Origin of the sequence: Thermotoga sp. RQ2 (genome assembly GCF_000019625.1) — a bacterium.
GTDB classification, from domain to species: Bacteria; Thermotogota; Thermotogae; order Thermotogales; family Thermotogaceae; genus Thermotoga; species Thermotoga maritima.
The window spans coordinates 1,831,337-1,877,693 of sequence record NC_010483.1 but is presented as its reverse complement, the minus strand read 5'-3'; the positions used below and the strand labels follow the sequence as shown (position 1 = coordinate 1,877,693).

Annotated in this window: 44 protein-coding genes, 2 pseudogenes and 1 riboswitch (1 of these 47 only partly in view); of the genes and pseudogenes, 23 read left to right on the top strand and 23 right to left on the bottom strand. The window is 45.7% G+C overall.

The window, feature by feature from the left end:
• Positions 1–64: 64 nt before the first annotated feature.
• The 4 genes from TRQ2_RS09550 to TRQ2_RS09535 are packed head-to-tail and all read right to left on the bottom strand — an operon-like array spanning position 65 to position 3,268.
• On the bottom strand, positions 65–247 hold the full coding sequence (locus tag TRQ2_RS09550; protein WP_004080635.1) for a ferredoxin: 183 nt from the start codon (positions 245–247) through the stop codon (positions 65–67).
• 38 nt (positions 248–285) lie between these two features.
• Positions 286–1,026, bottom strand: a complete 741-nt coding sequence (locus TRQ2_RS09545; RefSeq protein ID WP_012311392.1) for a DUF4895 domain-containing protein — start codon at positions 1,024–1,026, stop codon at positions 286–288.
• The gene (locus tag TRQ2_RS09540; RefSeq protein ID WP_012311391.1) at positions 1,023–2,216 is read right to left on the bottom strand and encodes a VWA-like domain-containing protein; all 1,194 of its coding nucleotides are present in this window, start codon (positions 2,214–2,216) and stop codon (positions 1,023–1,025) included. The genes TRQ2_RS09545 and TRQ2_RS09540 overlap by 4 nt, the downstream gene beginning before the upstream one ends.
• Positions 2,213–3,268 carry an AAA family ATPase gene (locus tag TRQ2_RS09535; RefSeq protein WP_012311390.1) on the bottom strand — a complete coding sequence of 352 codons (1,056 nt, stop codon included), beginning with the start codon at positions 3,266–3,268 and terminating at the stop codon, positions 2,213–2,215. Before TRQ2_RS09535 ends, TRQ2_RS09540 begins: the two co-directional genes overlap by 4 nt.
• 67 nt (positions 3,269–3,335) lie before the next feature.
• On the opposite strand from TRQ2_RS09535, the gene TRQ2_RS09530 reads away from it, so the two are divergent.
• Together TRQ2_RS09530 and TRQ2_RS09525 are read left to right on the top strand one after the other, a co-directional pair.
• Positions 3,336–3,743, top strand: coding sequence for a hypothetical protein (locus TRQ2_RS09530; protein WP_049749674.1), 408 nt, complete (start codon positions 3,336–3,338; stop codon positions 3,741–3,743).
• The gene (locus TRQ2_RS09525; protein WP_012311388.1) at positions 3,709–4,167 is read left to right on the top strand and encodes a restriction endonuclease; all 459 of its coding nucleotides are present in this window, start codon (positions 3,709–3,711) and stop codon (positions 4,165–4,167) included. Before TRQ2_RS09530 ends, TRQ2_RS09525 begins: the two co-directional genes overlap by 35 nt.
• Here the strand turns inward: TRQ2_RS09525 and TRQ2_RS09520 are convergent.
• Positions 4,148–5,317, bottom strand: a complete 1,170-nt coding sequence (locus tag TRQ2_RS09520; protein WP_012311387.1) for a PD40 domain-containing protein — start codon at positions 5,315–5,317, stop codon at positions 4,148–4,150. The two genes, TRQ2_RS09525 and TRQ2_RS09520, sit on opposite strands and share 20 nt — an antisense overlap.
• Positions 5,318–5,344: 27 nt before the next feature.
• Here TRQ2_RS09520 and TRQ2_RS09515 point away from each other — a divergent pair, with 27 nt between their 5' ends.
• From TRQ2_RS09515 to TRQ2_RS09505, 3 genes are read left to right on the top strand one after another with little or no spacing between them, the layout of a single operon-like run.
• Entirely contained in the window at positions 5,345–6,622 is a 1,278-nt protein-coding gene (locus TRQ2_RS09515; protein ID WP_012311386.1) for an ArsB/NhaD family transporter, read from the top strand.
• A gap of 9 nt (positions 6,623–6,631) precedes the next feature.
• Positions 6,632–7,069, top strand: a complete 438-nt coding sequence (locus TRQ2_RS09510; protein ID WP_012311385.1) for a CBS domain-containing protein — start codon at positions 6,632–6,634, stop codon at positions 7,067–7,069.
• A complete protein-coding gene (locus tag TRQ2_RS09505; protein ID WP_012311384.1) occupies positions 7,066–8,283 on the top strand; it encodes an amidohydrolase in 1,218 nt (405 codons plus the stop codon). Before TRQ2_RS09510 ends, TRQ2_RS09505 begins: the two co-directional genes overlap by 4 nt.
• Here the strand turns inward: TRQ2_RS09505 and TRQ2_RS09500 are convergent.
• Together TRQ2_RS09500 and TRQ2_RS09495 are read right to left on the bottom strand one after the other, a co-directional pair.
• Entirely contained in the window at positions 8,274–8,627 is a 354-nt protein-coding gene (locus tag TRQ2_RS09500) for a PadR family transcriptional regulator (protein WP_012311383.1), read from the bottom strand. The two genes, TRQ2_RS09505 and TRQ2_RS09500, sit on opposite strands and share 10 nt — an antisense overlap.
• Positions 8,624–9,358 carry a bifunctional 2-polyprenyl-6-hydroxyphenol methylase/3-demethylubiquinol 3-O-methyltransferase UbiG gene (locus tag TRQ2_RS09495; RefSeq protein WP_012311382.1) on the bottom strand — a complete coding sequence of 245 codons (735 nt, stop codon included), beginning with the start codon at positions 9,356–9,358 and terminating at the stop codon, positions 8,624–8,626. The genes TRQ2_RS09500 and TRQ2_RS09495 overlap by 4 nt, the downstream gene beginning before the upstream one ends.
• 103 nt (positions 9,359–9,461) lie before the next feature.
• Between TRQ2_RS09495 and panD the strand changes: the two genes are divergently transcribed.
• From panD to TRQ2_RS09465, 6 genes are all read left to right on the top strand, one after another.
• Complete coding sequence (panD, locus tag TRQ2_RS09490) at positions 9,462–9,806, top strand: aspartate 1-decarboxylase (protein ID WP_012311381.1); 345 nt, start codon at positions 9,462–9,464, stop codon at positions 9,804–9,806.
• A 5-nt stretch (positions 9,807–9,811) separates the two neighbouring features.
• Complete coding sequence (locus TRQ2_RS09485; RefSeq protein WP_012311380.1) at positions 9,812–10,726, top strand: RluA family pseudouridine synthase; 915 nt, start codon at positions 9,812–9,814, stop codon at positions 10,724–10,726.
• Entirely contained in the window at positions 10,702–11,934 is a 1,233-nt protein-coding gene (locus TRQ2_RS09480; RefSeq protein ID WP_012311379.1) for a hypothetical protein, read from the top strand. The genes TRQ2_RS09485 and TRQ2_RS09480 overlap by 25 nt, the downstream gene beginning before the upstream one ends.
• Entirely contained in the window at positions 11,906–13,177 is a 1,272-nt protein-coding gene (locus TRQ2_RS09475; RefSeq protein ID WP_012311378.1) for a DUF5693 family protein, read from the top strand. The genes TRQ2_RS09480 and TRQ2_RS09475 overlap by 29 nt, the downstream gene beginning before the upstream one ends.
• Positions 13,178–13,361: 184 nt before the next feature.
• A complete protein-coding gene (gene glnA / locus TRQ2_RS09470) occupies positions 13,362–14,681 on the top strand; it encodes a type I glutamate--ammonia ligase (protein ID WP_012311377.1) in 1,320 nt (439 codons plus the stop codon).
• Entirely contained in the window at positions 14,621–15,646 is a 1,026-nt protein-coding gene (locus tag TRQ2_RS09465; protein WP_012311376.1) for a hypothetical protein, read from the top strand. Before glnA ends, TRQ2_RS09465 begins: the two co-directional genes overlap by 61 nt.
• Here TRQ2_RS09465 and TRQ2_RS09460 read toward each other — a convergent pair.
• The 3 genes from TRQ2_RS09460 to TRQ2_RS09450 all read right to left on the bottom strand — a co-directional run bounded on the left by TRQ2_RS09460 (position 15,643) and on the right by TRQ2_RS09450 (position 18,699).
• On the bottom strand, positions 15,643–16,479 hold the full coding sequence (locus tag TRQ2_RS09460; protein WP_369700799.1) for a hypothetical protein: 837 nt from the start codon (positions 16,477–16,479) through the stop codon (positions 15,643–15,645). The two genes, TRQ2_RS09465 and TRQ2_RS09460, sit on opposite strands and share 4 nt — an antisense overlap.
• A 4-nt stretch (positions 16,480–16,483) precedes the next feature.
• Complete coding sequence (locus tag TRQ2_RS09455; RefSeq protein ID WP_012311374.1) at positions 16,484–17,755, bottom strand: PhoPQ-activated pathogenicity-related family protein; 1,272 nt, start codon at positions 17,753–17,755, stop codon at positions 16,484–16,486.
• Positions 17,756–17,988: 233 nt separating this feature from the next.
• On the bottom strand, positions 17,989–18,699 hold the full coding sequence (locus TRQ2_RS09450; RefSeq protein ID WP_235231231.1) for a DUF429 domain-containing protein: 711 nt from the start codon (positions 18,697–18,699) through the stop codon (positions 17,989–17,991).
• A 68-nt stretch (positions 18,700–18,767) separates the two neighbouring features.
• On the opposite strand from TRQ2_RS09450, the gene TRQ2_RS09445 reads away from it, so the two are divergent.
• Genes TRQ2_RS09445 through TRQ2_RS09435 form a run of 3 tightly spaced genes read left to right on the top strand, consistent with a single transcriptional unit; the run spans position 18,768 to position 20,786 of the window.
• Positions 18,768–19,475, top strand: coding sequence for a radical SAM protein (locus TRQ2_RS09445; RefSeq protein WP_012311372.1), 708 nt, complete (start codon positions 18,768–18,770; stop codon positions 19,473–19,475).
• 31 nt (positions 19,476–19,506) lie between these two features.
• Positions 19,507–20,070, top strand: coding sequence for a LemA family protein (locus tag TRQ2_RS09440; protein ID WP_012311371.1), 564 nt, complete (start codon positions 19,507–19,509; stop codon positions 20,068–20,070).
• The gene (locus tag TRQ2_RS09435) at positions 20,070–20,786 is read left to right on the top strand and encodes a YgcG family protein (protein ID WP_012311370.1); all 717 of its coding nucleotides are present in this window, start codon (positions 20,070–20,072) and stop codon (positions 20,784–20,786) included. The genes TRQ2_RS09440 and TRQ2_RS09435 overlap by 1 nt, the downstream gene beginning before the upstream one ends.
• On the opposite strand, the gene TRQ2_RS09430 is transcribed toward TRQ2_RS09435, so the two are convergent.
• The 3 genes from TRQ2_RS09430 to TRQ2_RS09420 form a co-directional block, all read right to left on the bottom strand.
• A complete protein-coding gene (locus TRQ2_RS09430) occupies positions 20,772–22,277 on the bottom strand; it encodes a DNA mismatch repair protein MutS (protein ID WP_012311369.1) in 1,506 nt (501 codons plus the stop codon). The genes TRQ2_RS09435 and TRQ2_RS09430 overlap by 15 nt on opposite strands.
• Positions 22,274–23,791 (bottom strand): DNA mismatch repair protein MutS, encoded by a 1,518-nt coding sequence (locus tag TRQ2_RS09425; RefSeq protein ID WP_012311368.1) that lies wholly within the window; start codon positions 23,789–23,791, stop codon positions 22,274–22,276. Before TRQ2_RS09425 ends, TRQ2_RS09430 begins: the two co-directional genes overlap by 4 nt.
• Positions 23,792–23,831: 40 nt before the next feature.
• A riboswitch (Fluoride riboswitch) is annotated at positions 23,832–23,895 on the bottom strand.
• 21 nt (positions 23,896–23,916) lie between these two features.
• Positions 23,917–25,563, bottom strand: coding sequence for a M3 family oligoendopeptidase (locus TRQ2_RS09420; RefSeq protein ID WP_012311367.1), 1,647 nt, complete (start codon positions 25,561–25,563; stop codon positions 23,917–23,919).
• 144 nt (positions 25,564–25,707) lie between these two features.
• Between TRQ2_RS09420 and larC the strand changes: the two genes are divergently transcribed.
• Genes larC through larE form a run of 3 tightly spaced genes read left to right on the top strand, consistent with a single transcriptional unit; the run spans position 25,708 to position 28,463 of the window.
• A complete protein-coding gene (gene larC, locus TRQ2_RS09415; RefSeq protein WP_012311366.1) occupies positions 25,708–26,916 on the top strand; it encodes a nickel pincer cofactor biosynthesis protein LarC in 1,209 nt (402 codons plus the stop codon).
• A complete protein-coding gene (gene larB / locus TRQ2_RS09410; protein WP_012311365.1) occupies positions 26,909–27,691 on the top strand; it encodes a nickel pincer cofactor biosynthesis protein LarB in 783 nt (260 codons plus the stop codon). Before larC ends, larB begins: the two co-directional genes overlap by 8 nt.
• Positions 27,657–28,463: an ATP-dependent sacrificial sulfur transferase LarE gene (larE, locus tag TRQ2_RS09405; RefSeq protein ID WP_012311364.1), complete on the top strand. Its 807-nt coding sequence runs from the start codon at positions 27,657–27,659 to the stop codon at positions 28,461–28,463. The genes larB and larE overlap by 35 nt, the downstream gene beginning before the upstream one ends.
• Positions 28,464–28,641: 178 nt before the next feature.
• On the opposite strand, the gene TRQ2_RS09400 is transcribed toward larE, so the two are convergent.
• Positions 28,642–29,403 (bottom strand): tyrosine-type recombinase/integrase, encoded by a 762-nt coding sequence (locus tag TRQ2_RS09400; RefSeq protein ID WP_012311363.1) that lies wholly within the window; start codon positions 29,401–29,403, stop codon positions 28,642–28,644.
• A gap of 63 nt (positions 29,404–29,466) precedes the next feature.
• Here TRQ2_RS09400 and TRQ2_RS09395 point away from each other — a divergent pair, with 63 nt between their 5' ends.
• Positions 29,467–30,015 (top strand): GNAT family N-acetyltransferase, encoded by a 549-nt coding sequence (locus tag TRQ2_RS09395; protein ID WP_012311362.1) that lies wholly within the window; start codon positions 29,467–29,469, stop codon positions 30,013–30,015.
• Here TRQ2_RS09395 and TRQ2_RS09390 read toward each other — a convergent pair.
• The gene (locus TRQ2_RS09390) at positions 29,996–31,348 is read right to left on the bottom strand and encodes an ATP-binding protein (protein WP_012311361.1); all 1,353 of its coding nucleotides are present in this window, start codon (positions 31,346–31,348) and stop codon (positions 29,996–29,998) included. The two genes, TRQ2_RS09395 and TRQ2_RS09390, sit on opposite strands and share 20 nt — an antisense overlap.
• Before the next feature lie 245 nt (positions 31,349–31,593).
• Here TRQ2_RS09390 and TRQ2_RS09385 point away from each other — a divergent pair, with 245 nt between their 5' ends.
• Positions 31,594–32,925 (top strand): GGDEF domain-containing protein, encoded by a 1,332-nt coding sequence (locus TRQ2_RS09385; protein ID WP_012311360.1) that lies wholly within the window; start codon positions 31,594–31,596, stop codon positions 32,923–32,925.
• On the opposite strand, the gene TRQ2_RS09380 is transcribed toward TRQ2_RS09385, so the two are convergent.
• The 8 genes and pseudogenes from TRQ2_RS09380 to TRQ2_RS09345 all read right to left on the bottom strand — a co-directional run bounded on the left by TRQ2_RS09380 (position 32,894) and on the right by TRQ2_RS09345 (position 38,454).
• Complete coding sequence (locus TRQ2_RS09380; protein ID WP_238514496.1) at positions 32,894–34,417, bottom strand: methyl-accepting chemotaxis protein; 1,524 nt, start codon at positions 34,415–34,417, stop codon at positions 32,894–32,896. The genes TRQ2_RS09385 and TRQ2_RS09380 overlap by 32 nt on opposite strands.
• 226 nt (positions 34,418–34,643) lie before the next feature.
• A pseudogene (locus TRQ2_RS09990) lies at positions 34,644–35,081 on the bottom strand (HD domain-containing protein); the annotation flags it as partial.
• A gap of 471 nt (positions 35,082–35,552) precedes the next feature.
• A complete protein-coding gene (locus tag TRQ2_RS09370) occupies positions 35,553–36,107 on the bottom strand; it encodes a sulfurtransferase TusA family protein (RefSeq protein ID WP_012311359.1) in 555 nt (184 codons plus the stop codon).
• 81 nt (positions 36,108–36,188) lie between these two features.
• Complete coding sequence (locus tag TRQ2_RS09365) at positions 36,189–36,452, bottom strand: DsrH/TusB family sulfur relay protein (RefSeq protein WP_011944167.1); 264 nt, start codon at positions 36,450–36,452, stop codon at positions 36,189–36,191.
• Between the two features lie 11 nt (positions 36,453–36,463).
• Positions 36,464–36,817, bottom strand: a complete 354-nt coding sequence (locus tag TRQ2_RS09360; protein ID WP_011944166.1) for a hypothetical protein — start codon at positions 36,815–36,817, stop codon at positions 36,464–36,466.
• A 9-nt stretch (positions 36,818–36,826) separates the two neighbouring features.
• Positions 36,827–37,183: a DsrE/DsrF/TusD sulfur relay family protein gene (locus TRQ2_RS09355; RefSeq protein WP_004080583.1), complete on the bottom strand. Its 357-nt coding sequence runs from the start codon at positions 37,181–37,183 to the stop codon at positions 36,827–36,829.
• 16 nt (positions 37,184–37,199) lie between these two features.
• Positions 37,200–38,199, bottom strand: a pseudogene (locus TRQ2_RS09350) (YeeE/YedE family protein).
• 15 nt (positions 38,200–38,214) lie between these two features.
• Positions 38,215–38,454 (bottom strand): sulfurtransferase TusA family protein, encoded by a 240-nt coding sequence (locus TRQ2_RS09345; protein ID WP_004080581.1) that lies wholly within the window; start codon positions 38,452–38,454, stop codon positions 38,215–38,217.
• Positions 38,455–38,653: 199 nt separating this feature from the next.
• Here TRQ2_RS09345 and TRQ2_RS09340 point away from each other — a divergent pair, with 199 nt between their 5' ends.
• The 4 genes in view from TRQ2_RS09340 to TRQ2_RS09325 are tightly spaced (at most 50 nt apart) and all read left to right on the top strand, a layout consistent with a single transcriptional unit that may run on beyond the window.
• Positions 38,654–43,264: an alpha-2-macroglobulin gene (locus TRQ2_RS09340; RefSeq protein WP_148202966.1), complete on the top strand. Its 4,611-nt coding sequence runs from the start codon at positions 38,654–38,656 to the stop codon at positions 43,262–43,264.
• The gene (locus tag TRQ2_RS09335; RefSeq protein ID WP_029683737.1) at positions 43,242–43,694 is read left to right on the top strand and encodes a hypothetical protein; all 453 of its coding nucleotides are present in this window, start codon (positions 43,242–43,244) and stop codon (positions 43,692–43,694) included. The genes TRQ2_RS09340 and TRQ2_RS09335 overlap by 23 nt, the downstream gene beginning before the upstream one ends.
• On the top strand, positions 43,636–44,592 hold the full coding sequence (locus TRQ2_RS09330; protein WP_041434383.1) for a DUF1175 domain-containing protein: 957 nt from the start codon (positions 43,636–43,638) through the stop codon (positions 44,590–44,592). Before TRQ2_RS09335 ends, TRQ2_RS09330 begins: the two co-directional genes overlap by 59 nt.
• 50 nt (positions 44,593–44,642) lie before the next feature.
• A protein-coding gene (locus tag TRQ2_RS09325) for a DUF1156 domain-containing protein (RefSeq protein WP_012311355.1) crosses the window boundary here: on the top strand, positions 44,643–46,357 show its 5' portion. 1,312 nt of this gene lie beyond the right edge of the window; the window shows 1,715 of its 3,027 coding nt (coding positions 1–1,715); it begins with the start codon at positions 44,643–44,645; its stop codon lies off the right edge, out of view.

Here is a 46,357-nt window from a genome sequence, read left to right as displayed (position 1 = left end):
TCAACGGAGAAAAAGAAACAGATCTGAAAAATTTCTAAAGGGGTGGAAAACCCCACCCCTTACCTCACTCTTCTACGCTGATAGCTCCGGTTGGACAGCTGTCAGCGGCGTCCTTCGCACAGGGAAGATCCGTTTCGGGCTGGAGGACCTTTGCCTTTCCATCGTCACCGAGCTGGAAAACGTCAGGACAGAGATTCTCACAAACTCCACATCCAATGCAGGCATCTGCGTCAACTCTTACCTTCATGTTTCGTCCCTCCTTGAAAGGTTTTTGCACGGTATTTATTATAACATTGAAACGAGTACCTCATACATTCTTTTCAATTTTTCCATAAAATCTTTCGCAAAATATTCCATGTCAAAGTCTTCTTCGAAGAACTGATCGTATCCTACTCTGAGTGTGAGAAAGGCCTGTTCCATAGGATTCTGCGCAGGTTGAATGCCCTTTTTCTTTCTCAAAACAACACCCATTTCGTGGAGCAGCGAGATGTGTTCTTTATCTACCCACTCTGGAGTTTCAAGGAACACATCGATTCCCTCGTTTCTCAGAACGATCTTCAGTCGCGATTTTAAAAGTTTCATCATCTTTTCCAGATTCTCATCAGATACCCTGTTTTGGAAGAGAAAGAACTCCATGTTTTTCACTTTTTCTTGAAGGAATATTTTTTGAAGCCAGCTTTCATTTCCGGCGGACCTTAAAACCTTCACCTTCAACGGCATCCTGAATATTCCCGCGGAGACCGAATCCACCCTTTCGAACAGCTTCGTGTAAAAGGCGACCATGGATTCCGGCACATCTGCTTCCACCTTGTATATGCACGGTTCCCTATCGAAGGGATCTTCAACGGAGAGATTCAGAAGTCTTCTGTCGGATGTGTCAACCATGAGAAACAACGACGGGAAACGGTGTCTCTTTATTCTGAGCACAAACGTGTGAAGATGCACGTTGTCAAGCTTACTCTCGTAGTCTTTAAGAGGATTGTGTACCGATGTTTCCTTCAGAAGAAGTTCCAATTCCCTCTTCATGAAAGGACCACCACCGCATCTCTTCCATACATCTTTCTCGCTTCCTTGAGAAATTCTTCGTTGTGATACCTTGAGAGCACGAAAAGGATTCTTCTCCTTGCGATCGGAACGTCGGTGTGACCATCCGTGAAGACAACTGTTCCCTCTGACCTGAGGACCCTTTCTGAGTAATCGATCGCTGGCTGAAGATCTGTGCTTCCTCCTCCCACAATCTCCAGATCCTTCCACTTTCCAGATCTGTACTTCATAGCCGATGTAACACTCTTGTCAACCTGAACGAGCCAGAGTTCTTCCCCTGCTATGTTCGAGATCTTCTCGAGTTCGGAAATAAACTGGTTCAGCTCCTTCTCCACAATACTTCCGCTGGTGTCCACCACAGCGGCTATTCTGGGAAGGTACTCGTTCCTCCAGCCAGGGAGGTGATCGTACCTTCTGTTTGGCCTCAATGGAGTTGTGTAGCGATCCGCTTTTATCGAAACACCGAAGAACCTCCTGAGGAGCGTTTTCCAGTCCAGTTCGGGATTTTCTATTGAGAGCGAAACTTCTCTTTTTACTCCGGAGGGAAGAGTATCTCCAAAGAGGTTGAAAGCTTTCTTGGTTCTGTCTTTTGTGAGGTCGAGGATCATCTCAACTGGAACGTCTTCCTCGAACAGTCCTGAGTGGTCGTCGACGTTATCCCGAAACTCCGCCACCACTTCCACATCATACCTTCCGAGTCTTTCCATCTCCTCTAAAATCCATTTATGGTACGCTTCAGCGTTTTCGAACATCATCCACTCCGGTGGCAGTACGAAGAGCGTATCGTTGTCTGTCGCGTGACCTTCCTTCACAAGTACGTCGAGCGGTATCCCAAAAGCTGCAAGTTCCGGGATGTACTGATTTATAGCGGCATCCATGGCAAGATCCCATATCTTTCTGTCTCTTTCATCCTTGGGTTTTATTCGAAAGTGCTGGAGAACGATGTGCATGACCTCGTGTATCAAAAGAGCCTGAAGCATTCTCAGAGGCTTTTTTTCTATCGCTTCTGGATTGTACAACAACATCACATCTCCGGTTGTGGAGAAAGAGAGTTTCAGATTTCTCGTGTTTTTCGATGGTACCAGCTTGACACCGAGAAGAACGTAATAATAGAACGGTGATTCCTTTCCTATGTTCAGCAAAGCCTTTCTGAGATTTTTTTCACCTTTCATAGCTCGTTCACCATTTTTCTCATGTCTTCTCTTTCCAGCATCTTCTCGAGTATTTTATCGAAGATCCAGGACTTTTCTCCTTCCTTTTGAGCTTCATCGACCAGAAATCTTAAAACACCGTAAAAAGATTCCCTGGGCATGATTTCGGAAAGTCTGACCAGGTTCTTCGATACGTCGTCCAGGTGTCTTTCAAGTGTTCTCACGTCCACTTTACTCAGAAAGTCCACTATCCTGAGAACAAGAGTGTTCGCAGCGTGTATGTCTTCCAAATTTTCTATCTTTCCATCAAAGAGCACACTTTCCACAGAAGGGATCTTTACTCTCTGAAAGAACGAATCATAAAAGGCCTTTGCAGCCTCTGGCCCCACGATTCCTGCCGCGATGACGTAGCCGTACTTTTCTTTTTCATCATCCGTCAGAGTTTTCAGCACATTTGAGAGCTTGTACCAGCTTCTCGGGGAAGGTTTCAGGGATGTTCTTAGGGAGAGACTTCTTTCGGAGAAAAGGAACTCAGGGTAGTCCCTTATGAAGTCTCTCACTTCTTTCGATACATTGTTCTTCTCAGCCCACTCCAACCACTCGGAGACATCCGGGTTCACTTCCAGAATGAAGAAGCGAGATATGAACGCAGGATCTGTGATGAGATCGGCCTGATCGTACTCTTCCTCCGGGGGGTTCATGGCTGCCATGATCCACGTTCCTTCCGGCAAGATATGGTTGTGAATTCTTCTATCCACAAGGAGCTGCATGATCGCGTTTCTGACAGAACGATGGGCCCTGTTTATCTCATCGAGAAAAAGAATCGTATCGCCGCTTTCGGGCCACCAGTCTGGTTTTAAAAATACTGTTTTCTCTTCTGTGCGGGCGGGAAGTCCTATCAAATCACCCGGTTCCATCTGAGAAAGAACCAGGATGATCAGCTCTCTTCCAGTTTCCTCAGCTATGTCCCTGGCGATATCCGTTTTTCCCACACCGAAATGCCCTACCAGAAGCGGTATCTCACCAGCCATCATGATCTTTTTTGCGAGGTACTTTGCCTCTTCTACGCGCACCCTTTCACCTTCCTTTCTCCATCTTCAAATGATATCATGTATTTCTGGGTGGGGTGGTAAGGTGGAAATACTCGGGATCGTTCTCGCAGCAGTCGTTATTTTCATCGTTTTCATCCTGAGTCTGATCGAGAAAAGGAAAAAAGTCGATGTTGAAACCGTTTGCCGAACTGTAAAAAGGTACTACGAAGGCAGAAGATACCAGATCTCTCATAAAACAGTGAACGGTTGTGAAGTGTTTCTGATCAAAAAAGGTCTCAGAAAGATCATCATCTGTGTGGGCAGTGTGAACTTCGATGTGGTGAAAGAAATCCTCTACATGGCGTACACGAACAGAACACGTGACATCAGAGTGGTCTATTCTTCCATCACTAAGGAATCTCTGGAAGCGTTTGGAAGAATGAGAAGAAATTCGAAAATACACAAAACGAAGGTGAAAATGCATGATTTATATCATTTTGAGTCTGTTGTCTTTTAGCCTTCTTGTTCTCTTTCTGCGATGGGGGAAGAAAAGGAGAAAACAAGACCTCAGAAACCTTCTCGAGGCGGGTCTCAAGAATCCATATCAGTTCGAAGAATTCGCTAAGGAATATCTGAAAGAAAAAGGTTTTAGATCGGTGAGAACAACGCGAAAGAGTAAGGATTTCGGGGCGGATATCGTTGCGAAAAGACGAGGAAGCACAGTGGTTTTCCAGGTGAAGAGAAGAAATTCCACGGTGGAGAAAGAGGTCGTGAAGGAACTCGTTGCGGCGGCCTATATTTATGGTGCCACGGAAGTTGGAATTTTCACGAACGGCGAGCTTTCCACCGGCTTGAAAAAAGAGCTCGAGGAACTGAAAAGATCGGGTGGTTTCATAAAGAGGGTCCATGTAATAAAGAACATCAATCCTGAGGAATTCTGAAACGGACGATCCATATATCTGGTTCGCTCCCTTTGCTGTACACAGAAAAGGCTACAAGTTTTCCATCTTCAGAGAACGCAGGATAGAACGCATCGTAGGGGATGTTCTCGGTGAGGCACCACACCTTCCCAGAAACCAGGTCTTTCGCGTAGATTCTGAAAACTCCGTCTCTGTTGGAAGAAAAGATCAGGTAATTTTCAAACACGTCCGGGTCGAATTCGTTGTAAGGACTGTCCTCGAGAACTGTTATCGTTCCATCTGGAAGCAGCTCGTATATCCCAAAATTCGATTCTTTGAGTCCCACGAACACGATACCCTGATTTCCTTTGGCCGGTGTGAAAACCCAGTCGAATGGAAGATAGTACGTCTTTTCTTTCATTGTTGTCAGATCTTTCACAACCAAGTGATTCGAAGTTGCATCTTCCTGAACGTAAACTACCGTGTTGTTGTCGATCCAGTTCGGATTGTAGGAAGCGTACCTGCCACGTGAGATGAGCTGTATCTTCTTCGAGTAATCGGACGAGAGCGGCATGTAATAGATGTTCCAGTTTCCATGGAGTGAGCCCTGGAAAAGCAGGTATCTTTCATCCGGTGATATTCTCGGAAAGTACTCGCTGCTGCCGTAGATGGACATTGGAACGAGTTCTCCGTTTTGCCTGTCGATCAAGAACAAGTTTCTGTTGCCGGAGAGTCTTTCAGAAGAGAAAACCAGGTATCTGCTTGAAAAGTCACAGTACTCATCGAGTGCGGGATGATAGGTGAGCCCGAACACATCTGGAAACTCATTTTTGGAAAAGAGATAGAAAGAGACCTTCTCCAGGGGAAAAGAGGCACACTCCATCACGAAATCTCTGTAATATTTGTAGCCCCTGGGATTGTACTCGTACCTTGCAACTTCATTTCCGTGTTTCCATTCTCCCACATAGAGGTTGTCCGTTGCGTTGTAGGAGAGGAAAAACGTCATCGAAAACGTCGCCGTCGAAGAGTTTGTGATCGTCGCTTCTTTCGGAAGAAGTTCCAGAATTTTCTCCTGAACATCCGCAAGAACAGAAGAAGCCTCTTCGGTGCTGAACATACTTAAATTGAGGGTTACAACAGAGAAAGAAACCAGGGGTATAATAGCAAAGATAAACAGAAACATCTTCTTCATCGATCTCTTACCTCCGGAGGAGATATTTTGTTCGAAGACGCCGTTGTTTCACTTCTGATCTTTATAATAGTATACCTCTTCATCGTCTTGGAAAAACACCACAGAGCGGTTATCACCATGCTGGGAGGAAGCGCCACACTCTTTCTTGTGTTCAAAGATCCCATCGAAGCACTCGTCAGGTACGTGGACTTCAACACCATATTTCTCTTGATAGGCATGATGATCTTCGTTGCCGTCACAAAAAGAAGTGGTCTGTTTCATTTTCTGGGATTGTACTCCGTGAAATTTTCCAGAGGAAACGTGTTCTTTTTCTTTCTTTCGATCAACTTTCTTGTGGCCCTTCTTTCATCCTTCCTGGACAACGTGACGACGATCCTCGTGTTCGTGCCGGTTACCCTCGTGGTCTGTGATACGGTGGATCTCGACCCGGTGCCCTTTGTAATATCTGAGATCATCTCCTCGAACATAGGCGGAACCGCCACGATGATAGGAGATCCTCCGAACATCATGATCGCTTCGGCGGCAAAACTCCACTTCCTGGATTTTGTTCTCAACGTGGCCCCCGCAGCCGTTCTGGTATTCTTCGTTGTAATGGGGTTTCTCTCGATCGTCTACAGAAGGGTCATCTTCAAAAAAGTGCCAACAGAGGTGGTCAAAGGGTTCGATCCAAGAAGGGCCATCGTCAACAAAAAACTCTTCTATCTGTCCATAACGCTGACAGTTTTTGTCCTCGTTCTTTTTTCCCTCCAAAAGGTGCTCGGGCTGGAGAGTTTCGAGGTGGCCCTGTTCGCCGGGTTCTTCTCTCTTGCTTTCCTGAACAAGGAGGAAATAGAAGGAGTTCTCAAAGAGATCGAATGGGGCGTCATTTTCTTCTTCATAGGTCTTTTTCTCGTCGTCGGCGGGCTGGAAGAAACGGGTGTTCTGGAAAAGATCTCGGCTCTTGTTTCCAGAATGTCAGGCGGAAAGATGGAACGTGCACTGATATCTGTTCTGGGGATATCCGGCATCAGTTCAGCATTCGTCGACAACATTCCGTTCACGGCCACGATGATTCCGGTGATAAAGAAACTTGCGATTCTGTCGCCGGAGAATTTTTCTGACCTGAGGCCTCTCTGGTGGGCGCTTTCTTTAGGAGCGTGTCTGGGGGGAAACGGTACCCTGGTTGGAGCGTCTGCGAACATCATAGGAACCTCATTGGTTGCGGACAGAAAACACATCACGTTCTGGGATTATTTCAAAGTGGGTTTTCCTGTACTCTTAATCAGTCTTCTGGTTTCTGGGGTGTACCTTTTGTTCAGATATTGAGGTGATACCATGAAAGTGAAAGACGTGTGCAGATTGATCTCTCTGAATCCAACGATCGTGGAAGAAGATAATCCCATAGAGGAAGTTGTCGATAAAATACTGGAAGATCCCATCACAAGAACCGTATACGTTGTAAGGGATGGAAAACTCGTTGGTATGATACCGGTTCTTCATCTTCTGAAGGTAACAGGGTTTCACTTCTTCGGATTCATTCCGAAAGAGGAACTTGTTCGCTCTTCCATGAAAAAACTGGTAGCAAAGAGCGCATCCGAGATAATGGTACCTCCTGTGTACGTTCATCCGGACACACCGGTGGAGGAAGCCCTGAAAATGATGATCGACAACAACATACAGGAAATGCCTGTTCTGAACGAAGAAGGTGAAATAATAGGAGATCTCAACTCCCTCGAGATTCTCCTTGCTCTGTGGAAGGAGAGAAAAGAATGATCCTGGGAAACTGCCTCATACTGAAGGATTTTTCTTCTGAACCGTTCTTTGGCGCCGTTGAAATAGAATCGGGGATCATAAAGCGGGTGATTCAGGGAAAGACAAAGGTCGACGTGGACCTTTCTGGAAAGATGATCATGCCCGCCCTTTTCAACACGCACACGCACGCTCCAATGACCCTTCTGAGAGGGGTGGCAGAAGATCTCAGTTTTGAAGACTGGTTGTTTTCCAGGGTCCTTCCTTTGGAGGACAGACTGACAGAAAAGATGATCTACTACGGCACGATTCTTGCACAGATGGAGATGGCAAGGCATGGAACAGCGGGCTTTGTCGACATGTACTTTCACGAAGAATGGGTTGCAAAGGCAGTCAGAGACTTCGGAATGAGAGCACTTCTCACACGTGGCCTTGTCGACGATCATGGAGACGACGGAGGGCGTCTCGATGAAAACTTAAAGCTCTACCGTGAGTGGAACGGATTCGACGGAAGGATCCTGGTCGGTTTCGGTCCACATTCACCGTATCTGTGTTCAAAGGAGTACCTAAAAAGGATCTTCGATGTTGCAAAATCCTTGGATGCCCCCATAACCATCCATCTTTACGAAACGTCGAAGGAAAACTACGATCTTTCAGAGTTACTGGAGCTGGGCATGAAGAACGTGAAAACGATAGCTGCCCACTGCGTTTACCTTCCAGAGGAACACTTTCGTTCGCTGAAGGATCTGCCTTTCTTTGTCTCGCACAATCCTGCCAGCAATCTGAAACTCGGAAACGGCATCGCTTCTGTCTGGAAGATGATAGAACGTGGTGTGAAAGTCACGCTCGGAACGGATGGATCCGCGAGCAACAACTCTCTGAACCTCTTCTTCGAGATGAGAGTTGCCAGTCTCCTTCAGAAAATGGAAGATCCACGCAGGATGGATGTTGAAACGTGTCTGAAGATGGTAACGATCAATGGGGCGAGGGCGATGGGTTTCAAGAGTGGAAAACTGGAAGAAGGATGGAACGCAGACCTTGTGGTGATCGATCTGGAACTTCCAGAGATGTTTCCCTCCAGGCACATCAAGAGTCATCTCGTCCATGCCTTTTCCGGAAACGTCTTTGCCACCATGGTGGCAGGAAGGTGGATCTACTACGATGGAAAATACCCAACCATAGACGAGAATGAAGTGAAAAGAGAGTTGAAGAGAATCGAAAAAGAACTCTACTCTTGAAGCGCTTTCTTTATCCTCCTTTCGAGCATCTCTATTCTTTCTTTCATCTCCTCCAGGTTTTTCAAGGTTTCCCTCAAATACATCTTTCCCCGCGGTGTGATCCTGTACACCTTCCTGGGAGGGCTCACCGACGTGTCCCATTCGGTCTGGACAAGACCGCCCTCTTCAAGACTTGCCAGCACGCGGTAGATGTTTCCCATGTGGCCGATACCGGGTACCTCTATTCCGAAATCCGAAAGTTTCTCCGCGAGTTCATACCCATGTGAGGGTTCTTCTGCTATGAGCAAAAGGAGAACGCTGGCCAGCCACCATCCGTGAATTCCTCTTCCACCTCGAAACCTCATCTTTCTATCTCCTTTCTTGCAACACACCAGAGCCTTCGACTGTAATCGGATACCGGAGTTTTGTTCAAAAGGTCGTCGTAAAAAGAAAATATGAAATCTGCTTCTCTCAAAGCGCTTGCTATCTCTTTGATTTTATAGCCTCTTTCTCTGTGTATCTCATCGAACCTTTCCCAAAGGTTTCCCTCTTTTCTCTCAAAAACCGTCACGTAGAAAGTGGCAATGGAATCTTCCAGATCGAACTCTATATCCTGAACTTCAAAAACGTTCGAACTGTCCTGCTGGATGTACACAGGACCTTCCTGACTCGCCATGAACAGACCGTATATGGTGTTCATGTCGAAAAGAAAGTGCCCACCCGGTTTCAGAGCGTTCCACACCCCTTTGAACGTTCTCTTCAGATCATCATAATCAAGAAGATAGTTCAAACTGTCGAACCAGCACGTGACTATGTCGAATTCTTCCTGAAAGCTCAGGTCCCTCATGTCCATCTTCAGGAAAACTACGGGCACGTTTTCTCTCTCTGCCCTCTCCACAGCGAATTTGAGCATCTCAGGTGACAGATCCACTCCCACCACTTCGAAACCCTGCTTTGCGATCTCCACAGCGAACGTTCCCTCTCCACATGCCACATCCAGCACCTTTTTTCCAGAAATGTGGAAGTTTTCAAGAATCCTGGTGAAGTTCTTAGCGATCCTCCTTGAAAACATCGTGTAGGGTCCTTCGTGAAACACACGGGCAAATCTCCCGTAGATGCCTCTCTCCTCCTTTAAACGGCGTTCTATGCAAAATCATAACACAAAACCGCATGGTAAAATCTTTCGGGAGGGTGAGACGATGTTGAACATATATTTGAAGTCGAAAATCCACATGGCAACGGTAACAGGAAAAAAGCTGTTCTACGAGGGAAGTATAGAGATAGATGAAGAGTTGATGGAAAGGGCCGGTATCAGCGAAGGAGAGATGGTACTGGTTGTGAACGTCAACAACGCAGAAAGGTTTGTAACGTATGTCATAAAAGGAAAGAGGGGAAGCCGGGAGATAAATCTGAACGGAGCGGCGGCAAGGCTTGCCGAAGAGGGGGACAGGGTGATCATCATGGCCTTCACTCTGAGCGAGACACCCGTGAAGTCCAAAACGATAATTTTGAACGACAAAAACGAGATCGTTCAGGAGAAATGAGAAACATGAGAATAGATGTGACGAGAGAAAACTTCTACAGAAGACTGGACAAGTTTTTGAGAAACACGCTGAAAGATTTTCCCCTTTCCACCATCTACAAACTCATAAGGAAAGGGAAGGTGTACGTCAACGGAAAACGGGTGAGGGATCCTGGATTCGATCTGGAGGAAGGAGACACCGTTGAGATCAAATACGTGAATCTGGAAAACCTCCCCAAAAGATCCGATAAAAAAGATCTCACTCCAGTCCCCATGAAACTCGATATAATTCACGAAAACGACAACTACCTTGTCCTGAACAAACCGGCGGGAATTGCCATACATCCTGGAAAAGGTGTGCACGTAGCCACACTGATAGAAGGACTGCTGTATTATGGGCAGGAGCAGGGATTTGAACCTTTTCTTGTCCACAGGCTGGACAAAGACACTTCCGGCCTCCTGATTGTGGCAAAAAACAGAGAAGCCGCAAGGGTTCTCACAGAGATGTTCAGGGGAAGAAACATGGAAAAAGAGTACATCGCACTCGTAAAGGGAGTACCCGAAAACAATCTGAAGATCACTATTCCACTGGACGGTCAGGAAGCGGTCTCTGAGATCGTTTCGGTGAAACCCCTGAAGAACGTTTCCCTCCTCAGAGTGAAAATCCACACCGGAAGAAAGCACCAGATAAGAAGACACCTCTCACAGATAGGATTTCCCGTCGTGGGAGATGACACCTACGGCGACAGACAGTTCAACAGAGAATTCAGAAGAAAGTACGCCCTGAAAAGGCATTTTCTTCACAGCTATCGCATGAGATTTTTTGATCCCTGGGCTGAAGAGGAAAAAGACTTCAAGGCACCTCTCACAGAAGACCTTCTGAACGTTTTGACGCTTCTGGAAGAGAGGAGTGATGAATGGTTAGAGGAGTTTCTTTCCTGATACTTCTTTTCCTTCAGTTCCTTGTGTTCCCAATGGAAGTTCTTTTCAACGAATACAACCGCACGGGGATTATTTCTTCTTCGAAGAAGGCCTTCCCTTTCGAAACAGTGAGGGACATGGAACCGTTCAGTGCCTCTTTCGAGACGATCTACATGCCACCGGATGTTCGGGGTATCACACTGGATCTTCCTGAAAGCACCGTTCTTGTTCTGGACAACGGAGTGACGATCGGTACCGATACAGGTGACATCCGTGTACCAGAGGATGTATTCAACGATCTTCTAAGCAGCACCGATTGCACGTTTGTTTATGATGTCTTTCCCGTTGAGGTTTTTTCGCTGGACAGAATCGTTGTGAAAGGGCCTATCACCAGAGAAAAACTATCTTATTATCTTTCCTTCTTCTTCGATGAATTCGAGGTACCCGGAAGAACAGAAGGTACGATCGATGTCACGCCGAAACCTCCAGAAGTAAAGTATTCGAAGATAGATCATCCTCTCGTCGGAACGGTTGTTTTCCTGAAGGTGACGGACGATTCTTCCTTCACCGTTTTCTGGAACGGAAAGCCTGGTGGCCTGACGTTCCATACTTCAGAGTCCACCAGAGTGGTCGTCGAGGTGAAAGATTCACTGGTTAAGACCACGAAGCTTTCACTCACCACATCTTCTGCTTCTTACGAAGTAAAAACGTTTCAGTCTTTTCTCGAATTCGGTGAGACTCTCTTTTTGCCTTCTTACGTTGACTGGTACGATCCTGTAACCGGTCGAAAGATCAACACTTTCACTCCGAAGTTTCCCGGCACTTACCACCTCATCGGCCACGACAGAAACGGCAACTTCATGAGGTTGAAGGTTCAGGTGAAGGACACCTCCCCACCCGTCATTGTCTCACCCGAGGTGGTAAAAGATGCTTCCTCTTTCACCGTGAGGGTCTACTGCGACGGAAAAAAAGTAAAAGAGATCCCCACTGGTCACCACACTGTGTTCTTAGAAGCCGTGGACAACTTTGGAAACGCAAGCAGTGCCTTTTTTGTGACAGACCTTCCGCACATCGTAAAGGTCTCCGAACGGCCTGTTCTGATATACTTCGGCCCGAAAAGAAAGATAGAACTTGGGGGTCTTTCGATAAAGGGAAACGTGGTCTTTGGATGGACGAAGGACCACTGTGAGGTGAGAATAAGTGGAGAGATTTTCAAGATTGAAAAGTAGACTTTATCTCATGTTCCTGTTGAGTTCCATCGTTTTTCTTGCGATCTTTCTCCCCAAAAGAATAGCGTCGGACAAAGAGGGAATACGATTTTCCTTTCTTTTCGACGACATGATCGACGGAAGACGAGTGGTTCTTTTTGATCTTTCCAGTGAAAAAGAGATACCAGAGAGTGCAGAAATCGTGATTTTGAAGGGAGAACCCACCTTCTGGACACCAGAGATCCTTGCAGAAAAACTCAGGGGAAAGTTGGTTGGAATCGTGGAGTTTGATCCATCGTACGACTTTGCAAGAAAAGTTGCCCTCTTGAAGGGTGACGGGTTTTTCTTTCGCATTCACACGGTGAAACCTGAAGAAGTAGAAAAACTCAACCTGGACGAAGATGCACTTTTTCACAGGTACAGAAGGGCAGTTCTGGAAAGAAGTGTGGAGGTACTCTGGATAAGAGACATCGCCTGGAAAGATTCACTCGTTAGAAGACTTTCTGAGTACTTCAAAGGAAACGTGGTACCGTTTCCTGCTCTCTCTGAACCGGCACCTTCTTTTCCACGATGGATCTTTCTGATTCCACCGCTTCTTCTGGTCGTCTCTTACAACCCACTTTTTCTGATCGTCGCTGTTGTCCTCTTTTTCTCAAAGGAATGGTTCGCATCCCTTCTTTTTTCACTGGGAACGCTGACGGCTTATTTTGTTACAGAAAGAAAGTGGCTGAAGGTGTTGAACATCTTCCTTCTTTCTCTTTCCTTATCTCTTGGTCTCAGTGATTTCTACCACCTCAACGGAATACTGGAGTTTCGCGGTGTGAAACTTTCTCTTGTTCTTCTTCCTGGTTTTCTCTTTCTCAAAGGTCTGTGGAAAAACAGAAAGAACTGGAAAAAATACCTCCCTCTTCTCTTGTTTGCCGTTCCGGTAGGTTTTTACTACATCGTGCGTTCCGGTAACACAGGATGGGTTTTGGGACTGGAAAGAAAGATCAGAGACTGGATCGAAAGTGCTCTTGTGGTCCGGCCTCGTTTCAAGGAGATCATCTGTTACCCTTTCTTCTGGCTGGGAGGGTTCAGAGAGTACGATTTTCTCAGGGAAAGTTTTGGAAGTATAGCCCTTGTGTCCATGTTCAACACCTTCTGTCACATCAAAACACCCGTTCTGGTATCGATCTACAGGAGTTTTCTTGGAATCGCCATAGGTTATGCCGTATTCTTCTTCCTGAAGAGAATCTTAAACCACCTCTTAACTTCTAAATAATCACCAATTCACAAACCACTGATATATTCTAGGCATAAAGATGCAAAATAACAAACACCTCTGTCCCCGGGGACAGAATGGGATGTTGCTTTTTCAAGTTCTGATCTTCACTCTCTTTGGTCCTGCGTGTCAGGGATGATAATTATACCATGGATATCATCCACATTCAAGAGGAGGTGTTTCCATGACGATCGAGGAAATCAAAAAGATCATCGAGAAGGAGAACGTCCGCTTCATCAGACTCCAGTTCACCGACATCAACGGAATCTTAAAGAACGTGGAGATAACCCCAGAAATTTTCCTCGATTCCTGGGAAGAAGGGATCATGTTCGACGGATCTTCCATCGAAGGCTTTGTGAGAATCGAAGAATCCGATATGTACCTCAAACCCGTCCTCGATACCTTCGCCGTTCTTCCATGGACGGTCGATGGCGCAAAGAGCGCCAGAGTCATCTGTGATGTCTATACCCCAGACGGCAAACCTTTCGAAGGCGATCCAAGATATCGACTCAAGAGGATGATGGAAAAAGCAAAAGAACTCGGATACACACCGTACGCAGGTCCTGAGATGGAGTTCTTCATCCTCCCCACCAACGAAAAGGGAGAACCCATTCCTGAATTCCTCGATCACGGAGGCTATTTCGATCTTCTTCCGCTGAGCAAAGCCGAAGAGATAAGAAGAGACGTTGCCATTGCCCTTGAAAAGATGGGAGTAATCGTTGAAGCCACACACCATGAAGTTGCCCCCTCCCAGCACGAAGTTGATTTCAGATACGATACCTTCCTGAAAACCGCCGACAACGCCCAGACCGTGAAACTCGTAATCAAGACTATGGCCATTTTCCACGGTTACTACGCAACCTTCATGCCCAAGCCCTTCTTTGGTGTGAACGGATCCGGTATGCATGTTCACATGAGTCTTTTCAAGGGCGACCAGAACGCCTTCTACGATCCGAACAAACCCCTTGAACTCTCCGACGATCTCAGATACTTCGTTGGAGGTATTTTGAAACACGCAAAAGCGCTCGCTGCCGTTACCAATCCAACTGTGAACAGTTACAAGAGGCTCGTTCCGGGGTACGAAGCACCCGTTTACATCACATGGTCCGTTGGAAACAGAAGCGCTCTCATCAGGATACCAAAGGCAAGGGGAAAAGCCACAAGACTAGAGTACAGATCTCCCGATCCGTCCTGTAACATATACCTGGCATTCGCCGCCATCCTCGCTGCCGGGCTCGACGGTATCGTCAACAAGATAGAACCACCAGAACCCGTCGAGGAAAACATCTACCACATGACACCAGAAAGAAGGGAAGAACTGAACATAGACTCTCTCCCTGGAACGTTGAAGGAAGCGATCGAGGAACTCAAGAAGGACGATGTTATAATAGATGCGTTGGGAGAACACATATTCGAAAAGTTCGTGGAGGCTGCCGAGAAGGATTGGAAAGAGTACAGCACCTACGTTACAAACTGGGAGTTGCAGCGCTACTTGTATCTCTGATCACGATCGCCTGTGCTGGAATCCTCGAAACGAAGAGGATCGCTCTTAGTATGAATCCCATGAGAGGAACGATCAACGAGGGTGTCATCACCCTCGTTGATTCTTTAAAAAGAGAGATCGTATCCATAGATTCCAACTCAAAAAGTATCGTAGCCAGATTCACAGGTTTTTCTTATCCAGTCTGGGGAATGTACGTTGAAGGAAAGTGGTACGTCACCGACATGTTCGAAGGAAAATTCATAGAAATCTCCTCAGAAAACAGAAGACGAGAGATCACTCTGGGTGGAGATCCCACCACTTTTCTCTACCACAACGGCATCTTCTACATCTCTCTCTTTTCCCAGGGAATCCTTGTGGGAGTGGACAGAAAGACTTTCAGGGTGGTGGAAAGGTACCGCACGGGAGTTCCCAGCACCTACTTTGTTCCTACAAAAAAGGGGATTGCCTACCTCTGTTACTGGAAAGATGACGATGAACCCGATGTGATCTACCTTCACCGTGGAAGCATGGACTTTGTTCATCTGGGACTTACCCGCCCTCTACGTTACATAGAAGGAGCAAGCGGTGATTACGTCCTTGATTACAGAAACGGCTGGCTTGTGAAACTGGTCAATGGAAGCGTTGTCTGGAAAAGAAACCTTCCAGATTTTGCCTATGGTGTTTCTTTCTATGGTTCTGATCTGGCAGTTGCCAGCCTGGTTTCTCCCGTTGTTTCTGTCGTTGACAGAGACGGAAATGTGAGACAGATCAGCGTGCCACACCCTGTTCTTTACCTCGAGGAGATAGGAAACTACCTGGTGGCACTCTCCGTGGAGGCAGAGGAGATATACCTGATAAAAAACGACAGAGTGGTACAAACAGTGAAGACAGGCAAATACCCCCTGAAGATCTTCAAAATCTCAGAAAGAGAGTTCGCCGTTCTCTGTACCGATTCCGGTGAACTGATCTTCTACACGGTTTACTAATCCTTTTCCAGAGTTACCAGATTCACCAAAAGGTTGTAGGAAAACCACACATCGTCCAGTTCAAAAAACTGAGGCTTTTTCGTCTTTGCATCTTGATACACCATGATTCCTTCTTTGTACGGAATGATTGAGATGATCTTTTTGTAAGGAATCTTGTAGCTCCTTGTTTGTCCGACGAAATACAGATTTTTGTTCGTGAAGACGAGAACGCCTTCATCGACGTGGGTTAACTCTGTTTTCTCAACAGGATTTCCTTTGAAACCTCCTACTCTGTAGTAAACTCCACGTGCGATCCTCACACTGAAACCTGAATATCCTCCCACGTATTCTCTGCGTTTCCTCATCTCGTAGTTTCCTACTTTTTGGAAGACCCACACAGGCACCTCTGACTTTCCAAGGATTACTGGAACATCTCCGTTGAAACACTCTATCTCCCCGTGCATCACCCTTCTCAGAAGTCTTCCCTTTACGAACTTCGTGTACGAATCTTTCCCAGCCAGCCTGTCCACAGAAAGCCCCGTTTCTTTTATGAAGCGAACCAGTTTTTCTTCCTCTACTTCATCCAGGTTGCCATCGTCCAGAAAGTGATCTACCATTTTTTCCCAGACCGTCGTGAGGACATCTTCCACATCTTTTTCTGTTCTGAAATGACTCTGGGCTATCTCAAGAAGTTGATTTCTGAGAAAATGGAAGTTTCCTGTTGTGAAAGACTTCTCAGCAAGATCCAGCATCTTTTTCCACCCTTCTTTGTAAATCATTTCACATGCTTTGTGCTTGGTTCTCAAAAAGCCAGCAGGTTTTCCACAGTATTTGCATTTGCCCAAGCTTTTCACCTCGCTATTCAACCACAATCTTGCTGCAAACTTTCATTCTCAAACCACCAATATCAAGAACAACCCTCAAAAAATAGGCTTGATAAAAACCTTCCGGTTTCTCGGGAGGTACTCCGATCAATGAATCGCCATTTTCTTCAACACTTTTCCTGAACCACACCGCCTCTCTGAAATCTCTGCTCTTCGATCTTGCAAACCACAGTTCTGCATCCACTATTTCCGGTTCTTTCTCAACGAAAATCTTTCCATTGTCGTAATGGAATTCAACTTTGGGCAAATTCGGATAGAGTTTGAAGAACGAAGAGACCGTTTCTACGATCTCTTTGATGTTTTTCAGGCTGTGTCTGTCGTTTGGGGAGTAGAAAAGGAAGGTCTCACCTGGCAAGTCGTCCACGTAGAGATTTGCCGAGTCGACTGTCCAGTACTCGTCATTTGTACCGAGCACAAGAACCTTGGGAAGATCAAGCCTCAACCTCATAGCGTACGGATCGACTATCTCGAGAAGTTCCTTCCCCTGTTCATTTTCTATCAGATCTAAGAGTCCTCTTTCCCGATAATCCTTCAGCTTTTCACTGTAAGTGCCGTAGTACTCCTTTTGATGAAGAAGTTGCGCCTCTATGTTCAGATTGTCGTACACCATTGGAGCGATGGCAAAGATCCGTGGATCGAATATCGCTGTGAGATACGTGGTCCATCCCCTCTTCGAAGCGCCAGAAACCATAAAACCCTTTATTTCAAATCCGTTCTTTTCCAGAAAGTCCTGTACTGCATCCATGGCTTTTATCACACCATAAGTCATGGGAACAAGGAGCGGAAGGTATGGATCGGGTTTTTCAAGGTACATTCTGAACGTCTCTGCAATCAACGCATCTTCTCTGAGACCAAAGATCGGCTGATTGGGAACATCACCCACAACCACGAAGGGAGACTCAAACATCCTCGCCACCCACAGGTACTCAAGAACGTCCTCCAGAAACGACCTGTAGTAACCTTCGTTTTCTTCTTTTCTGCTTCCACCTGTTATCAGAAGGAAGGCTCGATCTCTGTATCTCAAATTGGATGGAAGAATGATTCCCACCCTGTGAAACCACTGGATCTCCTGCCATTTCATACCGTACGACTTGAGAACATATATTTCCTCTCCCAATTGGGTTATGGTTGAGATCTTCGTCTCGTAAAGAGGAGTTCCTCTTTCTCGAGTGAGAACGTCAAGGGGGTGCACGGCGAAGATCGTAACGGCGAGAATCAACATTATCAAACTTGTTGCTTTTTTCATACTTTCCCCCCTCATCAGGAGAATTTCATACGTTCAGGGGTTTTTATTTTCCAACCTCTCTAATCCGCTACTTCCACACGGGCACGCTTTTGTGGATTTTCATCACGATGAGGTTGAATAATCTTTCGCAGATACCTGGAAGTTTCTCCCTTAGCGTTTTTCCTGCTTCACCTTCTGAAACCTTGGCTCTTTTGAAGAGAGGTAAAGGCTCTGATGGTGATTTTTTTCATCCTTTAATATCCTACCAGACTCTGAAGCAAAACGCTGGGAAAACGTGAGGGAGACACGGTAGACAGAAAGTTCCATCTTCCATTGATGATCTTTGGGATTTTTATGCTCATCGGAAGACCGTAGCGATCGTTCGGTGGGTTTTCGGGGATCGTCTCCAGTGAGAACTGTCCGGAGAGGGCAAGTACCAGAGCGTCGAGAAGGTCGTGAAGGGCAACTTTCAGTCTTTCTTCAGTCTTTTTCAGTTCTTTCACATCGAGTGTGAGGAATCTCCTCAGAACATCTATTCTCTGCTTAATTCCTTCTTCTGTGTGTTTTGAGGCAAGAAGTCTTCCAGAAAGCCTCAAAAAGCAAAGCTCTGGATGAGATTCTCTGATCACACTGACCAGTGAAGGATTTTCTCTCAAGAAGAGATCCACTTCCCTCACTTTTTCCACGATGTTCCAGAACTGAACAGAAAATCCCTTTCCCTGCTTTTTCCTGTTGATCATCAGAGCGTCCTCATAGGTTTTCTGATAAACCGCTTCTCTGACAGGCACGGTGAACACACATCCTGCTCGCTTTGAAAGGATCTTCCGCGCAAGTTTGTCACACACTCTTTCACCGGTCTCCGGAAGCCCGATGGGAATGTCCACAAGCACAGGAAATCCCGGGAACAAGAAACGTTCCATGAGTCCTATCTTTAAGATTTTGCGTTCTTCGACCAGTGCATACACCCATCCTCTTCGGGTACCATCCACGCCGGCCGTGATCATCGTGTACATTATAAACCGGAGGGAATATCATGGGATTCGATCCGGTTGAAAGGTCAAAGAAGATAGAAAACCTTGTTATGAAAGACGGAAGGAGAAAATACTACAGGTTCAGGTACTCTCTGTACTACAGCGGGATCGTAACGGCAGACTCTGTTGGGTGTAATCTGCTCTGTGCTTACTGCTGGAACTACTTCAAGAACATGAGGTCAGAGAAGGTAGGAGACTTTTTCTCACCGGAAGAGGTGGCAGAAAAACTCGTGGAGATCTCAAGAAAAAGAAGATGCGATCTTTTCAGGATCAGCGGCGCAGAGCCGATTCTTGGAAGAAAATCGGCAGAACACACAAAAGAAGTGATGAAACTCGTGAAAGGAACGTTCATCCTGGAGACAAACGGCATTTTGTTTGGCTACGATCCATCACTGGTGGATCTTTTCACTGACTTTGATGTTCTTGTGAGAGTGAATGTGAAGGGCTGGGACGAAGAAAACTTTGAACGAATAACCGGCGCGGATGGGTGGTATTTCCACTATCAGCTGAAAGCCCTGGAGAACCTGTATGGAAAGGTGCGCTTCTGGGTTGCCGTAATGTACGATCTATTCGGCGAAGAAGGACTGAGTGAACTCAAAAAGAAACTTCCCGTTCCTTGCAGGATAGAGAAGGAGTATCTGGAAGCCTATCCCTTCGTTGTGGAGAATTTGAGAAAGAGGGGTGTTGTACCGAAAAATAAAATTCCATGATAACATGTTAAAAGTGGAAGGAGGGATTTCTGTGAAAAAGGGCCTCATCGTTCTGATAATTGTTCTGATCGTAGTGGTCATCATCATCGGTACCACGATAGGATACTACAACTACCTCGTTTCGCTGGAGCAAGAGGTGGAAGAAAAGTACAGTCAGATACAGAACCAGCTTCAAAGAAGAGCAGATCTCATACCCAACCTCGTGGAAACGGTGAAGGGATATGCTGCACACGAGAAAGAGATTCTCGAAGAGATAGCGAATGCAAGAGCGAAACTGATAGGTGCAAGAACACCACAGGAGAGCGCTCAGGCTGATGCAGAACTTTCTTCTGCCCTCTCAAGACTTCTTGCCATAGCGGAGAACTATCCCAATCTCAAGGCCGACGCGAACTTTCGCCAGCTCATGGATGAACTCGCCGGAACGGAAAACAGGATTGCAGTCGCTCGAAGAGACTACAACGAAGCAGTGAAAAGGTACAACACCGCTATAAAGAGGTTCCCCGGTGTGATCTTTGCAAGGATGTTTGGGTTCGAAGAGAAACAGTACTTCGAAGCAAAAGCCGGAGCAGAGCAGGTGCCAGAGGTGAAGTTCTGATGAGAAAAATTCTTTTTTTGATCCTCATTGCTTTGTTTGTTCTCTCGTTTTCCGTTGAGTTTCCAGACCCCACTCCGTACAAGTATGTGAACGACTACGTGGGTGTGCTAGATTCAGAGACGGTGGAAAAGATCGTTGCCGTTGGAAAAGAACTGGAGAAAAAAACGACGGCTCAGGTTGTTGTGGTGGTTGTTCCTTCTCTTTCTGGTCTCACGGTGGAAGAATACGCGAACCGGCTTTTCAGGGAATGGGGAATAGGTCAGAAGGAGAAGAACAACGGAGTACTTCTTCTTGTTGCTATGCAAGACAGAAAAGTGAGAATAGAGGTGGGTTATGGTCTGGAAGGAGCCATACCGGATGGAAAGGCAGGAAGAATCCTCGATGAATACGTGATTCCTTATTTCAAAGAGGGAGAGTACGACAAGGGTATCTACTACGGTTATCTGGCGATTGCCAGGGAAGTGGCCAGAGAGTACGGGGTGGAGATCACAGGAACCTCCGATCTTCCCGAAAGAGGAACGGACATCAGTGGTCTTTCTATCGTTATCATCGTCATAGCGTTCATCATCTTCTCTTCCATCATGGGAAGGGGAAGATACTGGTACAGAGGACCCAGGTTTCCGGGTGGGTTCGGTGGACCCAGAGGTGGATCAGGTGGATCCGGGGGATTTGGAGGAGGATCCTCCGGAGGTGGTGGTGCATCAAGAGGATGGTGAAGTTGAAGTTGATGATCTGAACACTTTGAGGTATATATCCTTCGCATGACTTGTCTGCGAAGGCAGGCCTTCTTTGATCTTGAAGGTTCTTTCACCGGTAGGTTTCCTTTCTGCTTGTAGAAACATCACTCTTTCATCTCCTGTAAAACGGCGGGCCAGTTCGTACACGTGTGTTACGTAAAAAACTTTAACACGGCTGTCCAGTAGAGCTCGAACAATCTGGTAGGCCACTTCGGAACCCTCCATTTCATTCGTAGATGAGAAGGACTCGTTGAATAGCACCATAGACCTTCTATGCAGATGAAGGACTATCTCATTCATTCTGACAAGTTCTTCTTCAAATTTTCCTCTCTTCAAGCTTGGATCTTCCTCTCTTTTAAAGTGCGTAAAAATTCCTTTGCAAACGTTCGATTCAAAGTACGACGCCGGAACGAACATACCAGCTTGCATCATCAGCTGAGCTTGCCCTATACTTCTCAGGAAAGTGGTCTTCCCACCGCGATTCGCTCCCATGATGAAAAAAACTCTTTTACCACGCGTGTTCAGATCGTTACTTATCACTCTATTTCTCTTTATTAGAAGCAAACTAAGATCGTAAAGCCCTCTGAAGGCGGTTACATCGTCCTCATCAATTGGTTTGGGATCGGGAAAACTTATCTTCGATTTTTCTACATCTTCCAGCAAGTTGAGACAACCAACATAGAAAGCCAGTTCTTCTCGAATTTTGTTCAAAAATTTTTCTACATGCTCTGCCGCGTAGTAAACTGTGGCTGCTACCCTGCGAAGTCCCAAATTGGTCAACTTCTCCAGTGCTCGTGCTCCACTTTCATCTCTTGGATGTAATTTATAAGAATACATTCGTCTCACACTGAGTAGTCTTTTCAGGATGCTTCTTGAAGAGTCAGGCTGGCAGAGGGTGTAATCTTTTCCTTCGTTACCTTTTCCGAGTTTTACTTTGAACAACATACCGTTTGAAAATCTCAAATTAATGAGATGCTTCTCCACAGTTTGTAAGTAGGCTTCATCCAGTTCCGTCCTTATCATCTCGAAAAACCTTGTGAAGCCTCGAGAATGAAAATTGTGACGATGTTCATCTGCCAACTTTTTAAGCTCTCTGAGCGCTACCAGCATGGCTTCTAAAGCTTTTCTGGAGCCGTTCAGGACATTGATAGGAGTTTTCCATCCAAAAACCCCCCACCAATTTTTCTTCTTGTTTTCTTGAACCTCCAGCGGTATCTGAAACAACCGCCTTACGACGTTCTGGTTTTTCATACAATCTTTGAGAATTTCCTGGCGGTACTTTATCGTCTCCAGATCGGTTTCTGGATTCAGAATGACATTTCTCACAACACTATACAGGTAACCATCTCCCTTTGCCATGTGATCGAATATCACATCTAAACCGAGATCTCTTGTCAAATCATCTGCATTGAAAGGCAACTCTCTTTTCAAATTGAAATCCTTGTCTGGGTACATCAAAAGTACTCTCATGGTTCAACACGCTCCCTTATTTTCCAATATGTGAGACCATACTTTTCCGCCAGCGAAACAGCGTACGATCGTCCATCAGCCGGTTTTCTGATGATTTTGAAAGTTCTCACAGCTGGATCCTGAGGGGAGACAGTTGCGACCATGCTCACAATTTTCTCATTCATTCTGGATAGTTCATCAAGGAAGGTAACCCATACACACAAGCAATCACGTTCCAAAATAGTTTTCATAATTTCTTTGCTCAAAAACAGAGCATCACTCAGTGCAGCCGAAGAAAAAATCTCATTCAATATGATCAAACTTTCGGAGGAAGTGCTTTCGAGGATGTCTTTTACACGGAGGATGTCGTTTTCTAGTTTGCTCATTTGATCCTGCACCCTTTCCTCTCTTTCGAAATGAGTGAAGATAGCGTCGGGTAAAAACAAACGCGCTCGTCTCGCGGGAATGGGAAGTCCCAGGGCGGCAAGATAATGAAGTTGACCAATCATCCTTGCGAAGGTTGTTTTACCACCCTGGTTCGGTCCTGTCACGACGATCACCCTCTCTGGGTTTTCAAGATAAAAATCATTGAAAACAAGCTGCCTGGTATCCAGCAAACCACTGGCTAGTGCTATGTCGAAAGCGTCTTCCACGTATTCGCTTTTATCAGAAGACACCTCAGGATAGCAGAAAGGTAATCCCTTTTTTCTCAGAGGTTCCATGAAATCCAAGTACGAGAGATAAAACTGTATTTCCCTCTCAAAGTTCAGAATAACTTTATCAGTAAAACGCCCGTTTCTTTCGCAAAAAAGGTCAAGTGTTATAAAGGGCTCTGGATACAATCTCGATACGAACTCCAGAATCCTTGCTTCAATATGGCTCATCCCCAGCCCCTCTTCAATATCGAATTGAAACTCGTCCGCGCATTTCTCGCGGTTGAATCTTGAGAACACCTTCTCTATCTCCGGGGAGTATTCTTTTTCTCCTTCGTAGGGTTTCACCGTGAACATGCCGGGTTTTATAATGATACAGTAGTTTACATTTGAGAGCTTCAGTTTCACATTTTGAGCCTCTTCTTTAAGAGAAACGAAGGAAGAAGAACGAACGTAGCTTTTCAGGTACTCTCGAAATTTTCTCAGTCCAGAGGATTGGAGTTTAGCAGTGTTCATAGCGCGTGACAGTTCGGATACCGCATCGCAATATATCAGGACTGTCTCCAGGAACCATCCTTTTCTGTTGTACTCGTACTCCAGTTGCTCTACCATTTTCATATGTCGATGAAACGATGCCATATCTTTTGCGAACTTCCTGATGGCTTCCAGCAATTTTTCGTTGTTTTCCAAATCTTTCATCACTTCCTGGCGGTACCTTACGGTTTTCTCATCCTGAACAGGTGAGAGGTAATACTCTAAAATATCATTCCGTTCCTGAACGATCTCTCGAACCACACGATCAAGTCTCAAGTCTCTTAGGGTTTCTTGGGAAACTTGAATGGTTCTCACGGAGTCCACAAAAAGAACGCTGGGAAGAATCACTTTCAATCCCTCCCACAAAAGAAAATGGCCTCTACTGATCAAGCCAGTAGAGGCCATCAGCCCTCTTCAGGGCAGTTTGGGCGGGCCTCATCGCCCGTTGGGTTATTGTTTTTTTCCAAACGTTATTATACCATCTCCAGCTTTTCAATTTCTTCTGCAACAAAATTCACTATTTCCCTCAAGTAGTCTCTGGAAAAGTCCAGCTTTATTCCTGCTGTTTCATAGGCCTTATCGATTGGAAGAGAGCATCCGACCCTCAGAAATTCGGTGTAATTTTTAAGAACCCTTTCTGAGTCTTCCAGATAGTTCCTGTAAATTGCAAGAGCACCGATCTGGGCTATTCCATACTCTATGTAATAGAACGGCACCTCGAAGATGTGAAGTTGAAAGAGCCATCTTGTTTTCTTTTCCTCATCCAGATTCGACCAGTTCACTCCTGGGTTGAACCTATCCATCAGGTAAGCAAAGTACTCGTCTCTTTCCTTTGGTGTGTGATCTGGGTTGGTGTAAATCCAGTGCTGGAAGGCGTCCACGGTCATGCACCACGGCAAAAAGTAGAGTGTACCTTCGAGCTCTTCGATCTTTGCCTTTTTCAGATCTTCAGGGTCGGTGTAGAACTCGTCCCAATATTCCATGGAGATGAGCTCCATGGACATCGAAGCAAGCTCTGCAACTTCCATTCTATGCGGTCTGTAAAAGACTGGAAGGCTCAGCGTTTCAAACGAGTGCATCGAATGTCCCAGTTCGTGAAAGATCGTTCTCACATCCCCTGGCTGTCCAACCGCGTTCATGAAGATGAAGGGAGCTCCCGTCTTTGGAAGCGTGTGGTTGTATCCACCAGGAGCTTTTCCTTTTCTGTTTTCAAGGTCGAGGAGATTCTTTTCCCTCATGAGACGAAATCTTTCCGCGAAGGTGGAGTTCAACCTTTTGAGTGCTCTCTCGGTTTTTTCCATGAATTCTTCCACTGAGGAGAAAGGTTTCAAGATCTTTCCATCCACATCTACCGCTGTATCCCAGGGTCTGACGCTTTCAATTCCCAGTTTTTTCTGCCTGACCTTTGTTCTTTCCACCAGATAGGGAACGACTTCTTTTTCCACCGCTTCGTGGAAACGGTACAGGTCTTCCGGAGTGTATTCGAACCTGCTCTTAAGTCTGTGCATGTAATCTCTGTAGTTGGAAAAACCCACGTTCAGGGCCTGCTGGTGCCTGATTTCTTTGAGTTCGTCGAAGAGTTTGTTGAGCTTGTCCCTGACTTCCCAGATTCCTTCGTACCTTTTCCTCCAGGCGAGTTCCCTCGTAGATCTGTCGGGATCTCTCAAGTACACAGAAAGCTGCTGGAGCGTCTTTTTCTCTCCTTTGAAGTCGACTTCAATGTTTCCCACGATCGTGCCGTAGTTTCTGGAGAGGATGCTCTCTTTCACCTGAAGAGGAACGTTTTCCTCTCTGAACAGTTCCACATCGTTTTTGATCACCTTTATCATGTGTTCGTAACCACGCGGAGCAAAGTGTTCGTTTTCTACGATTTTCTCTTTTATCCTCTGTTCGTAAGGCTTGAGTTTTGCTACGATCTCTTTTTGGAACTCCTCGTAAGCTTTTGCGTACTCTTCTTTGTCTGCGTTCACAGTCATTTTGATGTAAAGCCAAGCGTGTTCCTCCTCAATCTGATCGAAAAAGTCCGTCACCCTGTTTATGAAACTTCTGAATTCTTCAGGGGAACTGATCTGAAAATCCAAAAGTTCTCGAACAACCGGTTCAACCTCTTCCCAGCGCATTGTACATGCCCTCCTTATTGGGGTCTACATTATTATTTTGCGGCAAGGATGCTTCGAATATTCCCAAATTAAATCAACCGTTACTTAGTTCGCATCAGGAATTAGTGTATACTTACTTAAAAAAGACACGGAGGTGCAGATACAATGAGGATACTATATCTCGACCCCTTCTCAGGGATATCTGGGGACATGTTCCTTGGCCTTCTGGTCGATCTTGGAGTGGATCCAGAAAAGATAAAATCCCGTCTTGAGAAGCTCAATGTCGAATTTGAATTTGTGGTGAAAAAAGAGAACAAAAAGGGAGTAACCGCCACAAAAGTTGACGTTGTTTTCCCTGGAAAAGAGCACCACGAGGATCACATTGTGTCGGATCATGATCACCACCATCACCACGGAAGACATCTCTCCGAGATCGTTGAAGTACTCAGCAGACTCGAAGATCCGCTGAAGGAAAAAGCGATAAGAATGTTTGAAACTCTCGCAGAAGCGGAAAGCAAGATCCACGGCCTCTCAAAAGAAAAGGTTCATTTCCACGAAGTTGGGGCCATGGACGCTGTGATAGAGATCGCGGGAGCTGTAGCCGGACTGGAGCTTCTCGGAGTGGAGAAGGTTTTCTGTGGCACCGTCAACACGGGAAGCGGTTTTGTGATGACAGAACACGGCAGATACCCGGTTCCCGCTCCAGCCACCGCTGAGCTGCTGAAAGGCATTCCGATCTATGTGGATCAGAAAGTGCGCACAGAACTGGTCACGCCGACGGGAGCTGTGATCTTGAAGAGCCTGGTTGACGAGTTCAGGACACCGATCTTGAGAGTAGAAAAAGTGGGATACGGGGCAGGGACGATGGATCTTGAAATACCGAACGTTCTGAGGGGGTATCTCGGTTACATCGAACCCTCCGAAAGAACCGGAGATGTTCTCATAGAAACGAACGTGGACGATATGAGTCCACAGCTGTTCGGTCATCTCATGGAGAGACTGTTTGAAGCGGGGGCAAAGGATGTCTTCTTCACACCCATATACATGAAGAAGAACCGTCCGGCTGTCAAGGTTTCTGTTCTCTGTCACGAGTCGAAAAAAGATGAGATCCTGAAACTCCTCTTCAAAGAAAGCACCAGCATAGGTGCGAGGGTTTTCTATCCCGAAAAGGTAGAAGCGACCCGCACAGTGAAAACGGTGAAGACCGAATACGGGGAGATTCCAGTCAAGATAGCGAGTTTCGATTCGGAGATCGTGAACATCTCACCAGAGTACGAGGCTTGTAAGAAGATTGCGCAGGAAAAAGGAATTCCTCTCAAAGAAGTATACAGAGCGGTCTGCAAGAGTGTTTCGGAGGTTCGGGACGATGTTTGAGGATGTATTGAGATCTCTCGCAAGTGGTGAGATAACCATTCAAGAAGCGGAAGAGAAGATTTTGAGCAAATTTTTTGAAAGAACAAACGAGTTGATGCTCGACATGGAAAGAGACAAAAGGCAGGGATTTCCCGAAATCGTCTTTGCACTGGGGAAAACTAAGGAACAGACGATAGCCGCTGTGGAGAAGTTTTTAGAGAGAAAGGGAATCGCCTTTGTCTCCGGTCTGGACGAGGAGAAGAAGCGGGAGTTGAAAGATAGATTTTCCGATTACGTGATAAAAGAAGCTGGAAGACTCGTGGTTTTAAAGAGAGAAAATACAACTCTGGAAAAGTTGAACGGAAAAGTCGGAGTGATAACTGCTGGAACTTCCGATGTTCCCTTCGCCGAGGAGACTTCTCTCATACTCGAGGAACTCGGTGTCAGCGTTCAGAAGGTTTACGACGCGGGAGTTGCGGGGATACACAGATCTTTCTATGCGCTCAGCAAAACAAAAGATTCTGACCTTCTCATAGTCTTTGCCGGAATGGAAGGAATTCTTCCTTCTCTCATAGCTTCTCTCACAGATCTTCCGGTGATAGCCGTTCCCACACCCGTTGGTTATGGATTCGGTGGAGAGGGACTGGGAGCGCTTTCCACGATGCTTCAAACGTGTGTTCCGGGTCTTGTTGTGGTGAACATAGGGAACACCGTTGGAGCCGCAGCGGCCGCCGTGAGAATTCTAAGGAGGATAAGGAAAGATGGACAAGCTTCAGAGAATAAGCGAAGCTATTAAAAGCAAGAAAAAACTCGTCGTCATGTTCTCCGGTGGGGTCGACAGCACCCTTTTAGCGAAACTGGCATATGAAGCGCTGGGAAAAAACGCCGTGGCACTCACGATAGACTCCCCGGTGATTCCAAGAAAAGAAATAGAAGAAGCGAAGAATCTGGCAAATCTCATTGGAATAAGACACGAATTCATCGAACTGAACGAGCTCAAGAGCAGACACCTCATAGAGAATCCTCCAGACAGGTGTTACCTGTGCAGAAAGCTGAGAGACAACATCGTAAAGAACTGGGCAAGGGAGAATGGTTTCGATGTGATAGCTGATGGGTTGAATTTTTCGGACCTTCAGGATTACAGGCCGGGAGTGAAAGCATCCACGGAAGACGGCATCTGGCATCCCTTCATAGATTTTGAAGTGACGAAGGAAGAAATAAGGGAGTACTCCAGAAAACTGGGACTTCCAACCTGGGACAAACCCGCCATGGCCTGTCTGTGTTCGAGGTTTCCTTACGGATTTGGATTGAACGAAGAGCGCGTTCGAATGGTGGAAAAAGCGGAGAATTTTCTCAGAGAGCTGGGGTTCAGAGAGGTGAGGGTGAGATTTTTCCCGTACAAAACTGCTGTTGTCGAAGTGGGAAGAGACGAGATGGAACTCCTCATGGGCAAAAGAACAGATATTGTATTGGCACTTCAGAAGATCGGTTTTTCTTTTGTGACGCTGGATCTGGAAGGTTTTGCCAGTGGAAAACTGAACAGGACGAGAGAGGGTGTGTCAAAGTAATGTTCTGGCAATGTTCCAGTAATATTAGTTTACACAATCAAGTTGTGCATAATCATAAATATTGAACAATAAAATTTAGGGTAAATTAGATAACAAAGAGTATATTGTTTAATATTAGTTTAGATTAGCAAATATTAATATCTTCTTTGTTTCGAAATCATTATTGTCATTTATTTCATTAAATAATTTTTGGAATCTCAATTCCTTCACTTGCTATCTTCAGGTATATAGAAGTGGTGGAGATGTTTGCGTGGCCCAGAAGAGCCTGAATCTTGTTCAAAGGGACCCCACGTTCAATCAGCGCTACAGCAAAAGAATGTCTAAATATGTGAGGGGTTACTTTTTTCTTTATACCCGCTTTCCTTGCGTATCTTTTGACGGCTCTCTGTATCGATCGAACGGAGGGTTTCTTCTCGAAAAAGCCGGAATTCATGAGTTCTTCCACCAGTTCCTTTGAGATGTTGATGATCCTTTCCTTGTTTCCCTTTCCCTTTATTCTTATCCTGGCAGTTTCGTTCACTGAAATATCGTGAACCGACAGATTCACAATCTCCGATACTCGCATCCCGGTATTGGCGAGCACTTTGAATATCGCTCTGTACAGAGAGTTGTCACACGCTTCGATAATACGACGGACTTCATCGAGTTCAATGGCTTTTGGTAACACTGTGTGGCGGGGAGGCTCTGCTTCGTTCCAGAAGCGCTCTTCTATGTTCAACAGTCCTCTATCCGCTTTCCAGTTCAGGTAGTTCTTCACAACGACGAGCTTGTTCCTCTGGGTAGCGGGAGTGTTCTTCGATATTGTGTTGAGATATTCCTTCCAGGTTTCTGGAGTGACGGGCTCGAACCTGGTGAATTCTCTCAGGATAGATCTGTACTGATACAGCGTCCTTTCGCTTCTTTTTTTAACCACTTTGAGGTACTCCAGGTATTCGTCCACCGAAAATCACCTTCCCAATAATTTATGTTACACTATAAATCAAAAAACGAACGGAGGGGTTCGATGTTTGAAGGAAAGCTGATGAGGCTCAGGGCCTACAGAAAAGAGGACATAGAGAAAGCCCTGGAATTCGCCAACGATCCTGAAGTGAAGAAGTGCCTCGTTCCGGGTATTCCTTTTCCGTGGAGGAAAGAAGACGAAGAAAAATGGTACCAAAGTTTGAATCCTTTCAGCACGGATTCTTACTCATTCGCTCTCGAGAAGCTGAGCGATGGAGAGTACATAGGGAGATGTAGCATTATCAAAATCGACTGGAAAAACTCTGTGGCGGAGGTCGGCATATTTCTGGGGAGGCCTTATTGGAGCCAAGGATACGGAACGGACGCTATGAGGGTACTGGTGCGGTTCATTTTCAACGAGATGAATATGAACAAGATCAAGCTCCACGTGTTCAGTTTCAACGAACGGGCAAAGAGAGTCTACGAGAAAATAGGCTTCAAAGTGGAGGGTATCTTAAGACAAGAACTTTTCAGAGAAGGAAGGTATCACGACGTTATCGTGATGGGCTTGCTGAAGAGTGAATGGAAAGACCTCACCGAAACAGATCTTTGAGTTCGACCAGTTTCACTTCTTCGGTCTCTTTTAGTCCATCGAAACCACTTCTGGAAAAGAGATAGTAAACAACGGAGAGATTATCTATTTGAAGATCCTTTAGAAGGTATGGAACTTTGCTTCTCAATCGATTCAGAACGAGAACATCTATTTTCTTGTTTGACCACTTACATTCGCCAACGTATAGGGTGTTTCCTTTTATTCCTACGATATCTATCTCTACATCCTTGCTCCACCATCTACCAGTTTTTTCTACTCCTACTTTTCGGATCATGTATTGTCGCACTATTTTTTCAAAGGTGAACGAAACGTGCTGATCAAAAGTGGTACTTATTTTTTCCAGGGCCTCATTGATCAGACCACGGTATATGAGTTCCTTGTGAGGATGAATGTATCTGAAATAAAATCTGAGATACTCATCGGACAAATGGTATCTTGGTTTTCTCTTTGGTTTTCTGCTCAGAGAAAATGGAACTTCCTTTTCAACGAATTTCAGCTCTACCAGTCTTGAAAGATAAACGTTGATGCTTCTGATATCTATTCCAGAAACATCCGCTATTTCTGATGGCGAAGTCTTGCCCAGTGCAATAGCTTGGAGAATCGAATAATAACTCGATGGATCATGAAATTCCTCCAGTGTCAGAAACCGTCCTTCTTCCACCAGATATTCTCCTGGAGTCAGGACCTTTTCAATGAGCGCTGTTTTAAAGTCTCTATATCCCGAAAATTCACGAAGGTACAGAGGAACACCGTCTGTGACGCTGTAAGTTTTCACATAATCCTCTTCATTTTCAAAATTCAGAAACTTTATAGAATCGAAGAAATCGAGAGGAAGGATCTGGTACTGTCCCGTTCTTCTTCCATAGAGAGGGCTGTTTTGAGCAAGAGCGATCTTTTCAATCATGCCAATTTGAGAACCGCAAAGGATCATTTTAACTCCAATCTTAGAGAACACTTCATCCCACCATCTTTGAAGGATACTCATGAAACTTTCGTCTTTCATAGGAATGTATTGAAATTCATCGAAAACCACCACTTTTAAACCCTCTCGTGTTTCAAAGACATTTTTTAGAAGGGAAAAAAACTCGTCCCATGTAGAAATTTTCAAGGTAACCGGGAGATTCAGAATAGGCTTTATCTCATCCAGGAATCGATTCATCAGCTGGATACTACTTGAAAGATCCGCTGTGAAGAACAGGGCTTTTTCAAGGCAGTTTTGAAGAAGAAACGTTTTTCCCACTCGTCTCCTTCCATAGATGATCAAAAGTTCTGCTTTGTTGCTTGAAATCTTTCTTCTTAAAAACTCACATTCCCTTTCCCTGTCAATCAGCATGCCCATTTCCCCTTGAGATTCCTTACAATAAAAATTATAAATGATGATTTGCTAAATGTGAATTTAGTAAATTCAGATTTATATTTTTGGGAGGAAGACTTTGGTGTCGTAAAATGTCAATTTTACGACACCGCGATTTGAGAAACATCTACCGTTTAATTCTGGAGTGAAAAAAGCAGGTGCACGCGGTCCTCTCACCATGATATAATTTCCTGCGATTCACTTTTGTGTGGAGGGGATTGGCTTTGAAAGCGATCACCAAAAGATTCATTTTCATTTACATACCAGTTTTCGCTGCGCTGTTTTTTCTCTCAAGGATAAACTACCTGCTTTATCATACAATAATAGAGTTCTTTGCGATATTTACCGGTCTGTCGATTGGTTTAATAGCGTATGCCACACGTGGATTCAATCAAAACAGGATCTTCATAAAGTTTGGAGTCGTTTATGTTTTCGTTGCAATTGTCGACTTCCTTCATACGCTTGCGTATAAGGGTATGGGAGTTTTTCCAAACTGGACGGCAAACCAGCCCACTCAGTTTTGGATCGCAGGAAGATTGCTTGAAACACTCGGTTTTGTTCTGATCCTGTATTTTCCTAAGCTCAGCGAGAGAACATTGTTTTTTCTGTTCGGCCCTCTGACCACATTTCTGATCACATCTATCTGGACTGGAGTTTTCCCAGACTGTTTCATCGAAGGTTTCGGTTTAACAGAGTTCAAAATATCAATGGAGTACATCATAATTTTTGTTCTACTTGCGGTGCTTGTTCGAACGCTCAGAAGTAAAGATGTCTCGATCTCTACATTCCAAAAACCTCTCGTAGCTGCAATAATTCTCACGATCTTTGGAGAGCTCTCTTTCACACTGTATTCAGATGTCTGTGGTTTTTTCAATTTCCTGGGACATGTTTTCAGACTTTTCTCGTACATGGTGATTTTGAGGGGAGTGATAGTGAACGCTTTGGCGAATCCTGTTCAAGCTCTATTGTTTGAACTTTACGAAGAAAAAGAAAAACTCAAGGAAATCGCTCATCGCGATAGTTTAACAGGGCTCTTCAACAGGGCGTTTTTCAACGAATGGATTCAGGATCAAGTTCGAAAAGCGCAGTTCCAGAACGTTCCGCTGTCTTTCATAATGATCGATGTTGACAATTTCAAGCAGATCAACGACACATACGGACATTTAACCGGAGATAAGGTGCTCAGATTCGTTGCAAGATGTATTAGTGATTCGATTCGCTCTTCGGATTTTGCAGTGCGCTACGGTGGGGATGAATTTTTAGTTGTCCTTTACAACACCAGCAAACAACAAGCAGAACAGGTTGCTTCGAGGATAAGGGAGAAAATCAGAAACTCGGATGAACTGGGAGTGGATGTCGATATCAGCTACGGTGTGGCTGAACTCAAACCAGGTGACAACTATTTGAAATTCCTTCAAAAAGCGGACGAAGAGATGTATGGAATGAAGAGAGAGAGAAAAAGTCCTGTTGTGATTAAAAAAAAGAGGAGCCAGAGGCTCCCCGTATTGTGTTTTTTCCGCAGATTCACAGCACCATGTCCTCGAAGTTTTCCTTAATCACCGAAAGTAGATTTATGGTTTCGTTCACACTATCGAGAACAACCTTCAACTGGGAGAAGAAATTCTGTATCGAGGAGCTTATTTCTTCCGCTGTTGCTGAACTCTCTTCAGAAATTGCGAGTAGGTTCTGGATACTGTTTGTTATACCGTTGAGGTTGTCAACTTGTTGATTCAGGACATCTATGAGATCGCTGAGTTTTTGCGATATGGAAGATATAACTTCGCTGGATTCTTTGTTTCTCTCTGAACTCTCGAGGAGCTGACTCGATTGTTCCTTCATCTCTTCGAATTCAGCCTGTATAGTTTTAACGAGTTTGTCGATACCTGTGTTTATGGTCGATAGATACTCCGCTATCTTTGAAGAGGAGCTGCGACTTTCTTCGGCAAGCTTTCTGATTTCATCGGCAACCACTGCAAAACCTCTTCCGGCTTCTCCACTTCTTGCAGCTTCTATAGCAGCATTGAGTGCAAGTAAATTCGTCTGTTCAGCGATGCTCGAAACAGTTGCAGCAACCTGCATGATCATGCCAGCCTGTTCTTGGAGATTTTTTGCCTCCTCAACGAGTTTGGAGAACCTCTGGCTCATCTTCGCTATGCCGTCAGCCGATTGCTCGACATTATTTGCCGATTGAACAATGAGCGACACAGCTTCATTGAGAGATTTTATGATTTGTGTTTGTTCGGAGATGATGGATGTTATAGTTTCAACGTTTGTTGTAACCGCACTCGATATCCTTTCCGTATCATTACTTATCTGTACAGCTGTGGTGGCTATTTCATTTGAAAGTGAACTCATGGTTTCGAGCTGTTCTTTCATGGAATTCACTGCATCTACTACTTTCGATGAGTAGGCGTCTATTTCTTGAACGTCTCCCAGTATACCCACTATGATTTCCTTGGTCTTTTCTACAGCATTGTTCAGTTCAGCGGAAAGATCGGAGAACTCTTTTGGTCCACTTATCATAACTGGATTGTCAAAGTTCTTCCGAGAAACGAGTTTAAGAGATTCTTTTATAACGTTCAGACCTTTTTTGAGGTCTTTTGTGTCGAATGCCATCACAAGAGATATGAGAAAGGCGCTGAAAACGGACTTGAGCAGATTTCCGAATGGCAGAAATGTGAAGATGATGAAGATAAAAACGAAACTGAACAGTGGTATCATGAGAACATTAACCGGAACCAGAGACTTCACGAATCCTGCTCCAAGAACGATCAAACTCCTTAGTTTTTCGAATTTTCCGTATTCCTTTGTGGCTTCCACTTCTACTTCGAGGTAATTTCTACCATTGTCACTACCTTCTCTCAATACTCTGTACTTGATCGGATCGTCAAAGAACTCAGAAGCCGTTTCCATGAGTCCAAGGAAATAATTTTTGAAGTTTCGTTTTGATTCGTACCTTATCAATGCTTTGCGCGATGAAAGGAGTTTGAAGAAGATTCTCGGGGGTTTCGCTCCTTTGATCCTTCTGGTAAGAACTCTGTGTACCATATCCATAGCAGCCATGAAAGAAAGAAAACTCGTTTTCTTGCGGTTCTTCTTCCAGAAACAAGTGATGCTTTGTGAAATCTTTTAACAGATCTACAGCTTCTTTTTTCACCTCATCAATTATCCCTTGATCTTCCTGAATGGAAGATATTATTTCATCGATAGAATCCGCGTCCAGTTCTTTGTCCGATCCTGTGTATTTTAGAACTTTGAGTGAGATAATGTCCGCCGCTTTTACACAATTCGAAAGAGCTACAATTGAGTCCTTTTCATTTATTTTCTGATAAGGAGCGTGATGATAAAGGATAGATTTTGAACAATCAGAACAGAGCTGTATTTGAGACAACGCCATCCACGAAATCACCGAGTGGTGATCGTGTTTGTCAAGCGTCAGAACGATTCTTTCCATATCGGATATTCTTCCAAACATGTCAACAAAAAGTTCGTAGTTAGCGATCGAAGTTTTCAGGATCAGACCAACATCGTGCAAAAGGCTCGAAAGGTAAACCCCATCTTTTTCAAATGGTAAATTCAGGCGATCAGCTATCTCCACCGCAATGTTGGCAACCTGGATCGAATGTTTCACAAAATATTTGTATTCCAGAACTCCCATTTCTCGAAAAAGTTTGACGAAAGATTCAAGAGGAACTCTCAGCGTTAGATTCATTTTTTACCCTCCTGACACATAGGTTGCAACAAGAAGCATCCCTTCTGTTGAAACAATTACTGGTACAATCACATACAGAAACGTGGATAATTTCACTAAAAACACCTTCTAACGCTAATTTTAACAAATTCATCAACATCGGTCAACAATTGAAAAAAGAGCAGACTTTTTATGTTTGAAAAATATCTTCTTGATTTTACTGAAAGTACTTCAAATACTCGTTTTGATTATGACAAATAGCTTCTTTGAAAAAAACTTGTCCTAAACACCGGAGTGTCTTTCACTTTCTGCTTCAAGTTTTGGAATCTTTTTTCTGCTGTCTTCCCCTAGAAAAAGCCCCGAAAAGGCTTTTGAAGTTCGGTTCTGAATATTTCCCAATGCTCATGACAGGTTTTGAAACGACTGGAGAACAAAAGTCAGAAGAATCAAAAAGGCGTGCCACTTGCTCTCAATACACTCTACTTACATGTTTTAAAGAGATTGCGGTTTCTTTATGTAGATCTTCATCACGGGCCCTATCTGTTCAGTAGCCACTTCGTAGCCTTCTCTAAGCGAGAAACTCGTGATCCTCTCTCCCGAGAGTGGATAGTCGCACATCACGATCAGGGTTTCTCCAGGCTGGAGTTTTTCCAGTTCTTTTCTGGTCGTGATCTCTGGAACAGGACATATTTGTCCTCGCATATCGAGAAGTTTTGTCGATCCAGACGACTCTTCTACTGAGGTGATACTGGAAATTTTCTTTTCTTTTTCGTTCTCGTGGAGCAATTCCACTGCTGCTTCGAGCATCCTGAACACCTGAACAGAAGAAAAATCGTACCTGTCACCTTCGGGTGTCTTTAAGACTTTGAGGATCCCCGCTTTAACCATCTGGTTCAAATACCTGTAAGCGGTTGAGGGATTGATCTTCAGTTTCTCCGCCACTTCTGAAGCGGTGAGACAACTGTCTCTCAAAAGCATCAGAATGTCGAGTCGTGTCTGATTCGATAAGGTTTTAAAGAGTGTCAAAACGCTTCCACGCCGTCCCATGGGTTACCACCTTCTGCAAAAGCCGCGGACGAGCCGCGGCCTGCTGTTGACTTAGTCTTATTTTACTACATCTAAATCCCATCAGCCGATGAACTTCTCTTCACTCTCCAGAAGATCTATGAATTCACTGTAAGTGATCAGTGGAACCTTTGAATCCTCTTCGGAATATCCTCTCGCAAGGAAGTCGTCCTTGATTGTGTAGACCTTTGCTGGTGTCTCGAGTTCTTCCAGAGCCCAGAAAACACCATTTTGTATGAGAACTATTTTATCTTCTGCCTTTGCAGATCTTATTTTGAGCTTTTCCACGGGATGATCCGTTCCGTACTTGACGAGTACGAGTGCCATCTCCTATCACCTCACATGAATATAACGTAGTCGAAGCTGTGTAAGAATTCTGGAAGATTCGCTTCGTCGATCACTTCTGCCCCGAAATTCTCGTCCAGTTCTTTTACCCTGTACTTCTCAAGATGCTGTTTGACTGCGTAAACTTTGGTACCGTATCTTTTGATGTATTTGTGACAGATCGAGAGAGGAAGTAGTCCCAGCATCTCCGGCTTCGTATTTTTGGATAACGCAACAGAAGCCTCTTCAATTAGGAGAACACTTGGTTCCAGATCCTCTCCGTACATTCCAAAGGCAGTTCTGAATGCTTCGTTAACCCAGACACTTCCAACCGGTGATTGATAGGCTACAAACAGTATTTTCTTCATGATCCCACCTCAAGCCATCAGATTTATGAATCTGTCGCAGGTGGCAATCAGGTTTGCGAGTTCTGGGAGGCCGCTTGGTTTCGAACCCTCTATTATCATGTCTGTGGTTATCCCTCTGTAGTCCATACATATTCCACATATATGAACCTCGAAGTTTCCTTTTTGCATAAGTTCTACAAGTTTCTGTGGAATGTTTCTGTCGATTTTGATTGGCTTTATGTTCTTGTTAGTACATATGACGGAATCCGCGAAGAGAAAGAGTGTCACTTCATGACCTTTTTCCATTGCGGCTTCAGCGATCTTTATGGCGGTATCCAGATCTTCATACGTATAGGGTGGAACCATCACCTGTATTCCTATCTTCATGATTTTTTCCCCCTTGTCATTTCTGTCTTCCGAAGAGGAACCAGGCCATTGTCCAGTTTCCGAGAATGAAGAAGATAGATGCTACTATCGATGAGATGGCCAGTGTCGGAACACCGGTGAGGAAATGACCTATATTACATCCTCCAGCTGTTACCGCACCAAAGCCCATGAGAAATCCTCCCAGAAGAACCTGAGCGTAGGTTTTGGGATTCTTTGGCATTCTCAGTTTGAACTCTTTTCCTGCAATGGCGGATATGGCAGCTCCTAATTATTATTCCGAGAATCTCAGCACCTTCCCAGTTCAGAGGGGCGTTGTTTGCGTAAACAGAAACCAGATTTATCCAGCCTCCTGTGATACCAAGACCGTAGTTTCTTCCTGTGCTCGCACTTGCCCACCAGGCTATGGGTGCGAGTATCGCTATGAGAATGGAAGCAGCGATCCAGTTCAATTTGGAAGGCCTCTGGGACTTGTTCTTCACTCCAAATGCATACCAGAGCATGAGTGCAAGGAAGATAATTGAGGCGATCCATGGACTGATACCAAGCACCGTTGCGATGGTTGGTCCTGTCTTTGGCGCGTAAATGGGATTCGTGTTCGAAACTGTCACCGTGTATTTGTTCAGCCACTTGATCCATCCCGAGAACAATCCATTCTTTGTGGCATGGGCTGTCAGAGCGTAGGCCAGAGCTGCGAACCACGCTGTTGTCATTCCTTCACCGGTTCTGTAAGTCACTCCCGAAGCACATCCACCAGCGAGCACCATTCCTATTCCGAAGATGAATCCACCGACGATGTTTCCAATCCAGTTGAGGGGTTTGGGGTTGAGAGTTATGATGCCGGCCTGAGCGAAGATCAAGAGTGTGATGGATTCGAGACCAAGCGTCAGCGCTGCGAGCCTCATCAAGTAGTTGTCTTTGAAGATCAGAACATCTCTGAAGGCAGAGTTAAAGCAGATCCTACCGCGCTGAAGGATTACACCGAACAGAACTCCAATTAGTAGACCGGTCCAGACCATGTCGTCTGCACCTCCTTATTTCACTTTGATGTAAATCTTCCATTCGCTTGGACCCACTTCTTCGATTTCCAGAACTTCGTGGCCGAGTTTTTTGACAGTTTCCGGGATTCTTTCTTTCGACATCGGATAGTCGATCCACACCTCGAGGATTTCTCCTGGCTTCATGTTCTGCAGGGCTCTTTTGGTTTCAACATCGGGCACTGGACACACCTCTCCTCTCACATCCAAAGTCTTGGTGACCTGGTACTTCGCCATACCGCACACCTCCCCTTGAGTTTTTGTGAAAAAAATCTCAATCCTTGTGAAAATGATAACATTCTAATGTTACATAGACGTTGAATAATGTTACGATATGGTAAATTTACCAAATGATCACGTTTGAAAATCGAGCTTCTGCTTTTCTTTCGTTAAGTGGTATCATAGAATTAACATTTTAAAAACGTGAAAGAGGGGGATGGGTATGAAGAGATTGATTTTCTTGGTTTTTCTTCTGATCAGCTTCAGCCTTTTTGGAGGATACGCCTATTTCTCTAGATATCCTGTTCTGCATCCAGATGAGGGACTCTTCTTTGTGATCTCAGATCTGGAGGATGTCACCCTGAACGTGTGGAAGATAAGTGAAGAAGACTTTTTGAAAGCAGTTTTTGATCCAGAAAACTTCAACTTCTCGCTGTTAGAGATAACACGTCCTATCTACAGTAAAAAGTTCTCCTCAGAGGAGTGGAAAGAATTCTCATTTCCACTGAAAGACAGGGGATTTTACTTTGCGACTCTGGTTTCCAACGAGGGGACGGTTTTCAGAAAGGTGATGGACAGGGGCCTGTTCATCGTCACCGATCTGGAGGTGATTTACTTTTCCGACAGCGAAAAGCTGAGGCTCCACGTGTTCGACTCAGACGGTGATTTTGTGGAAGGAGCGGAGGTCCTTCTCTTTGAAGATTCGAAACTGATCGACAGAGTTTTCACCGGCAAAGACGGGGTCGTTTCTATCACGAAACACTTCGACACGTTCTACATCAGGTACGGGGACTCTCGATTTTTGGGAGGGGTGTACTTTTCAGGTGGAGGGCTTGAAAGAGAAAAGCTTTTCTTTGTCACAGACAGGCCGATCTACAAACCTTCCGACACGGTCCACTTCAGAGGTCAGATCTTCTCTTTTGAAGAGGGTCTCTACAGAGCCTTTGAGAAAACGAAAGTAACCGTTTCCATTTTCGACACAAAGAACAACGAAGTTTACAGATCGGAGCTTGAAACCGACGAGCTCGGTGGATTCAACGGTTTTATGAAGCTTCCAGACACAGCCCCGGTCGGACTCTACAGGGTGAAGGTCGATCATGGAGGAAGACGCTACTACGAATATTTTCTGGTGGAAGAATACAGAAAGCCCGAGTACAAAGTCGAAATCGAAACGGATAAAGACTTGTACATATCCGGCGAAGTTGTGAACTACCTTGTCAGGGTGAAGTACTTCAACGACCAGCCTGTTGCGAAAGCGCAGGTTGCCTACTACGTTCGAGCCTTTCCAGAGGAAGGAAGCGGATATCTGGTTTACAGGGGAACGGACTTCACAGACGAAGAGGGAAACCTCAGACTCGGTGTGAAAACAGAAGAAGGATTTCAGGGGTTCTACCGGCTGGAGGTGATCGTGACGGATGAAAGCCAGCGTCAGATTGAGGAAACAAGGTCTGTGAAGGTGTACGCAGACAACGTTCTGATATCTCCGATGAATCGGTACGTTTCCACCTCACCGGGCAAGCAGGTGAGGGTGAAGGTGAAAGTGACGGATCTTTCCGGAAATCCTTTAGATGGACTGCTCACCGTCTCTTCTGAAGATTCAACGAGCACGGTGGTTGTGGAAAACGGTGAGACGATCGTCACTTTCACTCCAAAAGAGCCAAAAAGTTACAGAATAGAACTCTCCTTCGGAAAGGCGAAAACTCACCTCTACGTGTACGCTTACTACGGTGCAGGAACAAGCAGTGAGTTCGTCATTAATCCAGCAACGAACACGGTGAAACCTGGAGATGAACTTTCGGTTCAGATCCTTGCACCTGGTAAGGTGATGGGAGTTCTGGGAATCGTCTCAAACAGGGTTTACGACACTATTCCTGTCTCCTTCACCGGGTCTGTCAACCTGCGTGTCAGAATACCGAAAGATATCCCTGAGAAGAATCTCTTCCTCAGCTTCATAGGACTCGACGACAATGGGCGTATCTACAAGCTGGAAAGACTGAACGTTCTGCTCGACACGAATTTCACCACCATGAAGATTCTGTTCGACAAGGATCAGTACGAACCTGGAGAAATGGCACAGATCACGATCGAATCGAATGTGGACAGAGTCTGTCTTTTCCTCGTTGATGAAGCGATATACGCCATGGTTGGAGCAGAACCACCGGTGCTCGAAAACTTCCTCTATCCTCACATGAACTATCCCCAAACAAGAGGAGGATTTCCGCATTACTGGAGACTCTATGTTTCAAGGGATTCGTTCCGAAACAAACTCGCTTCCCTCCCGGAGGAGAAGACCTTCGCCGATTTCAAACAGAACGCCATTCCATCTAAGTTGAACGTCAGGGAGTACTTCCCGGACACGGCCCTCTGGATTCCTTCACTGGAGCTTCACAACGGAATCGCGAGGGTGAGCTTCAAGGTCCCAGACAGCATCACTTCTTTCAGGGCAACGGCCTACGGTTTCTCAAAGGATCGATTCTCCCAGGCAGAAAGCGAAATGGTCGTTTCCAAAAAGTTCTATCTGATGCCTCACCTTCCGTCTTTTTTGAGGGAGGGTGATGTGATAAAAATATCCGCAACCGTTTTCAACAGGACTTCGAAGACGCTTCCGGTTCAACTCATGGTGGAACTTCCCGAGAACATAGAACTCCTCGAGGGGAGTTCCTCAAGACGCTTTTTGATGGAGGCGAACTCCTCACACACAGAGACCTGGACAGTGAAGGCTGTCTTTGCTTCTGAAGGAAGTTTTGTGAAATTTACTGCGGTTGGAGGTGATCTGAGCGACGCGGTCTCCATGAGACTGCCCGTTGAAAGATTCGCTTTTGAAAGGGAATTCTACCGCATCATGCTCTTGGACGGGAAAGAGACGCTGAAGATCCCGGAGCAGTTCATCTCATCGAGGATAAGGTTTCTGGACAGCATCGTTCCGCTCGTCGAGGATAGCCTGAAAAGGCTGGTAGACTTCCCGTACGGTTGTGTCGAACAGACCATGAGCCGGTTCTTCCCGGCCGTGGTTGCAGCAAGTGTAGGAATAGAGGTGGAGAACCTGGAAGAGATCATCCAGAGGGGGCTGTTCAGACTCTACTCCTACCAGCACAACGATGGCGGTTGGGGATGGTTCAGATTCGACGAATCCGATGACTTCATGACCTGCTACGTGATGGAAGGGCTGTACTTCACCATGAAGGCGGGATACGATGTCGCAGAAAGCGTCCTGCAGAGAGGAATAGAGTATCTCAGGGAACATCCGTCGGCCTACGGATCGTACGTTCTCGATCTGTACGGAGTAGATCACGAGCCGTTCAGGCCAGAAAGCGAAGTGGATCTGGTGTTTCTGAGTTTGAGTTCAAAAGAGGCTCTGAAACAGCTGATGAACTACGTCGTCCAGGACGAGCAGAAGGCCTATCTGAAAATATCTTCCGATAACCCCCTCATCAGTGAAATCCAGCTCAACAGCGTTTTCCTCAGGGCTCTTGCAAAGTGGAAAGAATTTCCGGAACTGGTAAGAAAAGTGACAAATTACCTTCTCTTGAAAAAAGACAGCGCTTTCTGGACTTCCACAAAGGACACGTCCTTTGTTATTCTGGCTCTCCTTGAGGCGATGCCGGAGTACGCTTCAACCACACTGAAAGTCATCAACTCCGAAAACACCTTCGAACTGAAGCCAGGTGAAGAAAGCTCCCTCGTTCCCGGTTCACTGACCGTCTCTGGAAAAGGCATTGTGGAAGTGGAGGTAGTTTACATCGAAGTTCCGAAAGAGGCTGTGAGCGAAGGTTTGAAGATAAAAAGAGAATTCTACAAAAGGTACGAACTGCTCATAGAGGAGAATAAAATGATTGTGGATGCCTTCGTGCCGATCGGGAGAGGATACGTACCACACTCGATACACCCTGTCGAGAAAGAACAAAACGAAGAACTCTACATCCTGCCGTACAAGTACTGGAAGAAGACAATCGAATACAGAGGATTTCCCCTCGAGATAGACGGTGCAGAAGTGAAAATAAAAGGAGAGACTTACACGTTCTTCAGGATCGAAACGTTCAACGGCCTGATTCTTGTAGTTCTCAGAAACGAAGCGCTCGTCTATGATACGGAAAAGAACACTATCACCAGGTATCTGGATGTAACAGACGCAGGTTTCATGAGAAGTGGTCCTGTTTTTCTCATGAAGGGATTCGTGCTGGTCGGTGATGAAAAGATACCCGTTCCTGAAGACGTTACGGGGCTGTCCTGCACGATGGATGAGATCCTGCTGAGGGGAGAAAACAAAACGTACTGGTACAGGAACGGAGAGTTCGTGGATCTTCCGTTCGTTGCCAGAAGGGTATTCTTCTGGGATGGGAAGAGGCTGGTTGCAGAGAGCATACGCTTCAGCGGGTCTTCAAAGACTCTTCGGAACAGAGTTTTCGAGGTGGTCTTCGATGTTGAAGATGTGAGGATAGAGTTGGGAGACATAATCAAAACGGTGGTGAGGGTTGAGGGAGATGGAAATTATCTCATAGTGGAGGATTTCATCCCGTCCTGCGCGCAGGTGCTCTCGAACTACAGAGAAAAAGGGATCGAGGAAAACAAGTTCTCGTACAGCTGGTACTTTTCATGGAACGCATGGTACTCTGGAAGGGAGATTCGAACGGACAGGGTTGCGCTCTTTGCCAGATACCTTTACGGTGATAGCTTTGACTACGTCTGGAGGGCGACTGCAGAGGGGGTGTTTCATCTTCTTCCGGCACGGGTTTATCCGATGTATTCTCGTGATCTCTATGCTCATACAGATCCAGATGTGCTTTTCATCGGGGCGGATTTTATCGATGGAAGAGATGATCAACCTTGAGCTGGGAAAAGACTTTCTGGATCGCTTCACGAAGGTATGTGAATTCTTGAGAATCGAGCCGAACCTGGACGTGATGGTCTTCGAGTGCGGAAGTCTTGTGGAGTTCCACGAAATTACGGGTATGCCGTACCACACAGGCGGAGTTTACCACGAAGGTGTCATCTACACCCAGCCGCTCGATGTACTTCGAAGAAAAAACTCCCTCGAAGAGACGATCCTCCATGAGCTTCTACACCATGTTCTGGAGATGTACTTTGATCTGCCTCGATGGATGGAAGAGGGTGTGGTCCTTGCAGTGCTCGGTGTGAAACCGGAAGAGGTCTTTGGCTACCACAGGGACTGCCTTTTGAGACTCATTGGGAAGGTGCGTTATGAGGAGATACCTGATCTTGTTGATCGTTACAGGCGTTCTTCTGTGGAACGTCGTTGAGGTTTTGAGGTTCAAGGTGGAGTTTTCTGGTGAGACTTTCGTTCTGAAGGACGTCCAGGACATTTTCGTTCCTCTTGAAGTCAGAGGAGCGAAGGTGGAGTGTTCTAAAAACTTCGTGCTCGAAGAAAACGGTGTTCTGATTAAACGGGTGAGGCCCGGCGAGACCGTAACTCTGCACTTTGAAAGCGGTGGTATCTTCAGGATGAAGAAGGAGCTGAAGATCGAAGCCAGAGCCAGCGAAGAAGACAGCGACGGCGATGGATATCCGGACTCCCTGGAGCTCGACAGTGAAGACAGCGAGAGGTTCAGAAACTGGTTCGTCTGGATAGCCCTGTCGGCGTTCAAGAACGATCCTCCTCTCTGGCCGAAAGAGGAAAGGGACTGCTCTGGTTTCGTCAGGTACTGCGCAAGAGAGGCACTGAAGAAACACACAGGAAGCTGGCTTTCTCTCTCAGGTTACGACGGGCCCGTCTGGGAAGACGTGGAGAAGTACAACTACCCGAATCTTCCACTGGTTGGAACGAAGATGTTCAGGATAGAGAAAGGAGCTTACAGGGGAGTGGAGGACTTTTCAAGCTTTGCGGTTGCGAGGATCCTTGTGGAGTGCAGTATGGAGTTTGTCACAAAGAGCGTTTCAAAAGCGCTTCCGGGTGACATAGCGGTTTTCTTCCATCCTGAAGACGTCGAGATGCCGTACCATCTCATGATATTCGTTGGAAATCTCAATCTTGCTGATCACGAAGGGTGGTTTGTGTACCACACGGGTCCGATCGGAGAAAATCCGGGAGAGCTCAGGTTCGTCAGATACTCCGAACTTGTGAACTACGACCCCTCCTGGGCACCCCTTGAGATAAATCCGTACTTTCTTGGATTTTACAGGTTCAGGTTTTTGAAGTGATTTTGTGTACAATTTAAGTTGGATACAGCAAATCCAAAGGGGGATGTACAATGAAAACATTCCTTGAAAGTCTCAAATTCCCGGTCCAGGAAGTAAATAAAAAAAGTTCCGGCGAGAAAGGACCTGGAAGGCCTCCGTACTGGGAGATGGTGTTTTACTGGACGAGGAAACCTCTCGTAGGTGCAAGGTCTGTAATAGCGGGGGCACTGCTTCCCGAAAACGTGGATGAAAATCTATTCAAAGCGGCTGTAAGACTTTCTTCGCCCACACCCCACAGAGAGAACCCTCAAATTCCCGCGGAATTTGCGAAGTACTTTGAAGGGAAAAAGTTGCTCGATCCCTTCGCTGGGTTCGGTTCGATTCCCCTCGAAGGGCTGAGACTCGGCCTTGATGTCACGGCTGTTGAACTTCTACCAACAACCTACATTTTTCTCAAGGCCGTTCTCGAATATCCAAAGAAGTTCGGGAAATCCCTCGTGAAAGACGTTGAAAGGTGGGGTGAGTGGATAACCGAGCAACTCAAGAATGACCCTGAAATCAGGGAGCTTTACGACGATGACGTGGCCGTTTACATCGGAACGTGGGAAATCAGGTGCCCTCACTGTGGGCGGTGGACTCCTGCGATAGGAAATTTCTGGCTGGCAAGAGTTAAGGACGGCAAGGGCTACAAGAGGCTCGCCTACATGAAGCCTGAGAGGAAGGGCGATGAGATTGAAATAAGGGTGATTGACCTCAACGAAATCCTGGACGATATTTCTAAAGCGAATGTTGACGGCAATGAGATCATCTTCGAAGGAGAAAACTACGTGAAAACAGTAGAAGAAGCTGTAAGAGATGGAAAGCTGAAACAGAGTGATGTGAAGATAGATGGAAACACGGTTATCTTCGAAGTTCCTTCGGCGAATATCGAATTAAGACGGAGCCAGCTCACCTGTCTTATGTGTGGAAATGTCATAAAGTACGCGGATGAAAATGGAAATCACCACATGAAGCTGAAAAACGGGGATTTTTATGTGAAGTTCGCGCTGAGAAAGTACCACGAAGGTGATGAGCGCTTCGCAAGGCAGAGACTGCTCGTGAAGGTGAAAGTCAAGGATGGAGATCTGATCTTTGAACCAGCGACAAAGGAAGACAGCGAAAAACTCTGGAAAGCGAAGGAGAAGGTCAGGGAGATGCTTGAGAAGGGAGATCTGGACGTGCCGAGTGAAGCAATACCTCTTTACGAGAACCGCCGTATTACTCCAATACTCAGTGCAGAAAAATGGTATCAGTTCTTCAACCCCCGTCAGCTTCTCACCCTCATAAAGATCGTGAGGCTGATAAGGGAAGTTGGCAGAAAGGTCGAGGAGGAAAAGATTGCCGAGGGCTGGAATAAAGAAAGGGCATTTGAGTATGCGGAGGCAGTGGCAACGTATTTGAGCACGGCGATGTTGAAGTATGCGTACTACAATTCAATCGTTACCCGGTGGGATTCTACTTGGTGGAAAATTGGGGAAACAATGTCCACCCGTGGAATCGCAATGAATTGGAACTGGACAGAAAGTCCTTGGTTTAGTAGTTTTGGTGGGATGATCAAAACACTCCTTGCAATATTAAGGGGTGTTAAATACCTCACCTCCGCTCTCTCCTCCTCCCAGAGAACCCTTGCGGATTTCACAGAAAACTCCGTTAAAGTTCTCCAGGGCGACGCGACCTCGCTCAACCTTGGAGAGAAGTTCGACGTCATCGTAACTGATCCACCCTATGCAGATGATGTCCCATACAC

Coding starts and splice junctions, on each gene's coding strand:
- TRQ2_RS09550 (WP_004080635.1), bottom strand. CDS start 247: ATGAAGGTAAGAGTTGACGCAGATGCCTGCATTGGATGTGGAGTTTGT.
- TRQ2_RS09545 (WP_012311392.1), bottom strand. CDS start 1,026: ATGAAGAGGGAATTGGAACTTCTTCTGAAGGAAACATCGGTACACAAT.
- TRQ2_RS09540 (WP_012311391.1), bottom strand. CDS start 2,216: ATGAAAGGTGAAAAAAATCTCAGAAAGGCTTTGCTGAACATAGGAAAG.
- TRQ2_RS09525 (WP_012311388.1), top strand. CDS start 3,709: ATGATTTATATCATTTTGAGTCTGTTGTCTTTTAGCCTTCTTGTTCTC.
- TRQ2_RS09520 (WP_012311387.1), bottom strand. CDS start 5,317: ATGAAGAAGATGTTTCTGTTTATCTTTGCTATTATACCCCTGGTTTCT.
- TRQ2_RS09510 (WP_012311385.1), top strand. CDS start 6,632: ATGAAAGTGAAAGACGTGTGCAGATTGATCTCTCTGAATCCAACGATC.
- TRQ2_RS09505 (WP_012311384.1), top strand. CDS start 7,066: ATGATCCTGGGAAACTGCCTCATACTGAAGGATTTTTCTTCTGAACCG.
- TRQ2_RS09500 (WP_012311383.1), bottom strand. CDS start 8,627: ATGAGGTTTCGAGGTGGAAGAGGAATTCACGGATGGTGGCTGGCCAGC.
- panD (WP_012311381.1), top strand. CDS start 9,462: ATGTTGAACATATATTTGAAGTCGAAAATCCACATGGCAACGGTAACA.
- TRQ2_RS09485 (WP_012311380.1), top strand. CDS start 9,812: ATGAGAATAGATGTGACGAGAGAAAACTTCTACAGAAGACTGGACAAG.
- TRQ2_RS09480 (WP_012311379.1), top strand. CDS start 10,702: ATGGTTAGAGGAGTTTCTTTCCTGATACTTCTTTTCCTTCAGTTCCTT.
- glnA (WP_012311377.1), top strand. CDS start 13,362: ATGACGATCGAGGAAATCAAAAAGATCATCGAGAAGGAGAACGTCCGC.
- TRQ2_RS09455 (WP_012311374.1), bottom strand. CDS start 17,755: ATGAAAAAAGCAACAAGTTTGATAATGTTGATTCTCGCCGTTACGATC.
- TRQ2_RS09445 (WP_012311372.1), top strand. CDS start 18,768: ATGGGATTCGATCCGGTTGAAAGGTCAAAGAAGATAGAAAACCTTGTT.
- TRQ2_RS09435 (WP_012311370.1), top strand. CDS start 20,070: ATGAGAAAAATTCTTTTTTTGATCCTCATTGCTTTGTTTGTTCTCTCG.
- TRQ2_RS09430 (WP_012311369.1), bottom strand. CDS start 22,277: ATGAGAGTACTTTTGATGTACCCAGACAAGGATTTCAATTTGAAAAGA.
- TRQ2_RS09420 (WP_012311367.1), bottom strand. CDS start 25,563: ATGCGCTGGGAAGAGGTTGAACCGGTTGTTCGAGAACTTTTGGATTTT.
- larC (WP_012311366.1), top strand. CDS start 25,708: ATGAGGATACTATATCTCGACCCCTTCTCAGGGATATCTGGGGACATG.
- larB (WP_012311365.1), top strand. CDS start 26,909: ATGTTTGAGGATGTATTGAGATCTCTCGCAAGTGGTGAGATAACCATT.
- larE (WP_012311364.1), top strand. CDS start 27,657: ATGGACAAGCTTCAGAGAATAAGCGAAGCTATTAAAAGCAAGAAAAAA.
- TRQ2_RS09395 (WP_012311362.1), top strand. CDS start 29,467: ATGTTTGAAGGAAAGCTGATGAGGCTCAGGGCCTACAGAAAAGAGGAC.
- TRQ2_RS09390 (WP_012311361.1), bottom strand. CDS start 31,348: ATGCTGATTGACAGGGAAAGGGAATGTGAGTTTTTAAGAAGAAAGATT.
- TRQ2_RS09380 (WP_238514496.1), bottom strand. CDS start 34,417: ATGGTACACAGAGTTCTTACCAGAAGGATCAAAGGAGCGAAACCCCCG.
- TRQ2_RS09370 (WP_012311359.1), bottom strand. CDS start 36,107: ATGGGACGGCGTGGAAGCGTTTTGACACTCTTTAAAACCTTATCGAAT.
- TRQ2_RS09365 (WP_011944167.1), bottom strand. CDS start 36,452: ATGGCACTCGTACTCGTCAAGTACGGAACGGATCATCCCGTGGAAAAG.
- TRQ2_RS09360 (WP_011944166.1), bottom strand. CDS start 36,817: ATGAAGAAAATACTGTTTGTAGCCTATCAATCACCGGTTGGAAGTGTC.
- TRQ2_RS09355 (WP_004080583.1), bottom strand. CDS start 37,183: ATGAAGATAGGAATACAGGTGATGGTTCCACCCTATACGTATGAAGAT.
- TRQ2_RS09345 (WP_004080581.1), bottom strand. CDS start 38,454: ATGGCGAAGTACCAGGTCACCAAGACTTTGGATGTGAGAGGAGAGGTG.
- TRQ2_RS09340 (WP_148202966.1), top strand. CDS start 38,654: ATGGGTATGAAGAGATTGATTTTCTTGGTTTTTCTTCTGATCAGCTTC.
- TRQ2_RS09335 (WP_029683737.1), top strand. CDS start 43,242: ATGGAAGAGATGATCAACCTTGAGCTGGGAAAAGACTTTCTGGATCGC.
- TRQ2_RS09330 (WP_041434383.1), top strand. CDS start 43,636: ATGAGGAGATACCTGATCTTGTTGATCGTTACAGGCGTTCTTCTGTGG.